Here is a 57,671-nt window from a genome sequence, read left to right on the forward strand (position 1 = left end):
CGCCGGTCGCCCACGGGTCGCCCGCGGGTGCGCCGCCGCCCTGCTGGCCGCCACCGGGGCCGCCGCCCCAGCCGCCGCCACCGCCCTGCTGGCCGCCACCGCGGCCGGTGGTCTTGGTGACCTTGGCCGTGGCGTTGCGCAGGCTGGCGCCGACCTCGTCGACGTCCAGCTCGTAGACCGTGCGCTTGATGCCCTCGCGGTCCTCGTACGAGCGCTGCTTGAGCCGGCCCTGCACGATGACGCGGGTGCCCCGGGTGAGGGACTCGGCGACGTTCTCCGCCGCCTGCCGCCACACCGAGCAGGTCAGGAACAGGCTCTCGCCGTCCTTCCACTCGTTGGTCTGGCGGTCGAAGGTGCGGGGAGTGGACGCGACGCGGAACTTCGCGACCGCCGCACCGGAGGGGGTGAAGCGCAGCTCGGGGTCGTCGACCAGATTGCCGACGACCGTGATGACGGTCTCGCCTGCCATGGGTGAACCTCTCGGCGGGGTGCTGCTGGCTGCTGGTGATGCTGTGGTGCCGGTGCTTCCGGAGTACCGGAGGCGCTACCGGTTGCCCGGGATCCGCTGAGCGGGGGCGCTCAGTGGGTCTCGGGGCGGAGGACCTTGGTCCGCAGAACCGACTCGTTCAGGTTCATCTGACGGTCGAGCTCCTTGACGACCGCGGGCTCGGCCCGCAGGTCGATGACCGAGTAGATGCCCTCGGGCTTCTTCTTGATCTCGTACGAGAGACGACGACGGCCCCAGGTGTCGACCTTCTCGACCTTCCCCTGGCCCTCGCGGACGACGGAAAGGAAACTCTCGATCAGCGGGGAGACAGCGCGCTCCTCGAGATCGGGGTCGAGGATGACCATCACCTCGTAGTGACGCATGTGGAACCCACCTCCTCTGGACTCGGCGGCCACGGTCGTTCCGTGGCAGGAGGGTCGTGATGCGTGAGCAACGGTATCGGCCGGCACTGACAGTCCCGGGCCGTTCCCCCGGAAAGTCCCCGGTCCGTTCCCGGATCCGGTCGCCGCCGGAGCAGACACCGCGCAGACGGTACAGACTACCCGCACCGCCACTCGGGTTGAAATCCGGTGCCCGCTCCCCGCAATCTGGACACAGGGGACGTGATACGCGTCACCCGTCGCACCCTCGCGAATCCGGCGGGCGCGGCTCATCCGCCCTGTCCGAAGGAACGGGCGGCCGGGCGGCCGGAAGGGCCACGGCGGTCCGGGGGTCCGGCGGTCCGGACGATCCCGCAGGAGGTTCCCCATGGCACAGGCGGTACGGAGGAGCCCGGTCTCCTTCCTCCTCAACACCGACGGCCGGCGGCACCCGGCCGAGAACCGGCTCGTCGCCGTGACCGCGGTGCTCGGCGTGGTCGCGTTCGTCACCGGCTTCTTCCCCGGTCTCAGCCTGATCGCGTCCTGGGCCGGGCTGCTGGGGATCGTGTCCGGGGGCTGGGGACAGATGGTCTCCGCGACCACCGGCGAGCGGTTCGCGCTGGTCGTCAGCATGGGAGCGGCGGCGGTCGGCTTCTACCTGGGGATGTCGAACGGCGGGCTGTTCGGCTGACCTCCCGGCCGGCCGCCCGGCGGGGCCCGCCGGGCGGCCGGCCGCGGCTCGCCACAGCCCCGTACTGGCACGTCCGGGGCACGTGCCTGCGCAGTAGGCTTCCGGCCAGACCCTGCGAAGTACGCCGGAGGAGCGCCCCGTAATGAGCCTGACCCTGAGGACGATCAGTCGCGAGCAGCACCTGGCGTATATCCGCAGCCTGCCATCGGCCAGCCACATGCAGGTCCCCGCCTGGGCGGACGTGAAGGCCGAGTGGGGCTCGGAGAACCTGGGCTGGTTCGACGCGAGCGGCGAGCTCGTCGGGGCGGGCCTGGTGCTGTACCGCCAGTTGCCGAAGGTCAAACGCTATCTGGCCTACCTGCCCGAGGGACCGGTGATCAACTGGTTCGCGCCGAACCTGGAGGAGTGGCTGCGTCCGATGCTGGCGCATCTGAAGGCCAAGGGCGCGTTCTCGGTGAAAATGGGCCCGCCCGTGGTGATCCGGCGCTGGGACGCCCCCGCGATCAAGGCCGGCATCCAGAACCCGGACGTGAAGCGACTGCGCGACGTCGAGGCCACCCACATCGAGCCGCGCGCCTTCGAGGTGGCCGACCGGCTGCGGCGGATGGGCTGGCAGCAGGGCGAGGACGGCGGCGCCGGCTTCGGCGACGTCCAGCCGCGCTACGTCTTCCAGGTGCCGCTGGAGAACCGCTCGCTGGACGAGGTGCACAAGGGCTTCAACCAGTTGTGGCGGCGCAACATCAAGAAGGCCGAGAAGGCCGGTGTCGAGGTCGTGCAGGGCGGCTACGACGATCTGCCGGTATGGCAGGAGCTGTACGAGGTGACGGCCGAGCGCGACCGCTTCCGGCCGCGCCCCCTGGGGTACTTCCAGCGGATGTGGACGGCGCTGAACTCCGAGGACCCCAACCGGATGCGGCTGTACTTCGCCAGCCACGAGGGCGAACCGGTGGCCGCGGCCACCATGCTGATCGTGGGCGGGCACGTGTGGTACTCCTACGGCGCCTCGGCCAACCACAAGCGCGAGGTGCGCCCCTCCAACGCCATGCAGTGGCGGATGCTGCAGGACGCGTACGCGCTCGGGGCGAGCGTGTACGACCTGCGCGGCATCAGCGACTCCCTGGACGACTCCGACCACCTCTTCGGTCTGATCCAGTTCAAGGTGGGCACCGGCGGCCAGGCCGCCGAGTATCTCGGCGAGTGGGACTTTCCGCTCAATAAGCTGCTGCACAAGGCGCTCGACATCTACATGTCGCGCCGCTGACGCCCTGCTCCACGCACGTCCGGCGAGAGTCGGCGGGACGGAAGACGGCCCGCCGGCGCACGCCGGGACCGATGAGAAAGGTTCCGTACGGCCATGGCGCTCTCCCTCTACGTCGACACCGAACGCTGGCGGGCGCACCAGCAGACGGTGCTGAAGCAGTTCCCGGGGCTGGTCCCGGTCTGCAAGGGCAACGGATACGGCTTCGGCCACGAACGGCTGGCCGAGGAGGTGGCCCGCTTCGGCTCGGACGTCATCGCCGTGGGCACGACGTACGAGGCCGCCCGGATGAAGGACTGGTTCAGCGGGGACCTGCTGGTGCTCACCCCGTTCCGCCGCGGTGAGGAGCCGGTGCCGCTGCCGGACCGGGCGATCCGCACGGTCTCCTCGGTCGACGGGGTGAACGCGCTGGTCGGGGCCCGTGTCGTCATCGAGGTGATGAGCTCGATGAAGCGGCACGGGGTGGTGGAAGAAGACCTGGGCAAGCTGCGCGCCTCGATCGAGGACGTGCGGCTGGAGGGCTTCGCGATCCATCTGCCGCTGGACCGCACCGACGGCACGGACGCGGTGGACGAGGTCATCGGCTGGATGGACCGGCTGCGGGCGGCCCGCCTGCCGCTGGAGACGGTGTTCGTCAGCCATCTGAAGCCGGAGGAGTTCGCACTGCTCCAGCAGCAGTTCCCGCAGACCCGCTTCCGGGCGCGGATCGGCACGCGGCTGTGGCTGGGCGACCACGAGGCGACCCGGTACCGGGGCTCGGTGCTGGACGTCACAAAGGTGGTCAGGGGCGACCGCTTCGGCTACCGCCAGCAGAAGGCGCCGGGCGACGGCTGGCTGGTGGTGGTGGCCGGCGGCACCTCGCACGGAGTGGGCCTGGAGGCGCCGAAGGCCATGCACGGGATGAGCTCGCGGGCCAAGGGCGTGGCGCGGGCCGGGCTGGCGACGGTGAACCGCAACCTCTCGCCCTTCGTGTGGGACGGCAAGCAGCGCTGGTTCGCCGAGCCGCCGCACATGCAGGTGTCGATCCTGTTCGTGTCGGAGGAGGCCGCGGAGCCGAAGGTGGGCGACGAGCTGTTGGCGATCCTGCGGCACACGACGACGCAGTACGACCGGCTGGTCGACGACTGAGCGGCCGCGCGTGGCGGCGGGCGCCGACCGCCGGCCGTACGCAGCGCCGTACGACGACGAGGGGCCCGGGACGCATCCAGCGGACGCTGCTGGTTATTTCGGGCCCGTGCGTGACGTCGGCTCCCAAGACCCGGTTGTGGTCCTGGGAGCCGACGTTGTCGTATGGGGTGGGTGTCGCCGTCCATGCAGCCGAAGGGGCCGGGGGGATCCCGGCGGAGACGGTGCGGGTGACGCGGGCCGCGTTCCCGAAGGGGAGCCGGGCGACCCGGGTCCGGGACGGGCCGGGTCCGCCGTTCACTGACGAGGAGTTCGCCGACCTCTTCCCGGCGCGGGGGAAGCCTGCTTGGTCACCGGGCCGACTGGCGCCGGCGCCGGCGCTGGTGTTGCAGTTCGTCGAGGGGCTCACCGACCGGCAGGCCGCCGAGGCGGTGCGGGCGAGGATCGGCTTCAAATACGCCCTCGCGCCGGAACTGGCCGATCCCGGCTTCGACTTCTCGGTGCTGGCAGAGTTCCGGGACCGCCTCGTCGAAGCGGACGCCGGGCGGAGGGTGCTGGACGGCATCCTGGCCGCGGCCCGTGACAAAGGCCCGCTGAAGACGTCAGGCCGGGCCCGGACCGATTCCACGCATGTGCAGTCCGCGGTTCGGGAACTGTGCTGGCTGGAGACGGCCGCGGAGACGCTTCGTTCGGCGCTGAACGCGCTCGCGCAGGCCGCCCCCGACCGGCTGGCGGAGATCGCCGCACCGGACTGGTTCCGGCATTACGCCACCCGGGCCGAGGACTCCCGGTTCCCCGGGGCCCACATCGGACGGAAGGAGGCCGGCCGACGGATCGGGACGGACGGGATGCGGCTGCTCGGGGCCGTCCTCGCACCTCAGGCACCGGCCGCGCTCCGGGAGCTGGAGCAGGTCTGGAGCAGGTGAAGATCCTGCGGCAGATGTGGGCCCAGCACTTCCACCCGGTCGGGGGCGAGGCGAGGCGACGGGACCCCCAAGACCGACCGCCGGGCGTAAAACGCCTGGTCACGCCCTGTGACCCAGAAGCCAGGGGCAGCAAGAAACGCGACATCCTCTGGAACGGACACAAGACCCATCTGACCGAGACCTGTGAGCCGGACACCCCACATTTGATCACGAACGTGGCCACGGCCGTCGCCACCGTCCCCGACAGCGTGATGAGCGAGAAGATCCACAACGGCCTGGCCGAACGGGACTGTCGGCCTGGCGAACACTGGGTCGGCACCGGATATGCCACCGCCGCCCAGATCGCGGCCGCCCGCCGCGAGCACGGCATCGAGCGGCACGGACCGCTCCGGGCGGTCACCGTCGCCCAGGCGAAGAACGGCAGCGGCTACGGCCAGGGCGCCTTCACCCTCGACGGGGACCAGCAGCACGTCACCTGCCCGAACGGAGCCACCAGCACCCAGTGGGCTCTGCGAGCTCTCGGCAGCAGCTTCCCGTGATCCGGGTCAGATTCTCCCCGGCCGACTGCCGCCACTGCCCCGCACTGCGCGACTGCGTCAGCTCACCCAAGGCCGAACGCAGGGAACCCACTCCGCGGCAGCACGACGAGCACCAGGCCCTTCAACGCACCCGCGCTCTCCGGCAGACCGACGAGTGGAAAGCCCGCTACAAGATCCGCGCCGGCGTCGAAGGCACCATCTCCCAGGGCGTCGGGCGCTGTGGCCTGCGCAGATCCCGCTACCGGGGCCTGACGAAGACCAGCCTTCAGCACCAGCTCACCGGCGCCGCCATCAACCTCGCCCGCCTCGACGCCCACCTCACCGAAACACCCCGGGCCCGCACCCGCACCCGCCACTTCGCAGCACTCCGCCCCGCCGACCACGTCGACGGGGCGAAGCAACAGGGCCCGAATTAACCAACAGCGTCCGGAGCATCGCTCCGGGCCGGGCCCCTCGCCATGGTGCGCCGCCGGATGCGCCACCGGCGTCCGGCGCGGTGTTTCCGTGGTGCTCCCCGGGTGACACCCAGGTGGTTCCTAGCGCTCCACCTCGCCGTTGATGAACTTCTCCACGTTCTCCCGGGCCTGGTCGTCGAAGTACTGGACCGGCGGGGACTTCATGAAGTAGGAGGAGGCCGAGAGGATCGGGCCGCCGACACCGCGGTCCTTGGCGATCTTCGCGGCGCGCAGGGCGTCGATGATGACACCCGCGGAGTTCGGGGAGTCCCAGACCTCCAGCTTGTACTCCAGGTTCAGCGGGACGTCGCCGAACGCGCGGCCCTCCAGGCGGACGTAGGCCCACTTGCGGTCGTCCAGCCAGGCCACGTAGTCCGACGGGCCGATGTGGACGTTGTCCTCGCCCATGTCCCGGTCGGGGATCTGGGAGGTGACGGCCTGGGTCTTGGAGATCTTCTTGGACTCCAGGCGCTCGCGCTCGAGCATGTTCTTGAAGTCCATGTTGCCGCCGACGTTGAGCTGCATCGTGCGGTCGAGGATGACGCCGCGGTCCTCGAAGAGCTTGGCCAGCACGCGGTGCGTGATGGTCGCGCCCACCTGGGACTTGATGTCGTCGCCGACGATCGGGACACCGGCCTCGGCGAACTTGTTCGCCCACTCCTCGGTGCCGGCGATGAAGACCGGCAGGGCGTTGACGAAGGCGACCTTGGCATCGATGGCGCACTGCGCGTAGTACTTCGCGGCGTCCTCGGAGCCCACCGGGAGGTAGCAGACCAGGACGTCGACCTCGCGGTCCTTGAGGACCTTCACGATGTCGACCGGCTCCTCGGCCGACTCCTCGATGGTCTGGCGGTAGTACTTGCCCAGACCGTCGAGGGTGTGGCCGCGCTGGACGGTCACGCCGGCGGCGGGCACGTCGCAGATCTTGATGGTGTTGTTCTCACTGGCGCCGATGGCGTCGGCGAGGTCCAGGCCCACCTTCTTGGCGTCCACGTCGAACGCGGCCACGAATTCGATGTCCGAGATGTGGTACTCGCCGAACTGCACGTGCATCAGACCCGGCACGCGGCTCTTCGGGTCGGCGTCCTTGTAGTACTCGACGCCCTGCACCAGCGAGGCGGCGCAGTTGCCCACGCCGACGATGGCTACGCGAACCGAACCCATTGGCGGTTGCTCCCTGTGTTTGTTCCGTGTCGTTTCCGACGGTGGTGTTGGTGCCGGCCCGCTCGGTGCGGACCTTCACACGGTGTCATCGGACGGATCGGGCGGGGTCTGCCCCCGGTGCTGATCACGCCCCGCCCGCTCGCTCTCGATGAGTTCGTTGAGCCAGCGGACCTCGCGCTCCACGGACTCCATGCCGTGTCGCTGCAGTTCGAGGGTGTAGTCGTCCAGCCGCTCCCGGGTGCGGGCCAGGGCGGTGCGCATCTTGGCGAGGCGCTCCTCCAGGCGGCTGCGGCGGCCTTCCAGCACCCGCATCCGCACATCGCGCGAGGTCTGGCCGAAGAAGGCGAAGCGGACGCCGAACCCCTCGTCCTCCCAGGTGTCCGGCCCGGTCTGGGAGAGGAGCTCCTCGAAGCGCTCCTTCCCCTCGGCCGTGAGCCGGTAGACGATCTTGGCCCGGCGTCCGGCGAGCGGCGCCGCGAGAGAGTCCTCGGGCTCGTCGCCGGGCTCCTCGGCCAACCACCCGCGCTGGACCAGCGTCTTCAGGCAGGGATAGAGGGAGCCGTAGCTGAAGGCCCGGAAGACTCCCAGCGAGGTGTTGAGCCGTTTGCGCAGCTCGTAACCGTGCATGGGTGACTCGCGGAGCAGTCCGAGGACGGCGAACTCCAGGATTCCCGAGCGTCTGCCCATCGCCGTCACTCCTTCCACCGGTGTCCGCCGGCCGCCCCGTCCACGGGCGGCCGCCTCGGGCTCGCGTCGCGTCGCCCTGCGCCATTGTCTCTCACCGATGTATCGAGTCGATACATCGGAACGATAGTGAAGACGATAGAACGCCTCCGGAGGCGCGACAAGGGGGGATGAGCGCAGAGGAGAGTGAGCGGTTTCACATCGCTCCTTCACTACAACTCGGTAGCCCCACTTTCTCCTGAATGCCGGAGATGGGCTTTTTGGACCTGCGTAGTCTGTCCGCTGTGCAGAAGGCCACCGGGAACCAACGAGGCGTCGGACGCGTCCTCGTCCCGGGTGCAGTGCGGCCAGTTCTGGGAACGTGGGCGGGCCGCACTTCGGGGGACTGAAGTACACTGCCGCCTTCAGGCGCGAGCGCCTGCCCGAGGAGTAGCTGTTCCACATGAGCGAGCACCGTCGTAAGCCACCGCAGTCGCGTGGCCGGCGCGCCGCACAGCCGCCGTCAGGCGGTCGGCGTGCCGCGCAGCCGTATGGCTCCACCGCCTCCCACGGCATGCCCTCGGACCGCCCCCACGGCGGCCGGGCCGAGGCGCGGCGCGCGGCACAGCGCGCCGGGGCCGGCGGCGGCAGACGCCGGGCGGCCGACACCGCCGGAGACGTCACGGTCGTCGGCCGGGGGCGGGGGCGCTACGAGCCCGAGAAGAAGCGCTTCATCGACTATCCCAGGTCAGGCAAGCACGGCTGGCAGCGCTGGATGCCGTCCTGGAAGCTGGTCACCGGCCTGGCCCTGACCTTCACGGGGATGCTGATCGGCCTCGGCGGGCTGGCGCTGGCCATGGTGGAGGTGCCGAACGAGAAGAACGCCCTGGCCCTCCAGCAGAACAACGTCTACTACTGGGACGACGGCACGGTCATGGCCAGGGCCGGCAAGACCAACCGGCAGAACATGAAGATAGAGGACATCCCCAAGTCGATGCAGCAGGCGGCGGTCGCCGCCGAGAACGCCACCTTCTGGGAGGACAAGGGCATCGACCCGATCGGCATCGGCCGGGCGGTGGTCAACATGGCCACGGGCGGTGACACCCAGGGCGGCTCGACCATCACCCAGCAGTACGTCAAGAACACCTACCTGAGCCAGGACCAGACCCTCGTCCGCAAGGCTCGGGAACTGTTCATCTCCATCAAGGTCAACACCCAGATGGAGAAGCAGGAGATCCTCCAGGGCTACCTCAACACCAGCTACTACGGGCGCGGCGCATACGGTCTCCAGGCCGCCTCACAGGCCTACTTCGAGAAGAAGGCCGAGGAACTCACACCCGCCGAGAGCGCGCTGCTCACCACCGTCCTCAAGGGCGCCGATCTGTACGACCCGGCCGGCGGCGTGGGGCCCAACTCCTCCGCCGAGGAGAACCGCGAGCGCGCCGTGAAGCGCTGGAAATGGGTGATGGACCGGCAGGTCGAGCTCAAGCTGATGAGCCAGAGCGAGCGGGACGAGCACGAGTTCCCCAAGATCGCTCCACGCAAGGCGCAGGCCGGACTCAACGGGCAGACCGGCTATCTGGCCGCCCTCGCCGAGGCCGAGGTCAAAAAGACTCTGGGCATCAACAAGCAGCAGTTCGACCAGGGCGGCTACCAGATCTACACGACCTTCGACAAGAAGAAGACCGCCGCGATGGAGAAGGCGGTCAACAAGGTCACCAAGCAGTACATCGATCCCGAGAAAAGCCCTGACACCGACAAGTTCGTCCAGTTCGGCGCCGCCTCCGTCGAGCCGGGTACGGGCAAGGTCGTCGCCATCTACGGCGGTCCGGGCTTCGACAAGGGCCACTTCACCAACAACGCGGACACCCTGGGCGTCCCGGTGGGTTCGACATGGAAGCCGTTCGTGCTGGCCGCGGCCATGGAGCACGGCACCTACAAGAGCGACGGCGTGGGCATCGCACCGAGCAGCGAGTACAACGGCGACAACAAGCTGAAGGTCAAGCAGCAGGACGGCACCGACTACCTGGACAAGGAGGGCAACCCCTTCTACCAGGTGAACGACGGTGACAAGAGCCACGGCTACATCACCCTGCGCCGGGCCATGGAGGTCTCCGCCAACACCCCGTTCGTCCAGCTCGGCATGGACGTGGGCATGGGCAAAGTGCGGGACATGGCTGCGAACGCGGGCATCGAGAAGGACAGCTTCGACCCGAACCTCAACCCGTCCTTCGCGCTGGGCACCTCCACCCCGGGCGCCATCGAGATGGCCAACTCCTATGCGACCTTCGCCGCCTCGGGGACCCATGTCGCCACCTACACGGTGAAGAAGGTCGAGCACAACGGCGAGGAGAAGCCCGGCTTCGAGAAGCCCCAGAAGGAGACGGCGATGGACTCCGACATCGCCGACAACATCACCGACGTGCTGCGCGGCGTCATCGAGAAGCAGCACGGCACGGGCACCAGGGCACAGGGGCTGGGCCGTCCCGCGGCGGGCAAGACCGGTACGACCGACAAGAACAAGTCCGCCTGGTGGGTGGGGTACACCCCGCAGTTGTCCACCGCGGTCACGCTGTTCCGCACGGACCCGGAGAAGCGCACCCTGCTGTCGATGAACGGTACGGGTGGCTTCCCGTCCATCCACGGTGGCCGACTGCCCACCGAGGTGTGGACGGCGTACATGAAGAGCGCCCTCAAGGGGGCGTCGGCGAAGGACTTCCCCGAGCCCGGCCCGATCGGCAAGAAGATCGACCAGGTCGGTGCCCCGTCGCCGTCGCCGTCGCCGTCGGAGAGCGAGGAGCCCGAGCCGTCGCCGTCGGAGAGCGAGGAGCCCGAGCCCAGCACGGAGCCGTCCCCGTCCCAGGAGACGCCGTCCGGGCCTCCGTCGAGCACCTGCCGTCCCAACGACTGGTTCTGTGACGACACCGGGGGCACGGACACCGGCGGAACCGACACCGGGGGCACGGACACCGGGGGCACGGACACCGGCGGGACCGACACCGGCGGAACCGACACCGGCGGGACCGACACCGGCGGAACCGACACCGGCGGGAACGGCAACGGCGGAAACGGCGGCAACGGCGGCGGGATCTGGGGCCAGGACGGCACCTGAGGAAGTTCTCGGAGCAGTGACCGCCCCCTACCGGGACTCCGGCGGGGAACGCTGAGAAAGACACGGGAAGCGGCGCCGGAAACGGCGCCGCTTCCGGCTTCTTTGGGCCCGCCCCGCCGAGGCGGCCGAGACCGGCGGGCCACCGCCTCGCGTACCGCGTGCCCGGATCCGCCATACGGCAGGATGTGGCCCATGACGAGCGCGCACCAGGAGCAGCAGGCACCGGTACGGCCCACCGTCCAGGACGAGGTCTCCGCCGCGGGCAGCGAGCTGATCGGCGGGCCGATCGGCAGGCGCGCGCTGACCGGAGGGTCCTGGTGGTCACCGGTACGGGTCGTGCTGCTGGTGATGCTGGGGATGTTCGCGCTCGGCATGGTGCAGAAGCTGCCCTGCTACGAGAGCGGCTGGTTCCGCGGGGCGACCAGCCAGTATGTGCACGCCTGCTACTCCGACATCCCGCACCTCTACACCGGTCGCGGCTTCGCCGCCGGTCTCACGCCGTACTTCGACCGCATCCCCCAGGAGATCTCCGGGGGGATGGAGTACCTGGAGTACCCGGTGCTGACCGGGGTGTTCATGGAGGTGGCGTCCTGGTTCACGCCGCAGGGCGGCGAGATGATGCAGCGGCAGCAGATCTACTGGATGGTCAACGCCGGGATGCTGATGGTGTGCGCCGCCGTCCTGGTGGTGTGCGCCGCCCGTACCCACCGGCGGCGCCCGTGGGACGCGCTGCTGGTCGCACTCGCCCCGGCCCTCGCGCTCACCGCGACGATCAACTGGGACCTGCTGGCAGTGGCCCTCACCGCCGCCTCGATGCTGATGTGGGCGCGCAGCCGCCCGTTCGCCTCCGGGGTGCTGCTGGGGCTGGCGACCGCCGCCAAGTTCTATCCGTTCCTGCTGCTGGGGCCGCTGCTGTTGCTCTGCTGGCGTGCGGGGCGCTGGAGGGCGTTCGGCGCGGCACTGGGCGGAGCCGTGGCCTCCTGGCTGGCTGTGAACCTGCCCGTCATGCTGCTCGCCCCGGAGGGCTGGGGAAAGTTCTACGCCTTCAGCCAGGAACGGAACATCGACTTCGGATCGTTCTGGCTGATCATCTCGCAGCGCACCGGCAACCCGCTGGAGCACGCCAACACCTATGCCACGCTGCTGGTGCTGCTGGGCTGCGCGGCGATCGCCCTGCTCACCCTGCTCGCACCGCGCCGTCCGCGCTTCGCGCAGCTCGCCTTCCTCGTGGTCGCCCTGTTCATCGTGACCAACAAGGTCTACTCACCGCAGTACGTGCTGTGGCTGATCCCGCTGGCCGCCCTGGCCCGGCCGCGCTGGCGCGACTTCCTGATCTGGCAGGCGTGCGAGGTGATGTACTACCTCGGCATCTGGTTCTATCTGGCCTACACGGGCAGCGGTGACGACCGCCATGGGCTGCCCACCGAGGGCTACCAGTTCGCGATCGTGCTCCACCTGTTGGGCACGCTGTATCTGTGCGCCGTGGTGGTGCGGGACATCCTTCTACCGGAACGCGATGTGGTCCGCCGAGACGGCTCCGACGATCCCTCCGGAGGTGTCCTCGACCACGCGCCCGATGTCTTCGTCCTCGGCCCTCCACAGCAACGGCACCCGGTTCCTCCCGCTCCCCGGGGTCAGACGGTGCACTGGGAGCCCCGTACCGTCGGAGAGTGATGCGCGATCGATCCCGGCGGTGTTTCACGTGAAACACCGCCGGGATCGATCGCGCCCGGGGGCGCTGCGCCTCCCTACCGAGTGGGTGTGTGAGGCTGACCGCATGGCTGTTGTGCGTGATCTGCGCGTGCTCCTGCGCTTCTCCGGCTTCCGACGGCTGCTGGCGGTGCGACTGCTGTCCCAGTCGGCCGACGGAGTCTTCCAGGTCGCGCTCGCCGCCTATGTGGTCTTCTCCCCCGAGCAGCAGACCTCTCCCGCCGCCATCGCCTCCGCGATGGCTGTCCTGCTGCTGCCGTACTCGCTGCTCGGCCCCTTCGCCGGGGTACTGCTCGACCGGTGGCAGCGGCGGCAGGTGCTGCTGTTCGGCAACCTGCTGCGCGCCGTGCTGGCGACCGCCACCGCGGCACTGGTGCTGACCTCGGCACCACTGTGGCTGTTCTACCTCGCCGCGCTCTCGGTCACCGCCGTCAACCGCTTCGTTCTCGCCGGTCTCTCGGCCGCGCTGCCGCATGTGGTGGACGGCGAACGGCTGGTGATGGCGAACTCCCTGTCTCCCACCGCGGGCACCCTGGCGGCCACCGCGGGAGGCGGGCTCGCCTTCCTCGTACGGATCCCCGCCCCGGACGGCGCGGGCGCGGACGCCATGATCGTGGTTCTCGGAGCCGGCCTCTATCTGCTGGGCGCCCTGTCATCGCTCCGGATCGGCCGCGGAAAACTCGGGCCGGACACGATCACCCAGGTCCGGCTGAGCACCGCGCTGGCCGGTGTCGCGCGCGGACTGGTCGCCGGGCTGCGCCATCTGGGGGAGCGGCGCAGGGCCGCCCAGTCACTCGCCTCGATGGCGGTGCTGCGCTTCTGCTACGGCGCGCTGACGGTGATGGTGCTGATGCTGAGCCGGTACGCCTGGGACGGCGGCGGCGAGGGAGGCACACTGGGCGGAATGGCACTCCTGGGACTGGCCATCGGCGTCTCCGGACTGGGCTTCTTCGCCGCCGCCGTCATCACCCCCTGGACCGTACAGCGCGTCGGCCGGTTCGGCTGGATCGCGTTGTGTGCCGCGGGAGCGGCTGTACTGGTGCCCGCACTGGCGCTGCCCTTCCAGCCCGCGCCCGTACTGGGCGCCGCCTTCGTGGTGGGGCTGGCCACTCAGGGCGCCAAGATCACCACGGACACGGTCGTGCAGTCGTCCGTGGACGACGTCTACCGGGGGAGGGTCTTCTCCCTGTACGACATGCTCTTCAACGTCGCCTTCGTCGGCGCCGCCGGTGTGGCCGCCCTGATGCTTCCCCCGGACGGCCGTTCACCGGCGCTGGTGATGACGGTGACGGTGCTGTACGCAGTGGTGGCCGTTGCGATGTTTCACGTGAAACGCCGCAACGGCCACCCCGGGGGAAACAGCGATACGGTCAGTCCCGACCGGCCCACCACTGCCTGAGGGCCTCGGCCGCGGCCTCACGCCCCATCGGGCCGTGCTCCAGCCGCAGCTCCAGCAGGTGCCGGTATGCCTCACCCACCTCTGGACCGGGACGCAGCCCGAGGATCCCCATGATCTCGTTGCCGTTGAGATCCGGGCGGATGGAGTCCAGCTCCTCCTGCTCCTTCAGCCGCGCGATGCGCCCCTCCAGGCCGTCGTACGCACGCGACAGAGCGTTGGCCTTGCGCTTGTTGCGCGTAGTGCAGTCCGACCGCGTCAGCTTGTGCAGTCGCTCCAGCAGCGGGCCGGCATCGCGGACGTAGCGCCGTACCGCCGAGTCGGTCCATTCCCCGGTGCCGTAGCCGTGGAAGCGCAGATGCAGCTCGACCAGGCGGGAGACGTCCTTCACCATCTCGCCCGGGTACTTGAGCTTGGTCATCCGGGACTTGGTCATCTTCGCCCCCACCACCTCATGGTGGTGGAAGGAGACGCGCCCGTCCTTCTCGAACCGGCGCGTCTTCGGCTTGCCGATGTCATGCAGCAGGGCCGCCAGCCGCAGGGTGAGGTCCGGGCCGTCCTCCTCCAGGTCGATGGCCTGCTCCAGCACGGTCAGGGTGTGCTCATAGACATCCTTGTGCCGGTGGTGCTCATCCCGCTCCAGGCGCAGCGCGGGCAGCTCGGGCAGGACCCGGTCGGCCAGCCCCGTCTTCACCAGCAGCTCCAGGCCATGACGGGGTTGGTCGGCGAGGATCAGTTTGTTCAGCTCGTCCCGCACCCTCTCGGCCGAGACGATCCCGATCCGCTCGGACATCGCCGTCATCGCGGCGACGACCCCGTCCTCCACCTCGAAACCGAGCTGGGCGGCGAAGCGGGCGGCCCTCATCATCCGCAGCGGGTCGTCGGAGAAGGAATCCTCGGGGGTGCCGGGTGTACGCAGCACCCGGCGTGCCAGGTCCTCCAGACCTCGGTGCGGGTCGACGAAGGTCTTCTCGGGCAGCACGACCGCCATCGCGTTGACGGTGAAGTCCCGGCGGACGAGGTCCTCCTCGATCGAGTCGCCGTAGGAGACCTCGGGCTTGCGCGAGGTCCGGTCGTACGACTCCGACCGGTACGTCGTGACCTCGATCTGGTAGTCGTCCTTGCGGCAGCCCACCGTGCCGAAGGCGATGCCCACCTCCCACACCGCGTCCGCCCACGGCCGGACCAGGGCCAGGATGTCCTGCGGCCGGGCATCGGTGGTGAAGTCCAGGTCGTTGCCGAGCCTGCCCAGCAGCGCGTCGCGCACGGAACCACCGACCAGAGCCAGAGTGAACCCGGCGTCCTTGAAGCGGCGGGCCAGGTCATCGGCGACGGGGGACACCCGCAGCAGCTCGCTCACGGCTCTGCGCTGGGCTTCCCCCAGCACCGCCGGAGGAGCCCCTCGGGTGGGCCCGTGGGCCTGCTGCTGGGGATGGCTGTCTGTGTTGGCTTTCGGCACAGCAGAACAGGGTACGTGGCCCGTCTCCCACCGGTCTTCCCCGTTGCCCTCCCGGTCCGTCGGCAGCTACGGGCCCGTGGTCGGCTCCGTGGCACTCACGGCCGGCGGGGATCGTTAGCATCTGAGTGCGTCACAGCAGCGGCAGACCTGTAGCAGGCCAGCTGCGGACCATTGGCAGATCGGCAGCGCACCGGTACGGACGACCGGCGGACAGGATGGACGAGGCACGTGGCCGAGGCGGCACAGACCCCAGGGACCCCCATCGCTGCTGCCCGCCGCCGATGGCCGATGCGCTGCACGGCCGTACTGGCCGCCTCCCTGCCGCTACTGGCAGGAATGGCCGTCCAGTCCTCCGCCGGGGCCGCCGCCACTCCCTCGGCCCCCTCGGCCCCTTCCACCCTGGCAGCACGGGCGGCCTCCACCGCCGACGAGTCCCGTACCGCCTCGGTCTCCATCACCGGGCTCACCCCCTCGACGCCGGGCAAGGGTGACACGGTCACCGTCTCCGGCCGCGTCAGCAACAGAACCTCGTCCGACATCGTCGAGGCCAGGATCGCACTGCGCCCCGGCGCCCGGCTGACCACGCGCAGCGCGATCGACCGCACCGACTCGCGTACCGCCTACGTACCCGGGGCCGACGGTGAGGAGATCGGCGGCAAAGGCACCGTGAAAATCGGTGATCTTCCCTCGGGAGCCGGCTTCTCCTTCACCCTGAGCGTGCCGGCCGACAAGCTGCCGTTCGACGAGCCCGGGGTGTACCAGCTCGGTGTGTCCCTGTCGGGCCGGATGGCCGACGAGGCGTACGGGCGCGTACTGGGCATCGAGCGGGCCGTTCTGCCCTGGCAGCCGTCCGCGCCCGAGCAGGCCACACAGCTGACCTTCCTGTGGCCGCTGATCTCCTCCACCCACGTCACCGCCCGCACCGAGTCCGGGGACCGGCGGCGGATGCCGGTGTTCGAGGACGACGACCTCGAAGCCGAGATCGCACCCGGCGGACGGCTCCAGCAGATGGTCGCCCTGGGCAGGAAGCTGCCGGTCACCTGGGTGGTCGACCCGGATCTGCTCGCCTCCGTCGAGGCGATGACCAACAACTACAAGGTGCTGACCGAGGACGGCCGGGAGGTCGCCGGCAAGGGCCAGGCCGACGCCCGGCGGTGGCTGCACGAACTGCGGCAGGCGGTGGAGGACGGAGAGGTCGTCGCCCTGCCCTTCGGCGACCCGGACCTCGCCTCCCTCGCCCACCGGGGCAAGAAGGTCTCCGGCGCGCTCAGCCATCTGGGTCCGGCCACCGAGCTGGGCCGGATGACGGTGGAGACCACCCTGCTCACCGAGCCCAGCACCGACTTCGCCTGGCCGGTGGAGGGCGCCGTCGACCCCTCCATCGTCTCCGTGGCCACCTCGGCCGGCGCCCACAACGTCATCGCCCGCAGCGACAGCATGCGCGAACCCGGCTCCCTGAACCACACCCCCACCGCCGCCCGGCCGATCGGCGGCGGCACCACCGCGATCGTGGCGGACGCCCGGCTGTCGGAACTGTTCCAGGGGGACATGACCCGGGCGGACGACTCCACACGGGCCGTACAGCGGTTCCTGGCCCACACCCAGTCGATCACCGCACAGCAGCCGGGCCGGCAGCGCAGCATCGTGGTGGCTCCCCAGCGGATGCCCACCGTCAGCCAGGCCCAGGCGATGGCCGAGGCACTGGACACGCTCCAACTCGACGGACGATGGGCGGAGTTCGTGAGCCTGACCGAGGCCGCGGAGGCCGCCCCGGACCCGCGGGCCGGCCGGAAGGTCCCGGGGCAGGGCTCCTACCCGGACTCGCTGCGCAAGCGTGAACTGCGGACCGATTCCTTCGAGGAGATCCGCACCATCCGGAACACCCTGGAGAACTTCAAGAGCATCCTGTCCGAGCCCGCCCGGGTGGAGACGCCCTTCAACAGCGCCCTCCACCGCTCGATGTCCGTCTCCTGGCGCGGTGACCGCGAGGCGGCCGCGGAGTACAGGGACTCGGTGGGCGGCTATCTGGAGGAGTTGACGGGCGGTGTCCGGCTGATCGAGAAGTCGGACATGAAGCTGTCCGGCCGTAGCGCCACCATCCCGGTGACCGTGCAGAACAAGCTCCTCCAGGATGTGGAGAACCTGGAACTGCGGCTGTTCTCCGGACGCCGGATCGGCCTGGATGTCGGCGAGGCGCAGCCGGTCACGGTGGAGGGCGGGCACAGCCAGTCGGTGAAGGTCCCCACCACCGCCAAGGCCAACGGCCGCACCTGGGTCGAGGCCCGGCTCTACACCGAGGACGGCGAGCCCTGGGGCGAGGCGATGAGGTTCCAGGTGGAGGTCACCGAGATCACCTCCGCGGTGATGCTGGTGATCTCCGGCGGAGTCCTGCTCGTGGTACTGGCCGGGGTGCGGATGTACACCCAGCGCAAGCGCATCGGTGAACGGCCGGACCCGGACGCCCCTCTGGTACGGCATGCGGACGGACCGGAGGAGCGGGAAGAGCCGGAGGGCTCCGCGCAGTCCGGCGGAAAGTCCGCCGGGGAGGCCGGGGACGGGCAGGCGGGTGACCCCGCCGGGAACACCGGAGCCGGACGTCGCGGCCCCTCCGGTACGGGTGAGAAGGTGGAGCGTTGAGCGAGCTGTCGGGGCCGGGGAAGACGGCCGCGGACGATGAGGTGGGGTTGCAGCGATGAACGCGCCGTACGACCGTGACCGCGGTGATGCGCCCGGCGGCGGAGAGCCGGCCTCTCCGGGCGGCCAGGACGCACAGGAGCGGTACCCGTACCGGCAGTACCCGTACGGCCGGAACGCCTCCCACCCCGCTCCCCACGGCGCCCACGGGCAGCCGGGACGGGGTGGCGACTCGGCGACCGTGCGCTTCACGGGCGTGGACGACATGCTGGACAGAGGGGCGCGGGAGAGCGGAGGCCGTGCCCGCGACGACGCCTTCGCCCATCTCCTCCACGACCAGCAGGCGTCCCCGTCACAGGAGCACCGGCAGTACCCGCCGCCCCGGCAGCCGACCGGACCCCAGGGACAGCCGTACGAGCAGGGGCAGCACTCGGCACCGTACGCGCCGCAAGGGCCGTACGCGCCGCAAGGGGCTCAGCCGCAGGGGCCCTATGGGCAGCCCCCACAGCCCGGCCCGCAGCAGCCTCCGTCCCCCGCCGCCTCCGCGCCGCAGCCACCCCCAGCGCCCCAGACGGCACCGGAACCGGAGGGCACCACCGCGGGTCCGCCTCCCGCGACAGCGGGCAAGTCCGACCGCCGGGGCGGCGGCATACTGAAGTCCAGCGCCATCATGGCCGCGGGCACGATGGTCTCCCGGCTCACGGGCTTCGTCCGCACCCTGGTGATCACCGCCGCGCTCGGCGCCGCCATCCTCGGTGACGCCTACACCGTGGCGTACACACTGCCGACGATGATCTACATCCTGTCCATCGGCGGCGGTCTGAACTCCGTCTTCGTGCCACAGCTCGTACGCGCCATGAAGAACGACGAGGACGGCGGCGAGGCGTACGCCAACCGCCTCCTCACTCTGGTCATGGTCATCCTCGGCGGCCTGGTCGCCCTCACGGTGCTGGGTGCGCCGCTGCTGGTCCGGGCGCTGTCCGTGCAGATCGCCGACGACCCGGCCGCCAACAACGTGGCGGTCACCTTCGCCCGCTACTGCCTGCCCACGATCTTCTTCATGGGCGTCCACGTCGTCATGGGCCAGATCCTCAACGCCCGGGGCCGCTTCGGCGCGATGATGTGGACCCCCGTTCTGAACAACATCGTCATCATCACCACCTTCGGCCTCTTCATCTGGGTGTACGGCACCGCCCGGACCTCCGGAATGGGTGTGGAGACGATCCCGCCGGAGGGCGTCCGGCTGCTCGGCATGGGCACACTGCTGGGGCTGGTCGTCCAGTCACTGGCGATGATCCCGTATCTGCGTGCCGCCGGCTTCCGCATCCGCCCGCGCTTCGACTGGCGCGGCCACGGCCTGGGCAAGGCCGCCCGGCTCGCCAAGTGGACCTTCCTGTTCGTCCTGGCCAACCAGGCGGGCGTCCTGGTCGTCACCCAGCTCGCCACCTGGGCCGGCAAGGTCGCCGACGCCGACGGCCACCCGGGCACCGGAATCCTCGGCTACAGCAACGCCCAGCTGATCTGGCAGATGCCGCAGGCCATCATCACCGTCTCGGTGATGGCCGCCCTGCTGCCGAGGATCTCCCGTGCCGCCCACGACGACGACCCGGCCGCCGTCCGCGACGACATCTCGCACGGGCTGCGCACCTCGGCCGTCGCCATCGTGCCCGTGGCCTTCGCCTTCGTGGCCCTCGGCGTACCGATGTGCCTGCTGATGTACTCCTCCGCGACCGTCGACGCGGCCACCTCGATGGGCTACATCCTGATGGCCTTCGGCCTCGGACTGATCCCCTACTCCGTGCAGTACGTCGTCCTGCGCGGCTTCTACGCCTATGAGGACACCCGCACCCCCTTCTACAACACCGTGATCGTGGCCGCCTGCAATGCCGCGGGCTCCGCTCTGGCCTTCCTGCTGCTGCCCAGCCAATGGGCGGTCACCGGCATGGCGGCCGCCTACGGCCTCGCCTACGCCGTAGGCGTGGGCGTCGCCTGGAAGCGGCTGAGCAGAAAGCTGGGCGGCGATCTGGACGGCCCCCGCATCGTGCGCACCTACGCCAGGCTCTGCGGCGCCGGCATCCCGGCGGCTCTGGCCGGCGGCGCGGTCGCCTACACCATCGTCCGGGCCCTCGGCCCCGGCTTCGTCAGCGGTGCCGCGGCCCTGGCCGCGGGCGGTCTGGTGCTGGGCGCGGTCTTCGTTCTGGCAGCCCGGCGTATGCGGGTGGAGGAGCTGACCGCCATGATGGGCATGGTCCGCGCGAAGCTCGGCCGCTGACGGCCTTCCGGGGTCCGTCGCACAACCTTCGGCCCCGCCCGTGTGTCGTGCACAGCGGCGGACTGTGGGCACAATTGTCTCTGGCTGTGTTGGGAAACAGGCTGTAACGAATGGGGAGGCGGGAGCGACGGTGGCGGAACGGAGCACGGCTGCCGTCGACGTGGCTGACGAAAGCGGCGGGACGGACGGCAAGGGCAAGCCGTCGGCCTCCGCTGTCGAGCGGACCACGGCCGACGGTTCCACGGACCACGACAGCGACGACAGCGCATCGGCGGACGCCTCCGGCATCTCTGATACCGCCGACGAGGTGAGGCAGGCCCCGCAGCCACCCGAGCTGCACAGCGGTCACAAGCTCGCCCGGCGCTACCGCCTGGAGGAGTGCATCACCCGTCTGGACGGCTTCAGCAGTTGGCGAGCCGTCGACGAGAAACTGCGCCGCGCCGTCGGCGTCCACCTCCTCGCAGCCGACCACCCCCGCGCCCGGCCGGTCCTGGCCGCCGCCCGCTCCGCAGCCCTCCTCGGTGATCCCCGCTTCGTGCAGGTACTGGACGCGGTCGAGGAGAACGACCTCGTCTACGTCGTCCACGAGTGGCTCCCGGACGCCACCTCCCTCACAGCCCTCCTCGCCTCCGGCCCGCTGCCCACTCACGAGGCCTACCAGCTCGTCACCCAGATCACCCAGGCGATGGCCGCCGCCCACCGCGAGGGCCTGGCCCATCTGCGGCTGACCCCCGGCTGCGTCCTGCGCACCGCCGCCGGCCAGTACCGCATCCGCGGTCTCGCCGTGAACGCCGCCCTGCGCGGCATCACCTCCGACCATCCCCAGCGCACCGACACCGAGGCGATCGGCGCTCTGCTCTACGCCTCCCTCACCCACCGCTGGCCGTACGGCGAGGACGCCTACGGCCTCGGTGGCATGGCCGAGCTGACCGGCGACTCCCTCGTCCCCCCGGACCAGGTACGCGCCGGGGTGCACCGCGGGCTCTCCGAGCTGGCCATGCGCGCGATGGTCAACGACGGTGCCACCGCCTCCCGCCAGGAGCAGCCCTGCACCACCCCCGAGGAGCTGGCCAAGGCGATCGCCGCACTGCCGCGCATCCGGCCGCCCGAGCCCGAGTTCGCCGCTCCACCGCCGTACCAGAGCCCCGGCTACCGGCAGCAGGGGGTCTACGGCGGCCCCGTGCCCCGTCCTCCCGCAGGGCCCGCAGGCGCACCCACCGTGACGACGCCCCCCGCACTGCCCGGCCGCGCCGGCAAGGTGCTGAAGTGGAGTGTCTCCGCTCTGCTCATCGCCGCACTGGGGCTGGGAAGCTGGCAACTGGCGGACACCCTCCTGAAGGGCGGCGAGCCCCCGGCGCCGGACCCCGGGCAGAGCGAGATCGAGCAGCAGAAGCAGCCGGAGACCGCTCCCACGGGCAAACCGGTCGAGATCTCCCTGGCCAAGGACTTCGACCCGTTCGGTGGCGACCCCACCGAGAACAGCGACCAGGTGGGCAACGCGATCGACGGCGACGCCGGCACCTTCTGGCAGACCATGTACTACAACAGCGCGAAGTTCGGGAATCTCAAGGACGGAGTAGGTCTGATCCTCGACCTCGGCGAGTCCCGGCAGATCAGCACCGTCAAGGTCGGTTTCAGGGGCAGCACCTCCGCCGACTTCCTGGCGGCGGACGAGGACACCGCGCAGTTGCCCGGCTCACTGAACGGCTTCAGCAAGGTCAGCAGTGGTTCCGGAACCGAGGTGGAGCTCAAGGCCAAGAAACCGATCAGGACGCGCTATGTTCTGGTGTGGCTCACTGAACTCCCCCTGACGGAGGAAGGCAACTACCGTGGCCGCATCACGGAGGTCGAGGTCCTCAGCTGACCTGCCGCCCGTGGGCACAGCGGACTGAGGAGGGGACCGACTGGTGGGCGACGAGGTGACGGGCGGCGCCGTCGACGGTGCCGGGGACACGAGCGGTCCCGATGACGCAGACAGAGCCGATGACCGGGAACTCCTCGCCCGCCATGTCGCCGGCGATCCACAGGCCTTCGGCGAGATCGTGCGCCGTCATCGCGACCGGCTCTGGGCCGTCGCCCTGCGTGTTCTGAGGGACCGGGAGGAAGCCGCCGACGCCGTCCAGGACGCCTTTGTCTCCGCTTACCGGAGTGCCCACACCTTCCAGGGGCGGTCCGCGGTCACCACCTGGCTGCACCGCATCACCGTGAACGCCTGCCTGGACCGCGCACGCAAGGCGGCCAGCCGCCGCACCTCGCCCATCGCCGAGCCCGAGCGCATGGAACAGCTCCTGGAACCGCACGAGTCCGCCGCCGTGCCCGCCGAGCGCCAGGATCTACAGCGCCAGCTCATCGCCGCGCTCTCCCAACTGCCACCGGAACAGCGGGCGGCGCTCGTCCTCGTCGACATGCAGGGCTATCCGGTCGCCGAAGCGGCACGCGTCCTCGGAGTCGCCGTCGGGACCGTCAAGAGCCGCTGCGCCCGCGGCAGGGCCCGGCTCCTGCCGTTGGTCGGCCATCTACGCTCGGAGAGCCCGGTCGGCGAATCCCGGGCGGGCGCCGACAGAAGGAACCGGACACAGGGGGCGTCCGTCCCACCGGCAAGAGGGAAACCAGGCACCGGGGCCATGAAGGGCGGAGGTGAGCACGCATGACGTCCATGTCTTCCGCGTCGTTCGGCGCTGACGGGCATCCCGAGGTCGACGAGATCTCCGACCTCACCGAGGGGCTGCTGCTCTCCCCGGACCGCTCAGCCGATGTACGCGCCCATCTGTCGGGCTGCGCGCTGTGCGCGGACGTACGGGCATCTCTGGAAGAGATCCGCAACGCGCTGGGCACCCTTCCGGATCCGACTCCGATGCCGTCCGATGTGGCAGGCCGCATCGACGCCGCACTGGCCGCCGAGGCCCTGCTCAGTGCCTCCAACCCCTCCGGCGATGAAATCCGGGGTGCTTCCCCCTCGGCATCTTCAGCGGATGCGCCGAATGCTGTTTCACGTGAAACCGCCCGCTCCGGTCGCCCTGCGGGCCGACCAGCTGGTCGGCCCGCAGGGCGACCGGCAGGCGCCAGGGGTCCGGGAAGGAACAGTGGCAGGCGACCGCATCGCTGGGGCACCGCCTTGCTCGGCACCGCGGGCGCGGCAGCCCTTCTCGCCCTTGGCGCGATCCTCCTTCCAGGCGTGGGTGCAAACTTCTCCGGAGACATGGACAAGGGTGTGGCCGCAGGCGCTGATACGGAAAGCGACCGGAGCGATCAGGCACTGGAGGCACGCGTACGGTCCCTGCTGGCCGACAGCGAATCGGGGAAGCGGGAGCAGAAGAGTCCGGAAAGCCTGAAAGAGGCGGACCCCGGCTCTCCCGAGTTCAGCCTCAAGGCAAGCCCCGGCTCGCCGAGCACGCCCACAAGCACCATGCCGCTGTGCGTCCGTGAGGGTGTCGGCCGTGACGAGGTGCCTCTGGCCGTCGGCATGAGCGACTACGAGGGACGACGGGCATACATCGTGGTCCTGCCGCATGAGGTCGGCGGATCCCAGGTGGATGCCTATGTGATCGACGCCGACTGCGTCGGCAAAGAGCCTTCTGCCCCCGGCACGGTGCTGACCACCCGCACCTACCCGCGCTGAGCGGCCCGCGCACGCAATACCACGGCCGGGAATGCCTGGCTCCTAGGATTCGTTGGGTGGGATAAGCCTTCCCAAAGCGATGCTCCAGACAGGCATCGGTAAACCCATCGGCAGACAAGGAAGACTCCGTGAGCGACGTTCGCAACGTGATCATCATCGGCTCCGGGCCGGCGGGATACACCGCAGCGCTCTACACCGCCCGCGCCGCCCTGAAGCCGCTGGTCTTCGAGGGCTCGGTGACCGCCGGCGGCGCGCTGATGAACACCACCGAGGTGGAGAACTTCCCCGGCTTCCGCGACGGCGTCATGGGCCCGGACCTGATGGACAACATGCGCGCCCAGGCCGAGCGGTTCGGCGCCGAACTCCTTCCCGACGACATCACCGCCGTCGACCTCGAGGGCGAGATCAAGAGCGTGACCGACACGGCCGGCACCGTGCACCGGGCGAGGACGGTCATCGTCGCCACCGGCTCGGCCTACCGCCGGCTCGGCCTGCCCCGGGAGGAGGAGCTGTCCGGCCGCGGCGTGTCCTGGTGCGCCACCTGCGACGGGTTCTTCTTCAAGGGCCAGCACATCGCGGTGGTCGGCGGCGGCGACACCGCCATGGAGGAGGCCACCTTCCTGTCCCGCTTCGCCGAGAGGGTCACCGTCGTCCACCGCCGCGACACCCTGCGGGCGTCCAAGGCGATGCAGGAGCGGGCCTTCGCCGACGACAAGATCGAGTTCCTCTGGAACAGCGAGGTCGCCGAGCTGCACGCCGACGGCGGCAAGCTGTCCGGGCTGACCCTGCGCGACACCGTCACCGGCGCCTCCTCCCGCCTGCCGGTGACCGGGCTGTTCATCGCCATCGGCCACGATCCGCGCACCGAGCTGTTCGGCGGCCAGCTCACCCTGGACGGCGAGGGCTACCTGACCGTCGACGCGCCGAGCACCCGCACCAACATCCCCGGTGTCTTCGCCGCCGGCGACGTGGTCGACCACACCTACCGCCAGGCCATCACCGCCGCCGGCACCGGCTGCTCGGCCGCCCTGGACGCCGAGCGCTACCTGGCCGCCCTGGTCGACGCCCCCGAGAAGCACCACGCCGAGCCGGAGAAGACCGACGAGGCCGCGGCCGCCGCCGCCCTCTGAGCCCACCATCCCCACCCCGAGGAACAAGGAGATCACCATGGCCACCGTGACCGCCACCGACGCCACCTTCGAGGAAGTCGTCCTCAAGAGCGACAAGCCGGTCCTGGTCGACTTCTGGGCGGCCTGGTGCGGTCCGTGCCGCCAGATCGCCCCGTCGCTGGAGGCGATCTCGGAGGAGCAGGCCGACAAGCTCACCGTCGTCAAGCTCAACATCGACGAGAACCCGGCGACGGCCGCCAAGTACGGGATCATGTCCATTCCGACGATGAACGTCTACCGGGGCGGCGAGGTCGTGAAGACCATCGTCGGCGCCAAGCCCAAGGCCGCCATCGAACGCGACCTGACCGACTTCATCGGCTGACGTTTCACGTGGAACGGGCCCGCCCCACCTTGGTGGGGCGGGCCCGTCGCCTTTTCACCACAGAAATCACAACGGTCTGAGAGCGGGCTCCTTCTGCACCGCTCCCAGCAGCCGGTCGATCGCCAGCTCCACATCCTGTTTCCAGGAGAGGGTCGTACGCAGCTCCAATCTCAACCTGGGGTAGGCATAGTGCGGTCTGACCGTCTTGAAGCCCACAGCGAGAAGGTGATCGGCGGGGAGCAGACAGGCAGGCTCCTTCCACCGAGCGTCCCCGAACGCTTCGATCGCCTTGAATCCTCGCCTCAGTACGTCCTTGGCCACGGTCTGCACCATCACCCGGCCCAGCCCCTGCCCCTGGTACCCGGGCATCAGCCCGGCTGTGATCAGCTGTACCGCGTCCGGCGAGACAGGGCTGGTGGGGAAAGCCGTTGAGCGCGGCACATAAGCGGGCGGCGCGTAGAGCACGAAACCCACCGGTACGTCATCGACATAGACGAGCCGTCCGCAGGAGCCCCACTCCAACAGCACCGCCGATATCCAGGCTTCTTTCTCCAGATCGGGCCGACCCGCCTTCACAGCGGCATCACCGCTGACAGGGTCGAGCTCCCAGAAGACGCACCTACGGCAGCGCTTCGGGAGGTCCGGCAGGTTGTCCAGGGTGAGCGGAACGAGTTGACGCCCCATGGAGACATCGTATCCATGGGGCGTCGTACAGCGGTGTTCTTGATGGTGTCCTGGTGTCCTCGGATTCACTCGCCGCTGTCGTCGTCTCCTCCAGCGAGCTGCCGCTCCAGAAGCTGGTTCTCGCCGGGCGCGAACTGGCTCAGAATCCTTTCCAGATCCTCCATCGATGCGAACTCGACGACGATCTTTCCCTTCCTCTGCCCAAGGTCCACCTTGACCCGGGTCTCGAAGCGGTCCGAGAGACGGCTCGCCAGATGGTCCAGCGCGGGGGAGACCCGCTTACCGGCCCGTGGCCCCCGAGCCTTGCTCTTTCCCTTCGGCTTGGGGTCCATCACGGCCACGATCTCCTCGACCGCCCGCACCGACAGCCCTTCGGCCACGATGCGGTGGGCGAGACGGTCCTGCTCCTCGGAGTCCTCCACCGACAGCAGCGCCCGCGCATGCCCTGCCGACAGCACCCCGGCCGCCACACGGCGCTGCACCGACGGTGAGAGACGCAGCAAACGGAGCGTGTTGGAGACCTGAGGGCGCGAGCGGCCGATACGGTCCGCCAGCTGGTCATGGGTGCAGTTGAAGTCCTTCAGCAACTGATCGTAGGCCGCCGCTTCCTCCAGAGGGTTCAGCTGTGCCCGGTGCAGATTCTCCAGCAGGGCATCCAGAAGGAGCTTCTCGTCCTCCGTAGCCCGGATGATCGCCGGAATCCGCTCCAGACCCGCCTCCCGACAGGCCCGCCAACGCCGCTCCCCCATGATGAGCTCATACTGCTCCGGGCCCATCTGCCGAACAACCACCGGCTGCAGGAGACCCACTTCCTGGATGGAGGTCACCAGTTCCGCCAGAGCGTCCTCATCGAACACCTCACGCGGCTGCCGAGGGTTCGGAGTGATCGCGTCGACTGGCACCTCCGCGAAGTGAGCCCCTGCTGCCTCACCACTTACAGCACCGTCCATGACTTCGGTTTCACGTGAAACACCGCTGTCATACTGCCGCCCATCCCCACTGGGCAGACCGGCCACCTTGGCCGCCGCCACACCACGCTCCGGAGCGAGTACCGGAACAGCGGTCGGGGAAATCGCTCCGTTCTCTCCCACCACGGGGGTGACACTGTCATCCGGTCCCGTCGGCGCCGCAGGAATCAGCGCGCCGAGCCCTCGACCCAGCCCTCTACGTCGTTCCGTCACTGAGTCCCCTCCACCATGTGCTGTTCCTGCTGCTTACCGGCGCCTCGCAGCGCGATCTCCCGGGCCGCCTCCAGATAGGAGAGCGAACCGCTGGAACTCGGATCGTAAGTGAGAACCGTCTGCCCGTAGCTGGGCGCCTCCGAGATGCGCACCGACCGCGGGATGTTGGTCCGCAGAACCTCCTTGCCGAAGTGTCCTCGGACCTCCTCCGCCACCTGGGAGGCCAGCCTCGTACGGCCGTCGTACATCGTCAGCAGAATCGTCGAAACATGGAGCTTGGGGTTGAGATGCCCCTTCACCAGCTCGACGTTCCGCAGAAGCTGCCCCAGCCCTTCGAGCGCGTAGTACTCGCACTGGATCGGGATGACCACCTCCGCGCCGGCGACCAGCGCGTTGACGGTCAGCAGACCGAGCGAGGGCGGACAGTCGATGAAGATATAGTCCAGCGGCTGCTCGTAGGCGGAGATCGCCTTGTGCAGACGGCTTTCTCTGGCCACCAGCGACACCAGCTCGATCTCCGCACCGGCGAGATCGATCGTGGCTGGAGCACAGAAGAGGCCCTCCACCTCCCGCACCGGCTGGACGACGTCGGAAAGTGGCTTGCTGTCCACCAGAACGTCGTAGATCGACGGCACTTCGGCGTGGTGGTCTATCCCCAAGGCGGTGGATGCGTTGCCCTGCGGATCCAGGTCGATCACCAGGACCCGGGCGCCGTGCAGGGCCAGGGAGGCGGCGAGATTGACCGTGGTCGTGGTCTTGCCCACCCCGCCCTTCTGATTGGCGACCACCATCACCCGGGTCTCCTCGGGCCTGGGGAGACCCTCACCGGTACGGTTCATCGCCTCGACCGCCTGCTGAGCGGCACGGCCGACGGGGGCGGAGACATCCCCTTCGTACCGGGGGGAGGCGTCCATCGGAGGCGGTGTCTCACTCATCGTTTCACGTGAAACATCCGCCGTTTCAGAACGGGGACCCGGGACCGGATCGGTCATCGGTCCCGCGATATGGCCGTCGGACCGCAACGGTTCACTCTCCTCGACGTCAGGCTCGCAATGAGAAGAGCCTGCCATGCTCTCCGGGTCGGGAACCAGCGAGCCCCGCTCAGAGGTGGATGAATCCACCTCTGAGCGGGGCTCGGATGGGTCTGACGCGTCAGCCGCGCGCCCTCGACGGATGAATCCATGCAGAAAGCGACGTTTCACGGAAAGCACGATGCATCCACGCCGGCCCGCAGGCGCAACGACACTCCGCATGGCTCGTCTTTGGCGACTCTACGGAGTAACGGAACTCCCTCCAGGAGGCGCCATCAACCTCCGGGAGTCACCGTCGGCGGCGCGCACTCCGCGAGCGGCCCGCCCTGGCGGCCTTCGCTTTCTTGGCTGCGAAGCGCACCCCGCCCGGGCTCTCACCGACCTCGACGCGAACCACGGTGGCAGCCGGCTCCACCAGGCCCTCACCGATACGGAGCACCGAGGAGTCCACCGCGCCGAGCTTCTGAAGTGCGGACCGCGCCGCCTTCAGCTCCTCCTCCGCCGTGTCTCCCTTGAGAGCCAGCATCTCGCCGTACGGCCGCAGCAGCGGTACACCCCAGCCGGCGAGCCGGTCCAGTGGAGCCACGGCACGGGCCGTCACCACATGCACCGGAGACAGCGACCCCAGAACTTCCTCGGCCCGGCCTCGCACCACCGACACATGGTCCAGTCCCAGCAGCTCGACAACTTCCTGGAGGAAGGTCGTACGCCGCAGCAGCGGCTCCAGCAGCGTGATCTTCAGGTCGTGCCGCACCAGTGCGAGCGGAACACCCGGCAGGCCGGCACCGGAGCCGACATCGCAGACCGTCACACCATCGGGCACGACCTCGGAGAGCACCGCGCAGTTCAGCAGGTGGCGCTCCCACAGCCGGGGCACCTCGCGTGGTCCGATCAGCCCGCGCTTGACCCCGACCTCCGCCAGCAGTTCCGCGTAGCGGACAGCATCGTCGAAGCGGTCACCGAAAACCTCCCGCGCCACCTCGGGCGCGGGAGGAAGGGGCGACGACACGGCGTCCGTCACGGCAGCACGACCACGCAGCGCTGCGGTTCCTCGCCCTCGGACTCGCTGCGCAGCCCCGCCGCGGCCACCGCGTCGTGCACCACCTTGCGCTCGAAGGGCGTCATCGGCTTCAGCTTCACCGGCTCGCCGGTGCGCTGCGCCTCCTTGGCCGACTTGGTGCCCAGCGCCGACAGTTCCTCGCGTTTGCGGGCCCGGTAGCCGGCGATGTCCAGCATCAGCCGGCTGCGGTCACCGGTCTCACGGTGCACCGCGAGCCGCGTCAGCTCCTGCAGTGCCTCCAGCACCTCACCGTCCCGGCCGACGAGCTTCTGCAGGTCCCGGCTCTCACCGTCGCTGATGATCGACACGGCGGCACGGTCACCCTCGACATCCATGTCGATGTCGCCGTCGAGGTCCGCGATGTCGAGGAGCCCCTCGAGATAGTCGGCCGCGATATCACCCTCCTGCTCAAGACGGGTCAGGGTGTCGGTGCCCTCTGCGGTCGTGTCCGTCACGAGTGGACTCCTTCTTACTTCTTGGACGGGTGCTTGGGACGCTGCGAGCCCTTGCGCTGCCCGGGCTTCTTCTTGGACCGCTGCCCGGGGCGCGCCGACGGGGAGTCCTTGGAGTCCTCCTTGCTCAGCGAGGTCTTCTCCCCGGCCGCCTCCTTCTCCCTGGCATCCGCCTCCGCCTGGGCCGCGGCGGCCTGGCGCTGCGCCTTGGTCATGCGCTTGGGCTGCTGGCGGTTGGCCCGGGCGGCCTCGACGGCCTTCTTGGTCTCGACCTCCGCCGGGTCCTCCTTGAGCTTGCCCTTGGCCCGCAGCTTCTCCTGACGCTGCTTGTAGGCCAGCGAGCCCGGCGTCGGGTTGCGCTTGATGATGTACATCTGCTGCCCGAGGGTCCACACGTTGGTGGTCAGCCAGTAGACGAGGACACCGACGGGGAAGTTGATGCCGAAGACGGCGAAGATGATCGGGAAGACGTACATCAGCATCTTCTGCTGCTGCATGAACGGCGTCTTCACCGTCAGGTCGACGTTCTTGGTCATCAGCTGGCGCTGCGTGTAGAACTGCGACGCCGACATCATCAGGATCATGATGACCGTGACCACGCGCACGTCGGTCAGCGTGGCACCCAGCGCATCGACCTTCTCGGCGCTGTCCATGAAGCGGGTCGCGATCGGGGCCCCGAAGATGCTCGCGTTCCGGGCGCTCCCGACCAGATCGGCGCCCATGACGCCGACCTCCTGGTTGTTCGCGATCTTGTTCAGCACCTGGTAGAGCGCCAGGAAGAACGGCGACTGCGCGAGAATCGGAAGGCAGCTGGAGAGCGGGTTGGTACCCGTCTCCTTGTACAGCTTCATCATCTCTTCCGACTGGCGCTGCCGGTCGTTCTTGTAGCGCTCCTGGATCGCCTTCATCTTCGGCTGGATCGCCTGCATGTTCCGAGTCGCCTTGATCTGCTTCACGAAGAGCGGGATCAGGGCGATGCGGATCACGATCACCAGCGAGACGATGGACAGACCCCAGGCCCAACCGCTGTCCTCGTCGAAGACGAGGCTGTACAGGTTGTGGAACTGGACGATGATCCAGGAAACAGCGGTATACAGAGGACCGAGGATCGTGTCGATCGTGTCCACGAGTCAGGCTCCTTGGGCATTGGACTGGGACCGGTGCTGCCAGCGGTCACGCATCCGCTGGTGCCAGACCGGATGCTTCCGGGCGGGAACGTGGTCGACCCCGCCGGGCGACCATGGATTGCAGCGCAGAATGCGCCAGGCTGTCAGCGCCGTCCCCTTCACCGCGCCGTGCCGTCGGATGGCTTCGTAGCCGTAGTGCGAACACGACGGGTAGTACCGGCACACCGGACCGAGCAGCGGGCTGATGGTCCACTGGTACAACTTGATCAACCACAGCAGCGGGTATTTCACGACGGGCCTCCAAGCAGCCGCTGCAGCGCGGTGTCCAGATCACGGGCCAGCTTGTCGTGGTCCGCCTCGCCCGCACCGGGCAGCGCCCGTATGACCATCAGGCTACCGGGCGGCAGAACGTCAAGCCTCTCCCGGACCAGATGACGCAGTCGCCGCTTCACAAGGTTGCGAACCACCGCATTGCCCACCGCCTTGCTCACGACGAAACCCGCACGCACCGGGGGAGCAACCCCCTCGGCGGCGTGCGGGTCCGTACGTTCCCCGGAATCGCTCCGGGGCGACGCCCTGCGCAGATGGACGACGAGGAGCGGGCGTCCGGCCCGGCGTCCTCGGCGTACCGCGGCCGCGAAATCCTCGCGCCGCCTCAGCCGGTTCTCGGTGGGCAGCACGTCACGGATCCGCGGTCGGGCTTGTCGGGTCGGTCAGGCCGACAGACGGGCGCGGCCCTTGCCGCGGCGGGACGCGAGGATCGCGCGGCCGGCGCGGGTCCGCATGCGCAGCCGGAAACCGTGGGTCTTCGCGCGGCGGCGGTTGTTCGGCTGGAAGGTGCGCTTGCTCACTCGGGGCTCCAGGAATGCTTGTGTCTCGTACAAGACGTGTGGGGCGCCGACTGGCTGTCACCGTGCGCCCACGAGTAGCTCGCAACGCCCGAGTGCACCGCTTCTATGATCACCAGGATCTTGCCCATCGGAGGCAGGCGGCAGCAGCCATCGACAACTCGACCTGGTTACGGTACGCGCGCCCGCACCATCAGGTCAAACCAGGGCCGGCCGGGGGGTTCTGTACACAGCCTGTGGACAACGACTTGAACCACGCACGCCGCGCTGACTACCGTGGCCGAACTTCCGTTTCCTCCCGACCGTCCCAAGCACCACACATGGGTGGGACTGTCGAAGCCCGAACAACCCCGCCCGGCGAGTGAGTGAGAGAGCGTGCCCTGTGGCTGACCTACCTGCCGATCTTGCCGCAGTGTGGCCACGCGTGCTGGAACAACTCCTCGCCGACGGCCAGGGGGTCGAGGCCAAGGACCAGCGGTGGCTCAGAGACTGCCAGCCCCTGGTGCTGGTCTCCGGCACCGCGCTGCTCGGCGTGCCCAACGAGTACGCGAAGGGCGTACTGGAAGGGCGGCTCTCCCCGCTGATCACCGATGCGCTCAGCCGGGAGTGCCAGCAGCCGATCCGCCTGGCGATCACCGTCACCGGGCCGGTTCCCGAGCCCCAGGCGCCGGCGCCCCCCGCTCCGCCGGCGTCCCCGGACCCGCCGCAGCACCGCCGGCCGGCACCGCACCAGCAGTCGGCGCCGCACCAGCAGCCGCTGCACTTCGACGAGCCGCGCTACGACGCTCCGCAGCACGGCGGCCGCCACGCCCGGCAGCGCGGCCCACAGCACGAGGACCGGCAGCAGGAACTCGAGCTGCCCAGCGCACGGCCCGCGTACCCGGACTACCCGCACGCCCCCCAGCAGCACCAGCCAGGCGCCTGGCCCCGGCCCCAGGACCCCGACGCCTGGCAGCCGCCGCGCGACCCGTACCAGTCGCGGAGCCCGTCGTACGAGCCGCCCTCCTACGACGGCCGGCACCACGCCTCCCCCTACGACCGGTCGCCGGTGCCGCGCTACGACGGCTCCCGGGGCACCGGCCGTCCCGGTCCCCAGCAGCTTCCCGCGCCCAGCGGTGCCCCCGGCCCACTCGCCGCGCAGCCCGCGCCCGCGACCGGTCCCGGCGAGCCGACGGCCCGGCTGAACCCGAAGTACCTCTTCGACACCTTCGTCATCGGCGCCTCCAACCGCTTCGCGCACGCCGCCGCGGTGGCCGTGGCCGAGGCACCGGCCAAGGCGTACAACCCGCTGTTCATCTACGGCGAGTCCGGACTGGGCAAGACGCACCTGCTGCACGCCATCGGGCACTACGCCCGCAGCCTCTACCCGGGCACGCGGGTGCGGTACGTGAGCTCGGAAGAGTTCACCAACGAGTTCATCAACTCCATCCGCGACGGCAAGGCGGACGCGTTCCGCAAGCGCTACCGCGACATGGACATCCTGCTGGTCGACGACATCCAGTTCCTGGCGAGCAAGGAGTCCACCCAGGAGGAGTTCTTCCACACCTTCAACACCCTCCACAACGCCAACAAGCAGATCGTGCTCTCCTCCGACCGGCCGCCCAAGCAGCTGGTCACCCTGGAGGACCGGCTGCGCAACCGCTTCGAGTGGGGACTGATCACCGACGTCCAGCCGCCGGAGCTGGAGACGCGCATCGCGATCCTGCGCAAGAAGGCCGTCCAGGAGCAGCTGAACGCGCCGCCGGAAGTGCTGGAGTTCATCGCCTCCCGCATCTCGCGCAACATCCGCGAGCTGGAGGGCGCGCTGATCCGGGTCACGGCCTTCGCCAGCCTCAACCGGCAGCCCGTCGACCTGGGCCTGACCGAGATCGTCCTCAAGGACCTCATCCCCGGCGGCGAGGACGCCGCCCCGGAGATCACCGCGGCCAACATCATGGCCTCGACGGCCGACTACTTCGGGCTGACGGTGGACGACCTGTGCGGCTCCTCGCGCAGCCGCGTCCTGGTGACCGCGCGGCAGATCGCCATGTACCTGTGCCGCGAGCTGACCGATCTGTCGCTGCCGAAGATCGGCGCCCAGTTCGGCGGCCGGGACCACACCACCGTCATGCACGCCGACCGCAAGATCCGCGCGCTGATGGCCGAGCGGCGGTCCATCTACAACCAGGTCACCGAGCTGACCAACCGCATCAAGAACGCCTGACGCCGCTGCGCCCGGCCGCGCGGATCACGCCGGCCGCACGCGCCGATCCGGCCGATCCGGCCGCAGAAGCCCCCGAGGAGGTCCCTCCCGGGGGCTTCTCGCTGTTCGAATCCACAGGCGGGAAGAGGAGTGGTCCACAGATTCACCGACTTTCTTCCGTCCACACTCTGGGGACCATCAGGTTGTCCAGATAGCTTCCACAGGCGCGCCGCTTGATGATCGAATGAGCCTGGTCAGGTGCCTGGGGATCTGTGGTCAGAAGTTTTCCACAGGCTGTGGACCACGACTGTGCCCACAAGCGGCAGATCGGATTGTCCACCGCCCGCCCACAGCTCCGGCCGTGTTGTGCACAGCTTTCACCAGCTTCTCCACAGGGCTGTCCACTGTTCGACAACATGGCGCGCGACGTCACCCCTCCGTGTGAAAGGCGTCACACGGAGGGGCTGGGTTGGGCTGTTGAGAAGGTGGGTAAAACTGTGGGCGGCCCTGGGGAGAAGTCCCGGATCGCTGTGCACGGGATGTGCAGAACTTTCCGGCGTCCACAGGAACCCCCTGTTCGTCCACGTCCCCACCCACAGGGCCGGTGGACAAAACTTCCGCCCTGACCTGCGCGGATCGAGTTATCCACGGTTTCCACAGGCCCTACTACTACGACCACGGAGATATAGAGCGGACTTCGATCGGAAACGGGCCCTGTGCACAACTCGGCCCGACCGTGCTCCGCGTCCCTCCCCGCGACTTGACCCCGACCCGCCCCGGCTGTCAGCCGGGTGCGTCAGACTGGTCCCCGGCGACAAGCCGACGACGAAGACCAGCAAGGCGAGCAGCCAGCAACAGCGGGAGGCGGCTTAAGTGAAGATCCGGGTGGAGCGCGACGTCCTCGCGGAGGCGGTGGCCTGGGCGGCCCGCAGCCTGCCGGCCCGGCCCCCGGTGCCGGTCCTCGCGGGGCTGCTGCTGAAGGCCGAGGAGGGCTCGCTGAGCCTGTCCGGTTTCGACTACGAGGTCTCGGCGCGGGTCTCGGTGGAGGCCGATGTGGAGGAGGACGGGACGGTCCTGGTCTCCGGCCGCCTGCTGGCCGACATCTCCCGGGCCCTCCCCAACCGCCCGGTGGAGATTTCCACAGACGGTGTACGGGTGAGCGTCGTCTGCGGATCCTCGCGGTTCACACTCCACACACTGCCTGTGGAGGAGTACCCGGCGCTTCCCCAGATGCCGAGCGCGACCGGCACGGTCCCCGGCGAGGTCTTCGCCGCCGCCGCGGCCCAGGTCGCCATCGCGGCCGGACGCGACGACACCCTGCCGGTGCTCACCGGTGTGCGGATCGAGATCGAGGGCGACACGGTCACCCTGGCGTCCACCGACCGCTACCGCTTCGCGGTCCGCGAGTTCCTGTGGAAGCCGGAGACGCCGGACGCCTCAGCGGTGGCCCTGGTCCCGGCCAAGACCCTGCTGGACACGGCGAAGTCCCTCAGCGGCGGCGACAACGTGACACTGGCGCTGTCGGGCTCCGGTGCGGGCGAGGGCCTGATCGGTTTCGAGGGCAACGGGCGGCGGACCACGACGCGGCTGCTCGAGGGCGACCTGCCGAAGTACCGCACGCTCTTCCCGACGGAGTTCAACTCGGTCGCGGTGATCGAGACGGCCCCCTTCGTGGAGGCGGTCAAGCGCGTGTCCCTGGTGGCCGAGCGGAACACCCCGGTGCGGCTCACCTTCGAGCAGGGCGTTCTGATCCTGGAGGCGGGGTCCAGCGACGACGCACAGGCTGTGGAACGCGTGGACGCGCAGTTGGAGGGTGACGACATCTCGATCGCCTTCAACCCGGGCTTCCTGCTGGAGGGCCTGAGCGCCATCGACGCCCCGGTCGCGCAACTCTCCTTCACCACCTCGACCAAGCCCGCGCTGCTCAGCGGCAAGCCTGCGACGGACGCGGAGGCGGACGAGGCGTACAAGTACCTGATCATGCCGGTGCGGCTGTCGGGCTGAGACCCGAAGAGCCGGAGGGCCGGCGGGCCGGCGGCCCTCCGGCCGGGAGCACGAGGGGCGTCCCTCGCAGGACCGCGGTGGGCCGGTGCGGCTGCCGGGCCGAGGCCGTCGGGCCGAGACCGGAGGAGCGGGAGGGCCGCGGCCGCCGGAGCCGTTCTCCGGCCCGGTCCACGCGCATACGAGCGGAGTGTGCCCGCAACTGTGCGCCACCCCCTCCGTCGTAGGCTCGTACCCGGGTACGCAACACCAGGACACCGAAGAAAGGCCCCCTGATGGAGCTCGGTCTCGTCGGTCTCGGCAAGATGGGCGGCAACATGCGCGAGCGCATCCGCCGCGCAGGCCACACCGTCGTCGGATTCGACCGCAACCCGGACCTCGCCGACGTCCACAGCCTCGAGGAGCTCGTGGACTCGCTCAAGGCCCCGCGGGTGGTGTGGGTCATGGTCCCGGCCGGCGGCCCGACGCAGTCGACGATCGACGCACTGGGTGAGCTGCTCGCCCCCGGCGACGTGGTCGTGGACGGCGGGAACTCCCGCTGGACGGACGACGAGCGGCACGCCGAGGAGCTGGCGGCCAAGGACATCGGCTTCGTGGACTGCGGCGTCTCCGGTGGCGTGTGGGGCCTGGAGAACGGCTACGCGCTGATGTACGGAGGCGACGCCGAGAACGTCGCGAAGGTGCAGCCGGTCTTCGACGCCCTCAAGCCGGAGGGCGAGTTCGGCTCCGTGCACGCGGGGAAGGTGGGCGCGGGCCACTTCGCGAAGATGGTCCACAACGGCATCGAGTACGCGATGATGCAGGCCTTCGCCGAGGGCTGGGAGCTGCTGGAGGCGGCCGAGGCCGTCACCGACGTCCGCGAGGTCTTCCGCTCCTGGCAGGAGGGCACCGTCATCCGCTCCTGGCTGCTGGACCTGGCCGTCCGCGCGCTGGACGACGACGAGCACCTGGGAGCGCTGCGCGGCTACGCGGCCGACTCCGGTGAGGGCCGGTGGACGGTGGAGGCGGCGATCGACCACGCCGTGCCGCTGCCCGCGATCACCGCGTCGCTGTTCGCCCGCTTCTCCTCGCGCCAGGACGACTCCCCGCAGATTAAGATGATCGCCGCCCTGCGCAACCAGTTCGGCGGCCACGCGGTGACCGCCGCGGCCGGTGCCGAGAAGGGCGCCGACGCGCCGGGCGCGGACGTCGACCCGCCCGTCGGCGGCTGACCGGCCCCGAAGCGGATCCGATGCACGTCACGCATCTGTCGCTGGCCGACTTCCGGTCCTACGCCCGGATCGAGGTTCCGCTCGATCCGGGCGTCACCGCTTTCGTCGGTCCCAACGGCCAGGGCAAGACCAATCTCGTCGAGGCGGTCGGCTATCTCGCGACGCTGGGCAGCCACCGGGTCTCCTCCGACGCGCCGCTGGTGCGGCAGGGCGCCGACCGGGCGGTCGTACGGGCGGTGGTGCGGCAGGGCGACCGGCAGCAGCTGGTGGAGCTGGAGCTGAACCCCGGGCGGGCCAACCGGGCGCGGATCAACCGCTCCTCGCAGGTCAGGCCGAGGGATGTGCTGGGCATCGTGCGCACGGTGCTGTTCGCCCCGGAGGACCTGGTGCTGGTGAAGGGCGATCCCGGGGAGCGCCGCCGCTTCCTGGACGAGCTGGTGACGGCGCGCTCGCCGCGGATGGCGGGAGTGCGGTCGGACTACGACCGGGTGCTCAGGCAGCGCAACACCCTGCTGAAGACGGCGGCGATGGCGCGCCGGCACGGCGGTGGGTCCGGCGGCGGGGCGCTGTCCACCCTGGACGTGTGGGACCAGCATCTGGCCCGTGCCGGGGCGGAGTTGCTGGCGCACCGGACGTCGCTGGTGGCGGCGCTGGGGCCGCTGGCGGACAAGGCGTACGAGCGGCTGGCCCCGGGCGGCGGTCCGGTGGTGCTGGAGTACCGCTCGCCGGTGGAGGGCGGTACGCGCGAGGAGCTGTACGAGGGGCTGCTGGCCGCGTTGTCCGAGGCGCGCCGGCAGGAGATCGAGCGCGGTGTGACACTGGTGGGCCCGCATCGTGACGATCTTGTGCTGAGGCTGGGGGAGTTGCCGGCCAAGGGGTACGCGAGCCACGGGGAGTCCTGGTCGTACGCGCTGGCGCTGCGGCTGGCCTCGTACGACCTGCTGCGCGGCGAGGGCAACGAGCCGGTGCTGGTGCTCGACGACGTCTTCGCCGAGCTGGACGCCAGGCGGCGGGATCGGCTGGCGGAGCTGGTGGCGCACGGTGAGCAGGTGCTGGTGACGGCGGCCGTGGAGGAGGACGTGCCCGAACTGCTGGAGGGGGCGCGGTACGCGGTCGGCGGCGGGGAGGTGACCCGGCTGTGAGGTGGGAGGATCGTCCGGACGGGCGGGCCGGCCTGCCCGGCAGCACTCCCGCCGCCTCCCCGGGCGGGCAGGAGGGCTCCGCGGAGGTGCGGATTCCGGGACCGGCGGCCGAGCCGTCGGGCGTCGATCTGGCCAGGGTGGCGCTGCGGGCGGCCCGGGAGCAGGCGCGGGCGCGCGGTACGGCGGCGCGGCAGAAGCGGCAGGCGCGCACCGGTGGCGGCCTGCGGTCGGGGGCGCGTCGGGACGGCCGTGATCCGCTCCCGCTGGGAGCGGCGATCGAGCGGCTGAAGACCGAGCGCGGCTGGGAGATGCCGATGGCGGTCGGTGGTGTGATGGGCCGCTGGCCGGAGCTGGTGGGCCCGGAGCTGGCGCGGCACTGCGCACCGCAGTCCTACGACGAGCAGGCGCGGGTGCTGTCGGTCCGCTGCGACTCGACGGCGTGGGCGACGCAGGTGCGGCTGCTGGCTCCGCAACTGGTGGCGCGGCTGAACGCCGATCTCGGGCAGGGGACGGTGAAGTCGATCAGGGTGCGGGGCCCGGAGGCGCCGGACACCCGGCACGGCCGGCTGCGTGCTCCGGTCAGCCGTAGGTGTCCCCCGCAAAAGCCGCCCCGGGCCCGCGGGCAGGCCTTTGACCAGCCCGGATTCCCGGCTCGGAGGGGGAGATGGAGCCTCTCGCCCCGTGAGTGCGCTCACAGTGACGGTCCATTGACATGCCGAGGCGCTGAGGGCCGTCGTGAGCGTCCTGGGGGCCCGGCCCGCATATGGGGAGTCGGCGGACGCCGGTTCAGGGCGGCACATGCGGCTCCAGGTACCGGCAAACCCCCATCGATGTCAGTGGTACCGGTAGACTGGGGACACACCCGCCTTACTGCGGAACATGTCGAACGACGCAGCCGCTCCTGCCGTGCGGACAGGGTCTCCGGAAGGTCTCCGGGACCCTTCCCTCCGGTCGCAGGGGAAGGCTTGTGCTGTGCCAGAAAGGGCGCTTCGTGGCCGATTCCGGCAACTCCAACGAAACCATCCCCGCTTCCGGCGAGGAGACCCCTGACCCGTCCGCGACCCCGTCCGTCCCCGGAGCCGGTGGCGGCGAGCCGTCGTACGACGCCAGTGCGATCACGGTCCTGGAGGGCCTGGACGCGGTCCGCAAGCGGCCCGGCATGTACATCGGGTCCACCGGTGAGCGCGGCCTCCACCACCTCGTGCAGGAAGTGGTGGACAACTCCGTCGACGAGGCGCTGGCCGGCCACGCGGACACCATCGACGTGACACTGCTGGCCGACGGCGGCGTCCGGGTCGTGGACAACGGCCGGGGCATCCCGGTGGGCATCGTGCCCTCCGAGGGCAAGCCGGCCGTCGAGGTCGTGCTGACGGTGCTGCACGCGGGCGGCAAGTTCGGCGGCGGCGGCTACGCGGTCTCCGGCGGTCTGCACGGTGTGGGCGTCTCGGTGGTCAACGCGCTGTCGACCAAGGTCGCGGTCGAGGTGAAGACCGACGGCTACCGCTGGACGCAGGAGTACAAGATGGGTGTGCCCACCGCCCCTCTCCAGCGGCACGAGGCCACCGACGAGACCGGTACGACGGTCGCGTTCTGGGCCGACGGCGACATCTTCGACACCACCGACTACTCCTTCGAGACGCTTTCGCGGCGCTTCCAGGAGATGGCCTTCCTCAACCGCGGTCTGACGATCGCCCTGACCGACGAGCGGGCGGCGGCCAAGCAGACGGCCGGGGCCGACACCGCGGACACCTCCGAGGACGACAAGCCGCGCCAGGCCCGCTACCACTACGAGGGCGGCATCTCGGACTTCGTCCGCCACCTCAACTCCCGCAAGGGCGAGCCCGTCCACCCCTCGGTGATCGACATCGAGGCGGAGGACAGGGAGCGCAAGATCTCGGTGGAGATCGCGATGCAGTGGAACACCCAGTACACCGAGGGTGTCTACAGCTTCGCGAACACCATCCACACCCACGAGGGCGGCACCCACGAGGAGGGCTTCCGGGCCGCGCTGACCGGTCTGGTCAACCGCTACGCCCGCGACAGGAAGCTGCTGCGCGAGAAGGACGACAACCTCACGGGCGAGGACATCCGCGAGGGCCTGACGGCGATCATCTCGGTGAAGCTGGGCGAGCCGCAGTTCGAGGGCCAGACGAAGACGAAGCTCGGCAACACCGAGGCCAAGACCTTCGTCCAGAAGATCGTCCACGAGCACTTCGGCGACTGGCTGGACCGCAACCCCAACGAGGCCGCCGACATCATCCGCAAGGGCATCCAGGCTGCCACCGCGCGCGTGGCGGCCCGCAAGGCGAGGGACCTCACCCGCCGCAAGGGTCTGCTGGAGACGGCCTCGCTGCCGGGCAAGCTGAGCGACTGCCAGTCCAACGACCCGTCCAAGTGCGAGATCTTCATCGTCGAGGGAGACTCCGCGGGCGGCTCGGCCAAGTCCGGCCGCAATCCGCAGTACCAGGCCATCCTGCCGATCCGCGGCAAGATCCTGAACGTGGAGAAGGCGCGGATCGACAAGGTCCTGCAGAACCAGGAGGTCCAGGCGCTGATCTCGGCCTTCGGCACCGGGATCCACGAGGACTTCGACATCGCCAGGCTCCGCTACCACAAGATCATCCTGATGGCCGACGCCGACGTCGACGGCCAGCACATCAACACCCTGCTGCTGACGCTGCTGTTCCGCTTCATGCGGCCGCTGGTCGAGGCCGGTCACGTCTACCTGTCCCAGCCGCCGCTCTACAAGATCAAGTGGTCGCGCGACGAGTTCGAGTACGCGTACTCCGACCGCGAGCGCGACAGCCTGGTCCGCCTGGGCCGCGAGCAGGGCAAGCGGATCAGGGACGACTCGGTCCAGCGATTCAAGGGCCTGGGCGAGATGAACGCCGAGGAGCTGCGCATCACCACCATGGACCAGGCCCACCGGGTGCTGCGCCAGGTGACGCTGGACGACGCGGCCGCCGCCGACGACCTGTTCTCGATCCTGATGGGCGAGGACGTGGAGGCGCGGCGCTCGTTCATCCAGCGCAACGCCAAGGACGTCCGCTTCCTCGACATCTGAGTCGGCCGTACGCCGCTCAACGAAGGGATTGACCAGTAATGGCCGACGAGACCACCCCTGCCCCGATCGAGGGCGACGCCGTCCCCGGTCCCCTGGCGCCGCCTCCGGGCACCCCCGTGGTCGACGAGGGTGCCGGACTCCGGGTGGAGCCGGTCAGCCTAGAGACCGAGATGCAGCGCTCGTACCTCGACTACGCGATGAGCGTGATCGTCTCGCGTGCGCTGCCCGACGTGCGCGACGGGCTCAAGCCGGTGCACCGCCGTGTGCTGTACGCCATGTACGACGGCGGCTACCGGCCCGAGAAGGGCTTCTACAAGTGCGCCCGCGTCGTCGGCGACGTGATGGGCACCTACCACCCGCACGGCGACACCTCCATCTACGACGCCCTGGTCCGGCTGGCCCAGTCGTGGTCGATGCGGATGCCGCTGGTGGACTCCAACGGCAACTTCGGCTCGCCGGGCAACGACCCGGCGGCGGCCATGCGCTACACCGAGTGCAAGATGGCGCCGCTGGCCATGGAGATGCTCCGGGACATCGACGAGGAGACCGTCGACTTCCAGGACAACTACGACGGCCGCAACCAGGAGCCGACCGTCCTGCCGTCGCGCATCCCCAACCTGCTGGTCAACGGCTCGGCGGGCATCGCGGTCGGCATGGCCACCAACATCCCGCCGCACAACCTGCGCGAGGTGGCCGCCGGCGCCCAGTGGTACCTGGAGCACCCCGAGGCCGCGGGCGAGGAGCTGCTGGAGGCGCTGCTGGAACGGATCAAGGGCCCGGACTTCCCCTCCGGCGCGCTGGTGGTGGGACGCAAGGGCATCGAGGAGGCGTACCGCACCGGCCGCGGCTCGATCACGATGCGCGCGGTGGTCGAGGTGGAGGAGATCCAGGGCCGCCAGTGCCTGGTCGTCACCGAACTGCCCTACCAGGTCAACCCGGACAACCTGGCGCTGAAGATCGCCGAGCTGGTCAAGGACGGCAGGATCGCCGGCATCGCGGACGTCCGCGACGAGACGTCCTCGCGCACCGGCCAGCGGCTGGTGATCGTCCTCAAGCGGGACGCGGTCGCCAAGGTCGTGCTGAACAACCTGTACAAGCACACCGATCTGCAGACCAACTTCGGCGCCAACATGCTGGCCCTGGTCGACGGGGTGCCGCGCACGCTGTCGCTGGACGCGTTCATCCGCAACTGGGTCACCCACCAGGTCGACGTCATCGTCCGCCGCACCCGCTACCGGCTGCGCAAGGCCGAGGAGCGCGCCCACATCCTGCGCGGTCTGCTCAAGGCTCTGGACGCGATCGACGAGGTCATCGCCCTGATCCGGCGCAGCAACACCGTGGAGGTGGCGCGCGGGGGCCTGATGGAGCTGCTGGCGATCGACGAGATCCAGGCGAACGCGATCCTGGAGATGCAGCTGCGCCGCCTGGCCGCCCTGGAGCGGCAGAAGATCACCGCCGAGCACGACGAGCTCCAGGCGAAGATCGACGAGTACAACGCGATCCTGGCCTCGCCCGAGCGGCAGCGCCGGATCATCAGCGAGGAACTGGCCGCGATCGTCGACAAGTACGGCGACGACCGGCGCAGCAAGCTGGTGCCCTTCGAGGGCGACATGTCCATCGAGGACCTGATCGCCGAGGAGGACATCGTCGTCACCATCACGCGCGGCGGCTACGTCAAGCGCACGAAGACCGACGACTACCGCTCGCAGAAGCGCGGCGGCAAGGGTGTGCGCGGTACGAAGCTCAAGGAAGACGACATCGTCGACCACTTCTTCGTCACCACCACCCACAACTGGCTGCTGTTCTTCACCAACAAGGGCCGCGTCTACCGGGCGAAGGCGTACGAGCTGCCGGACGCCGGACGGGACGCGCGCGGCCAGCACGTGGCGAACCTGCTGGCGTTCCAGCCGGACGAGACGATCGCCCGGATCCTGGCGGTCCGGGACTACGAGGCCGCGCCGTACCTGGTGCTGGCCACCAAGTCGGGCCTGGTGAAGAAGACCCCGCTGAAGGACTACGACTCGCCCCGCTCCGGCGGCGTCATCGCCATCAACCTCCGGGAGCTGGAGGGCGGCGGCGAGGACGAGCTGATCGGCGCGGAGCTGGTCTCGTCCGAGGACGACCTGCTGCTGATCAGCAGGAAGGCGCAGTCGATCCGGTTCACCGCCACCGACGACGCGCTGCGCCCGATGGGGCGCGCCACATCCGGTGTGAAGGGCATGAGTTTCCGCGAAGGGGACGAACTGCTCTCGATGAACGTGGTGCGAGCCGGTACGTTCGTTTTCACCGCCACCGATGGCGGGTACGCGAAGCGCACGGCCGTGGACGAGTACCGCGTGCAGGGCCGTGGCGGTCTGGGCATCAAGGCGGCCAAGATCGTCGAGGACCGCGGTTCGCTGGTGGGGGCCCTGGTGGTCGAGGAGACGGACGAGATCCTCGCCATCACCCTCGGCGGCGGCGTGATCCGTACGCGGGTCGCCGAGGTCAGGGAAACCGGACGTGACACGATGGGCGTCCAGTTGATCAACCTCGGCAAGCGCGACGCCGTGGTCGGTATCGCACGCAATGCCGAGGCAGGCCGAGAGGCCGAGGAGGTCGAGGCGGAAACGGGTGCCGGGGACGGCGCCGCGGAGTCCGCGCAGACGTCTTCCCCGGAGACGACCGCCGAGGCGGCTCCGGAGAACGAGGAGTAGACAGAACGTGAGTGGAGCCGCGGGCGCCGCCAGGGGCGGCGACGATGACGGCGGCGCCCGTGGACCGGCCGCTGACGACGCTCGACGACAGGGCGAATCCCACCGTGGGGGAACAACCGTGACCAGTGCCCACCCGCAACCGCAGCCGCAGGCCCAGCAGCACGCGAGCGCGCCGCAGCCGCACCAGCCACCGCAGGCGTACCCGCCCCCGCCGGGCGGCACCCCGCCGCCGCGGGCCGCCCAGGAGGAGCGGGGTGACCTCCGGCAGGACGTCATGCGCCGCTCGCGCACCGGCGCCCGTACGGTCCCCAGGACGCGCAAGGCGCGGCTGCGGGTGGCCAAGGTCGACCCGTGGTCGGTGATGAAGGTCGGCTTCCTGCTGTCGATAGCCCTGGGCATCTGCACCGTCATCGCGGTGGCCGTGCTGTGGATGGTGATGGACGCCATGGGAGTGTTCGCGGCGGTCGGCGGGACGGTCAGCGAGGCGACCTCCTCGGACAGCGGCGGGGGCTTCGACCTCCAGGGCTTCCTGTCCCTGCCCCGGGTGCTGACCTTCACCTCGGTGGTGGCGGTGATCGACGTGGTGCTGATGACGGCCCTGGCCACGCTGGGGGCGTTCATCTACAACATGTCGGCCGGCCTCGTCGGCGGTGTCGAGGTGACCCTCGCGGAGGACGAGTGACCCCGGGAGTCTCCCGGGTGCCGCACCGGAGCGGCCGCGGACCGACGCGATTTTGGGACGCGGCTGAAGTGCGCTAATCTTTCGGTGCAGCGCGGGGCTATAGCTCAGACGGTTAGAGCGCTTCCCTGATAAGGAAGAGGCCACAGGTTCAAGTCCTGTTAGCCCCACACGGCGGACCTGACGCCCGGACCCTCCCCGGAGGGGCCGGGCGTCAGGCGTTCGAGGCCCTGCGAGGTGCCTGGGACGCGTCTGTGAGGTGCGGGCCGGCGGGTGCCGCCCGCCCGGGTCGGTCGCTCTGCCGGGATGCCCGCTTGGGTATCATCGGGCGCCAGTAGGTCCCAACGTCTAGAAGGACGAGGTAGCGCGGTGAAGAAGCTTCTCCTGATCGCACTGGCCGCCGTCGGCGGGCTCCTCGTGTACCGCCAGATCCAGGCGGACCGCGCCGAGCAGGATCTGTGGACGGAGGCGACCGACTCCGTGCCCGCAGGTTCGGGCGTCTGAGAGCAACCGGTACTTCGCGCGAAGCCCCGGCCGGTCTCCGGCCGGGGCTTCGCCGTCTCCGCGCACCGGTCCGGGCGTCCCGGTACGGCCGGGCACACATGGTGCGGGACCATGACGGCGACCGCGTCGACGTACGCGTCAGCAAATGCACGCGGATGCTTCCGTGAAGTCACCGCAGAGGCGCGCCCGAGGGGGCGAGACGCATGGCACGACTCCACCGCCGCACGGCCGCGGCGCCGAGTTGCGGGGCGACCCCGCCCCTGATCACGGCACCGCTCACCGTCGCGGCTCCCCGGAAGACTCCCCCGGGGGCTCCCGCGGCACTGCGGACGGTTGCGGAAGGCAACGCCTCACCGGTGATGGTGCCGGAACCCTCCGGTTCGACGGCCGAGGACGACGGCCCGGGCTCCGGCGGTGCAGGATGGTCCGGTCCGGCCGTCGCCGCTGCGGCCGTGTACACGCGGTCGTGCGGGTGCGCGGCGGCGCTTACGGGAGCGGCGAAGGACGGCGGCGCCGGCGGCACGGCGAACGGCACGACGGAGGGTGGCGCATGGTGAAGGGGCGGGCGGGACGCACGATGAGGAGCTCACTGGCCGCCGCGGCGGCGCTGTGCGCGGTCGCGGCACTGCCGGGCACCGCGGCCGCGCGGTCGGCCGGACCGGAGGACCCGCCCGCGTACGGGACGGCTCCGGACGCCCGGCGCGTCGAGGGCGAGGAGAGCAGTGCCCACGGGCCGGCCATCGAACCGGGCTTCTACACCGACGACATCGGGCCGGGCGAGCGGAGGTACTACAGCGTCGCGCTGGACGGCGAGTCCAACGCCTGGATCTCCGCGACCGCCCTGCCCGAGCCGGGCAGCCGGGTCGAGGGCATGGACGGCATCGAGGTCGCCCTGGAGTCGGCGGACGGCACCGACTGCGGTGACGGGGACGTGAGTTTCGGCTCCGACGACACGGCCCGTCCGATCGCCGACCTCGCCGGGCGCATGATCAAGGAGGACGGCCACTGCCAGGAGCCCGGCGTCTACCACTTCTCCGTGGAGCGGGACAGCGACGAGACCGCCGACGCCGGCCGCTGGCCCCTGGAGATCTCCTTCATGCGGGAGCCGGGGCTGCGGAATCCGGCCCCCGGCGGCCCGTCCGAGGCCGCACCCGACGCCGCGACGCCGAGCCCGCCGGGGGCGCCCAAGGGGGAGACCAGGCTCATCGAGGGCGGCACCGGCTTCAACGACGCGCCCGGCATGGGCGAGGGCAACTGGAGCGACCGGCTGCGGCCCGGCGAGACCCGCTTCTACAAGGTGCCGCTCGACTGGGGCCAGCGGCTCCACACCCAGGTGGAGTTCGGCACGGCCAGGGCCAAGGGTGACAGAGCCCCGTACGTCAGCGGCGCCTTCAGGGTGGACTTCTACAACACCGCCCGCGGGCGGATCGGCACCGACGGCGTGGGCTACCGGCCCGACAAGCCCGCCGCGTACCGGCTGGACGGGCAGCGCGTCGCCTTCGCCAACCGCTTCGACGGCAGCACGGAGCTCGGCGAGACGCGCTTCGCCGGCTGGTACTACATCGCGGTGCACGCGAACGGGAAGCTGGCCGAGTCCGTCGACGGCACGGTGCCGGTGGTGCTGCGCACCACGGTCGTGGGCGAGCCGGAGGCCGGTCCCGGGTACGACGGGGACGCCGAGGAGGCCGGTTTCGGGGTCACCGAGGGCGACCGCGAGGCCGCGGCCGAGGGACTGAGCCGGTCGGCCGCGGAGAGCGGAGACACCCTGCGGCTGCTGGGCTGGACCGGGATCGGCGCCGGCACCGCGATGATCCTGGGGCTCGGACTGTGGACGCTCCTCGCCCGGCGGAGCGCGGCCCGCGCCTGAGGGGCCGGGTCGTGGGCCAGGACGTCAGGGCGTCAGGGCGCCCGGGTCAGAGCCCAGACGCCGACGGCGATGAGTACCAGGGCCAGCACCAGGAGCGGGGCCGCCACTTTCGGGTGCGGCCCCGGCCTGTGCGCCGCGGGAGCACGGTGCCCCGTGTCCGCCGGGCCGGCGGGGGAGAGCGGCCGGGCGGCCGTGTAGGGCTGCGTCGGCAGCGGCGGCCGCGTCGGCATGTCGGCGAGGGGCGGCTGCTGATACGGGTGCGGGTGCGGATACGGCTGGGCGGGGGCTCCGGGGGACGTCCGCGTGGTCTCCTGCGACGGCGCCGGTGCGTGGGCCTGGGCCGCGGGAGGGGCCGGCGCCGGGAACGGCGGGGCCTGCGGCGGCTCCTGGGCGTACGCCCGCACGGGCGGGGGAAGGTGGAAGCTCCCGGTGTCGGAGACCGGGAACGCCGTGGCCTTCCGGCCCTCCTCGCTGCCGCCCTCCGGCCCCTGCCCGGGGCTCCCGGTGTCCCGCGGGCCCTCCCGGTTCTCCGGCCCGTCCGGCCCGAACCCCGGCGGCAGCGGACCGATCTGGTCGAAGACCTCCACGGCCTCCTGCTCCGCCGTGGCGTCCGCCGACAGCAGCTCCACGGCGGACGCCAGCGCCCTGCGTACGCCCGTGGCCGTACGGAAGCGGGCTTCCGGATCGGGGTGCAGCAGGGTGCCCAGCACCTGCCACAGCGGCTCGGGGATGCCCTGCGGCGCGGGCGGCACCCCGTGGACGTACGCCTCCACCAGCGCCCGGGAGTCGGGTTTTCGGCCGGTCAGCAGATACAGCGCCACCAGCCCGGCCGCGTACAGGTCGGCGGGGAGGTCCGGCTCGGCGCCCATGAGCTGCTCGGGGGCGAAGTAGCCGGGCGTGCCGACCACGTAGTCGGCCTCGGTCAGCCGTGGTTCGCCCTTGCGCATCGAGATGCCGAAGTCGGACAGCCGCAGATGGGGCCGGCCGGTGCCGGTGGCCTCCAGCAGGATGTTGGCGGGCTTGATGTCGCGGTGCACCACGTCCTCGGCGTGCACCGCGGAGAGCCCCGACAGCAACTGGTCGAGCAGTGTGCACACGTACGCCGGGGGCAGGGGGCCGTAGTCGCCGATGAGGTGCGCGAGCGACCCGCCGCGGACCAGGTCCATGGTGAACAGGACCTTGTCGTCGTCGGCGGCCCAGCTCGTCGGGGCCAGGACGTGGGGGTGGTCGATGCGCAGCGCCTGCTCGCGGACGAACCGAAGCAGGGTGTGCGCGTCGCTCTGCTGGAGGACCTTGGCGGCCACATAGCGTCTGCGACGGTGGTCCCAGGTGCGCCAGACCGCGCCCACGCCGCCGCGTCCGATCGGGTCGACCAGTTCGTACCGACCCGCGAAGACCTCGCCCATCGCGCTGTGCCCGCCTCGTCCCTGTCCCCGCCGGTTGCCCGTCCCGCCGGCCGCCGCCGTCCTCAGGCCTGGTGCGCCTCGTAGTGCCGGACCGCGTCGGCGGTCCTGCCCGCTCCGTACACCCTCAGGAACTCTGCCAGTTCCGGGTGGCTTTCGGCGAGGGAGTCGGAGGCCTCGATGATGTCGGCCGCGTCCGCGACCGAGCGCAGCAGCGCCTGGATCTCGCGTACGACGCGCTTGACGGTCGTGGCCTGGCCGCCGGAGGGGGTGACATGGGTGGAGGAGGTCAGCACGTTGCCGCCGGCGGTGCGGCGGATCTCGTCCATGCGCTGGGTGGCCTCGGCCGCGGTGACGGTTCCCTTGCTGACCTCGGCGGCCAGTTCCTGCAGCGCCTGGACCCGCTGGACGACGGCGGGGTTGCCGATCTTCGCCCGCTGGCCGCTCATCAGCTGGGAGAGCATGGGGGCCGAGAGGCCGAGCACCGTGGCCAGCCGTGCCTGGTTGAGGCCGAGGTCGTCGATGAGCCGGCGGAAGAGGGTGCCCAGCGGTTCGCCGTACCACTGGCTCTGCAGTTCCCTCGCCCGGGCGGTCGCCTCCTGCTGCGCTGCGTCCATCGCTCTCTCCCCTGTCTCCCCGGGTCCGCTTCGCTGGAGCGAACTTCCGGAGCATCCTACGGAGGCGGCGCACGCGGAGCGATACCCGGTCGGAACCAACCCGGGGCATTGGGTACTCTGTTCCATGGCGGGGCTTTAGCTCAGTTGGTAGAGCGCTGTCTTTGCATGGCAGATGTCAGGGGTTCGACTCCCCTAAGCTCCACACCGCACAGGCCCGGTGCCGCGGGATCCATGGATTCCGCGGCACCGGGCCTGCTGCGTGCCGTGTCGCTTCGCGAGGCTCCCGTGAAGGCGGCGACGGGGCCGCCCGCCGGGAGGGAGGCGCCGGCGCCGTCAGCGCTCCTCGTCCGACGGGGCGGCCTCGGAGGAGGCGCCCTGGGTGTCGGTCCGGGCGGCCGTCGCCCCGGCCTTCGGCTCGGCGGAAGCGGTGCTCTCCATGACGGCCGCCTCGTCGCCGACCTCGGTGGCGGCCGGGGGCTCGACCAGCCAGTCGGGGCTGGACTGCTTCTCCCACCACTTCCAGACGGCCGCCGCGCCGCCGGCGACGACACCGACCACCATCAGCCGCTTGAACGCCTGGCCCCTGCGCGCCCGGCGGGCCTTGCGCCGCGCGAGCTTGCGGATGTCCTGTGCGGTCAGCTCGCCGCGCAGCGCGGCGGCGGCCGCGGTGGAGCGGGCCACCGCCGCCTCCCGGACCGGGCCGGCCGCGGCGCGGGCGGCCTCGACGTGGGGGGCCGCGTACTCGCCCGCCGTACGCGCCGCCTCGCGGGTGCGGTGGGCGGCCCGGGCGGCGGCCAGGTCGACCGCGGGGGGCAGGGTCTCGCGGGCTTGCTCCAGCCGCGGCGCGACACGGGCGGCGTACTGTCCGCGCACCGTGGACCGGGCCTGTCCGGCCGCGAGGGCCACCTTCGGTGCCACCGCTTCCGCGGCGTGCCGCACGGTCTCCCTTGCGTTGTCGGTCGCGCTGCGCACGCTGTCCATGCGGGTCACGGGATCTCCTCCTCGTCGGTGGCGTGTGTCTTCCGCCTTCCACCCATGTTGAAGATCATGCCTTCACAACGGTGTCGAGGCATGTCTCAACAGGCATACGGGCTATGCCGCATTTACGGCACTTCTTGCGGTGAAAGCGGTTTTGCCCGTTCCGCCCTTCCTGTCGTCCACGCGCTCCCGTGATCCCTCCGGTCCGTGCGGCGCACGGGGTTCCGCGGCCCGGCCCCCGCCGAACGGCACCGGGGGCCGGGCTGTGCGAGGATCGGGGGGTTCCGAAAGTGCAGACGGAAGGTAGACCGTGGCCGAGCAGCTCTACGCCACCCTGAAGACCAACCAGGGCGACATCACCATCCGGCTCTTCCCGGACCACACGCCCAAGACGGTCAAGAACTTCGTCGAACTCGCCGAGGGCAAGCGCGAGTGGACCCACCCGGCCACCGGGAAGAAGTCCACGGACCGGCTGTACGACGGCACGGTCTTCCACCGGGTGATCAGCGGCTTCATGATCCAGGGCGGCGACCCGCTGGGCAACGGCACCGGCGGTCCGGGTTACGAGTTCGGTGACGAGTTCCACCCCGACCTGGCCTTCAACAAGCCGTACCTGCTGGCGATGGCCAACGCCGGCCCGGGCACCAACGGGTCGCAGTTCTTCATCACCGTCTCCCCGACGGCCTGGCTGACCGGCAAGCACACCATCTTCGGCGAGGTCGCCGACGACGCGGGCCGACGGGTCGTGGACGCCGTCGCGACCACCCCGACCAACCAGCGCACCGACCGTCCGCTGCAGGACGTCGTGATCGAGTCGGTGGTCATCGAGAAGCGCTGAGAGGCGCTGAGTACCGAAGGGTCCGGCCTCGTGCGCGCCGCGTGGCCGGGCCGCCCGGCGGGAACCCACCGCCTCGTCCGTCCGTAGGACGGAGGGGGCGGTGTTCTCCGCCCCCGTGGGTATGCCACGACCGTGGGCGGGGGCGTGCCGTGTCCGTCGTGAGGGGGCGTTGAGGTGGCCATGGAGGACCAGCAGGACGGGGCGCGGCCGGCGATGCCGCGCTGCTACCGGCACCCGGACCGGGAGACCGGCATCTCCTGCGCCCGCTGCGACCGGCCGATCTGTCCCGAGTGCATGATCCCGGCCTCGGTCGGCTACCAGTGCCCCGAGTGCGTGCGAGGCGGTTCCGGTACGGGCCGCGCCGCGGGCGACGCCCGGCCGCGCACCCTGGCGGGCGGCACCGTCGCCGCCGACCAGCGCCTGGTCACCAAGGTGCTGCTGGGGATCAACGTGGCGGTGTTCTTCGCGGTGCTCGCCGCCGACGACCGCTCGCTGCTCGGCGCGCTGACGATGCTGGGCTACGCCTACGATCCGGCGGCGGCCGACTGGGTCGGGGTCGCGGACGGCGAGTGGCACCGCATGTTGACCTCGGCCTTCCTGCACCAGGAGATCTGGCACATCGGCTTCAACATGCTGGCGCTGTGGTGGCTCGGCCCGCAGTTGGAGGCGGCGCTGGGCCGCTGGCGCTTCCTGGCGCTGTACCTGCTGTCCGCGCTGGGCGGCAGCGCGCTGACGTATCTGCTCGCCGCGCAGACCCAGGAGTCGCTGGGCGCCTCGGGCGCGATCTACGGGCTGTTCGGCGCCACCGCGGTGCTGGTGCGGCGGATGCGGTACGACATGCGTCCCATCCTGGTGCTGCTGGCGATCAACCTGTTCATCACCTTCAGGATCCCGAACATCGCCTGGGAGGCGCACATCGGCGGCCTGGTGGTGGGGGCGGTCATCGCCTACGCGATGGTGTACGCCCCGCGCGCCCGGCGCACGCTCGTGCAGTACGGGACGATGGCCGCGGTGCTGCTGGCCATCGCGGTCGTCTGCGTGGTCCGCACGGTGGAACTGCTCGGCCGCTGACTGCTGCGTACGAAGCTGTGGCCAGAGGTTATCCACAGCAGGTGACCGGTCTTGTGCATGGTGTGGGCGGCCGTCGGCGCGCATGTCCGGCGGCCGCGCGCATGCGTGTTTCCCCAGGGTGACGGGGGCCGGGCCCACTCGCCTACCGAGGGTCATCAGTCATAACGACCGACGGACTGAAAAGTTATCCACAGATCTTCTGAAGTTTTCCCAGGGCTGTGGAAGACCTGTGGATAACGCTGCCGCGGGGCGGACTCGGTCCGGTCGTGGCGGGTTGTGGTGCGGCTACTTCCACTGAGTGGAGACGACGAACCCCGCCGCGATGAAGCCGAAGCCCACCACGATGTTCCAGTTGCCGATCGACTGGATCGGCAGATCGCCCGTCGTCACATAGAAGACGACGATCCATGCGAGCCCGATCAGGAACAGCGCCAGCATCAGCGGCGCGACCCAGCTCCGCCCCGATGTGAGGCTGATGCTCGCGGCCTGCTTCGCCGGCGGCGGTGTGAACTCGTCCTTCTTGCGGATCCGTGACTTCGGCACGAGGGACTCTCCTGTCGATGCGCTGCGTGACCGCGAGGGCCTGTTCGTGATGGCCCTTCCCCGGCGGCCGGAGCCCGGTCCGGGATCCGGAGGGAGGCCGGGGAGGGGACGATTCCTGATTCCGCTAGCGTAGTACTTCCGCGTGCTGGAGGGAGACAAGGGTAAGGTGATCAATTCCCGCTTCCGGCCCGTCCGGCTCGCCACGGCGGGCGTCTTCGCCCTCGCGGGCTTCCTCTTCTGGATCAGTTTCAACACCGCCCAGGGCACCGACCTGCGCACCGACGACTCGATGCTGCGGCTGTCCGACCTCATCGAGGACCGCAGCTACGACATCGAGGCGCTGAACGATTCCGTTGGCGCTCTGCGCCGGGAGGTCGACGCCCTCGCCCGGCGCGACAGCGGCGGCACGGAGAGCGAGAAGCGCGTCTTCGAGGAGCTGGAGCGGACCGCGGGGACGAGGAAGCTCTCCGGCTCCGGCCTCACCGTCACCCTCGACGACGCCCCGCCCGACGCCACCGCCCGCATGCCCGGCATCCCCGAGCCCCAGCCCAACGACCTCGTCGTCCACCAGCAGGACCTCCAGGCCGTGGTCAACGCGCTGTGGGCGGGCGGTGCCGAGGGCATGAAGGTCATGGACCAGCGGCTGATCTCCACCAGCGCGGTGCGCTGCGTGGGCAACACCCTGATCCTCCAGGGACGCCTGTACTCCCCGCCGTACACCGTCACCGCCGTCGGCGACCCCGGCCGGATGCGCGAGGCGCTGGACGCCGCACCCGCCGTCCGCAACTACCGGGAGTACGTCGACGCCTACGGCCTGGACTGGTCGGTCGACGAGCACGACGAGGTGACCCTCCCCGGCTACTCGGGCGCGGTCGACCTGACCCGGAGCACACCGGTGGGCGAGGCGGCCGGCGGCTGAACCGGGGGTGGCCTGCGACGCATTGCGGGACTTGTGCCTCCCGCCGGGTCCGCGTACCCGTACTCTGGTTGCGCGAGTAACAGAAGGGACGGCTACACGGCATGTACGGCTGGATCTGGCGGCATCTGCCGGGCAACGCGCCCGTACGGGCGCTGCTCTCGTTCGTGCTGGCCCTGGCGGTTGTCTACGTGCTCTTCCAGTACGTCTTCCCCTGGGCGGAGCCCCTGCTCCCGTTCAGCGACGTGACGGTCGACGAGGGCCGGGCCGGATCGGGGCAGGGCCGATGAGCGCGCGAATCCTGGTCGTCGACAACTACGACAGCTTCGTCTTCAACCTCGTCCAGTACCTCTACCAGCTCGGTGCCGAGTGCGAGGTGCTCCGCAACGACGAGGTCCGCCCCGAGCACGCGCGGGACTCCTTCGACGGCGTGCTGCTCTCCCCCGGGCCGGGCACGCCCGAGGAGGCCGGGGTCTGCGTCGAGATGGTCCGGCACTGTGCCGCGACCGGTGTGCCGGTCTTCGGCGTCTGCCTCGGCATGCAGTCCATGGCCGTGGCGTACGGCGGCGTGGTGGACCGGGCACCGGAGCTGCTGCACGGCAAGACGTCGCTGGTCAGCCATGGCGACGGCGGTGTCTTCGCCGGGCTGCCCTCCCCCTTCACCGCCACCCGCTACCACTCGCTCGCCGTCGAGCCCGCCACCGTCCCGGCGGAGCTGGAGGTCACCGCGTGGACGCAGACGGGCGTGGTCATGGGGCTGCGCCACCGCGGACTGCCGGTGGAGGGCGTGCAGTTCCACCCGGAGTCGGTGCTCACCGAGTGGGGCCATCTGATGCTCGCCAACTGGCTCGCGGAGTGCGGTGACACCGGCGCCGTGGAGCGCTCGCGGGGGTTGGCCCCCGTGGTCGGGGCGTGACGGCCCTGCGTCCGGAGGGCGTCCGCGGGGGTGACCCGCCCGCCGGACGCCACCGGGCCGGCCCGCCCGCCGACGCCGGTGCCTATGTTGAGCAGGCCGAGCAGCAGGCATTCGAGGCCGCGGTGGGACGGCTCGCCGATCCGCTGAGCGACCCGCTGCCGGGCCAGGAGCAGGTACGGGAGGAGGAGCGGCCGGAGGCGTACGCGCCCTACGCCGGCCCGTACGCGGAGGCGTACCGACCGGCCGCTCCCGGGCCCGGCTCCGCCCCCGAGCCCTTTTCCCGGTCCGCGCCGGTGTCCGCGCCCGCCCTCGACGACGAGACGATGGCACTGCGGCAGGCGCATCTCCCGGCGGACGAGACGATGGCGCTGCGCCGGGTGGAGGCCGCGCGCCCGGCACCGCGCGAGGAGCCCCCCACCCCCGGACCCGCCCCCGGACCCGCGCCGGAGGCCGGCGTGCCCCGGCCCGGCGGTCGCGCCGCGCGGCGGCGGGCCCAGCGGGCGAGCCGGGAGAGCCCGATGGTGGTCGCCAGCCGGGTCCTCGGAGAGCTGTTCATCACCCTCGGTGTGGTGATGCTGCTGTTCGTGTCCTACCAGTTGTGGTGGACGAACGTGATCGCCGACCGCCAGGCGGGCGACGAGGCGAAGAAGCTGGAGCAGCGGTGGGGCGAGAAGGGGGACGAGGAGAACCGCGACCCCGGGGCCTTCTCCGCCGGCGAGGGGTTCGCGATCATGCACATCCCCAAACTGGACGTGAAGGTGCCCGTCGCCGAGGGGGTGGACGAGGACGGCGTCCTCGACCGGGGCATGGTCGGCCACTACGGCGATGATCCCCTGAAGACGGCGATGCCCTGGGACGAGAAGGGCAACTTCGCGGTGGCCGGGCACCGCAACACCCACGGCGAGCCGTTCCGCTACATCAACAAGCTCGACCCGGGCGACCCGATCGTGGTGGAGACCAAGGACACCTACTACGTCTACGAGATGGCCAACCGCCTCGACTCCACCCTGCCGTCGAACGTCAGCGTCATAGACCCCGTCCCCGAGGGATCGGGGTTCACCGGGCCGGGGCGGTACATCACCCTGACCACCTGCACGCCCGAGTTCACCTCGAAATACCGGATGATCGTCTGGGGGAAGCTGGCCGAGGAGCGCCCGCGCAGCGAGGGGAAGCCGGACGCCCTCGTCCGATAGCCTGCGCGCAGGAACTGCGGAGGGGAACGGGCGGTGCGTCGGGTGGCAGTGATCGACCAGGACAACGGTTCGCGGACGGATCCGCCGCCCGCCCCCCGCCGCCGCCCGTGGCTTCCGGCCGTCGTCAGCCTGCTGGGCGAGCTGTTGATCACCGCCGGTGTGGTGCTGGCCCTCTTCGTCGCCTACTCGCTGTGGTGGACGAACGTGCTCGCCAACCGCGAGGCCGAGCGCGACGGCGACGAGGTGCGCGAGAGCTGGGCGCAGGACGGGCCGGGCGGCGAGGGGAAGAAGGAGTACGAGGGCGGGGACGGCGTCGGCTTCCTCCATGTGCCGTCGATGGGCGGCGAGGTGCTGATCAAGAAGGGCACCGACACCGAGGAGCTGAACAAGGGCGTCGCCGGCTACTACACCGATCCCGTGGAGGCCGCGCCGCCGTGGGAGGGCGAGGGCAACTTCTCGCTGGCCGCGCACCGCGACGGCCACGGCGCCAAGTTCCACGACATCCACAAGATCGACGAGGGCGACCCGGTCGTGGTGGAGACCGAGGACACCTGGTACGTCTACAAGGTCTACGAGACGCTTCCCAAGACCTCCAAGTACAACGTCGGCGTACTGGCGGACATCCCCGAGGAGTCCGGGAAGAAGAAGCCCGGCCGTTACATCACCCTGACGACCTGCACCCCCATCCTCACCTCCGACTACCGCTACATCGTGTGGGGCGAGCTGGTGCGCACCGAGAAGGTGGACGAGCAGCGCACCCCGCCCGAGGAGCTGCGCTGAGCGGCGGGCGCCGACGGGCGGGCGCGGGCCCGCGCCCGCCCGCCCGGGAACGGGGACGGAAAGCCCGGGGGCCCCGACCGGTCGGGGCCCCCGGGCTTTCCGCGTACGTACGGGCCTCACGGGCGGCGGGCGCCCGTCGGGATCAGTCGTCCCCGCCGGTCATCCCCTCGATGAAGCCGCCGCCACCGCCCGGCCCGCCGTCCCCGCCTCCGCCGCCGAAGGTGCGCACGGTGACCGCCTCGCCCTTCTTGAGCTGGGTGCCGGCGGGCGGTTCGGTGGTGAGGACGACGGCGTTGTCGTCGCCGGGACCCGACACATTGACCTTGAAGCCGGCGTCCTGGAGCGTCTTGCGGGCGTCCTTGAGCGGTGTGCCCGCCGGGATGGCGGGGACGGCCACCTGCTCCTGAGCGGGCGCCTTGGCCACGATCAGGGTGATGGGGGTGTCCGCCTCGACCTTCTGGTTCCCCGGGGGGTCCTGCTTGAGGACCGTGTTCGGGGGCTTCTCGGCGTTCTCCTGCTCGGCGCGCGAGATGTTGGTGAAGCCCGCGTCCTGCAACTGCTTCCTGGCCGCCTCGAAGTCCTGCCCGACGACGGGCGGCATGGTCGGCCGCGGGTCCTCGGTGGCCACCGTGATGGTGACGGTGGTGCCAGGCTTGGCACTCCCGCCGCTCGCCGGATCCTGCTCGGTGACGGTGCCGGCCGGCTGCTCCGAGACCTCGGTCTCGCGCTTGACCTCGAAGCCCGCGTCCTTCAGCTCCTGCTCGGCGTCGTCCGCCGTCTCGCCGACGACGTCGGGGACCTCGACCTCGCTGGGGCCCTTGGACATGATCAGGGTGACCGTCTCACCCTCCTCGACCTCGGTGCCGGCCACCGGATCGGTCTTGCAGACGGTGCCCTTCTTCTCCTCGCAGAACTCGCTGGCGCCCTTGGTGACCTCGAGTCTGGAATTGGCAGCCTTCTGCCCGGCCTCCTCGAAAGTGTTCCCGATCAGGTTCGGCACCTTCGGGTTGTTCTCGGTGGGGCTGAAGATCACCTTGCCGATGAAGACCGCGCCGACCAGCACCAGGATGCCGCCGAGGACCAGCAGGATCGTGGAGAGCTGGTTGCGGCCCCCGCCGCCGCGCCGCCGGTCGGGCCGCTCGTCGTAGCCGTAGCCGCCGTCGTCCTCGCGCATCGGCGGCAGCATCGACGTCTGGGCGGACACCGGGGCCGTGGCGCGCAGGGCGGTGGTGGGCTGGTCGTCGGGGTGGTAGCCGCCGCCCGTGCCGTAGGCGGCCGCTCCCATGGCCGCCGCGGCGCCGACCGGCTG

General features: G+C 70.3%; 48 protein-coding genes, 2 tRNA genes and 2 pseudogenes (2 of these 52 running past the window's edge). 33 read left to right on the forward strand and 19 right to left on the reverse strand.

What is annotated here, in order from left to right; genetic code table 11:
- Both ACGRHY_RS13070 and rpsF read right to left on the reverse strand, forming a co-directional pair.
- Positions 1-469, reverse strand: the 5' portion of a protein-coding gene (locus ACGRHY_RS13070; RefSeq protein ID WP_394635518.1) for a single-stranded DNA-binding protein. It extends 104 nt beyond the left edge of the window; only the first 469 of its 573 coding nucleotides appear in the window; the start codon lies at positions 467-469; the stop codon falls past the left edge of the window.
- 110 nt (positions 470-579) lie between these two features.
- On the reverse strand, positions 580-870 hold the full coding sequence (rpsF, locus tag ACGRHY_RS13075) for a 30S ribosomal protein S6 (RefSeq protein WP_241717160.1): 291 nt from the start codon (positions 868-870) through the stop codon (positions 580-582).
- Between the two features lie 385 nt (positions 871-1,255).
- On the opposite strand from rpsF, the gene ACGRHY_RS13080 reads away from it, so the two are divergent.
- The 4 genes and pseudogenes from ACGRHY_RS13080 (at position 1,256) to ACGRHY_RS13095 (ending at position 5,822) form a co-directional block, all read left to right on the forward strand.
- On the forward strand, positions 1,256-1,558 hold the full coding sequence (locus tag ACGRHY_RS13080) for a hypothetical protein (protein ID WP_394635519.1): 303 nt from the start codon (positions 1,256-1,258) through the stop codon (positions 1,556-1,558).
- Positions 1,559-1,700: 142 nt separating this feature from the next.
- Complete coding sequence (locus ACGRHY_RS13085) at positions 1,701-2,819, forward strand: lipid II:glycine glycyltransferase FemX (RefSeq protein WP_394635520.1); 1,119 nt, start codon at positions 1,701-1,703, stop codon at positions 2,817-2,819.
- A 93-nt stretch (positions 2,820-2,912) separates the two neighbouring features.
- Positions 2,913-3,944, forward strand: a complete 1,032-nt coding sequence (locus ACGRHY_RS13090; protein WP_394635521.1) for an alanine racemase — start codon at positions 2,913-2,915, stop codon at positions 3,942-3,944.
- A gap of 162 nt (positions 3,945-4,106) precedes the next feature.
- Positions 4,107-5,822: pseudogene (locus ACGRHY_RS13095) on the forward strand (transposase).
- A 120-nt stretch (positions 5,823-5,942) separates the two neighbouring features.
- Here ACGRHY_RS13095 and ACGRHY_RS13100 read toward each other — a convergent pair.
- Together ACGRHY_RS13100 and ACGRHY_RS13105 are read right to left on the reverse strand one after the other, a co-directional pair.
- Positions 5,943-7,025 carry an inositol-3-phosphate synthase gene (locus ACGRHY_RS13100; protein ID WP_394635522.1) on the reverse strand — a complete coding sequence of 361 codons (1,083 nt, stop codon included), beginning with the start codon at positions 7,023-7,025 and terminating at the stop codon, positions 5,943-5,945.
- A gap of 75 nt (positions 7,026-7,100) precedes the next feature.
- Positions 7,101-7,712 (reverse strand): PadR family transcriptional regulator, encoded by a 612-nt coding sequence (locus tag ACGRHY_RS13105; protein ID WP_394635523.1) that lies wholly within the window; start codon positions 7,710-7,712, stop codon positions 7,101-7,103.
- 439 nt (positions 7,713-8,151) lie between these two features.
- Here ACGRHY_RS13105 and ACGRHY_RS13110 point away from each other — a divergent pair, with 439 nt between their 5' ends.
- From ACGRHY_RS13110 to ACGRHY_RS13120, 3 genes are all read left to right on the forward strand, one after another.
- Positions 8,152-10,800 (forward strand): transglycosylase domain-containing protein, encoded by a 2,649-nt coding sequence (locus ACGRHY_RS13110; protein WP_394635524.1) that lies wholly within the window; start codon positions 8,152-8,154, stop codon positions 10,798-10,800.
- Between the two features lie 192 nt (positions 10,801-10,992).
- Entirely contained in the window at positions 10,993-12,474 is a 1,482-nt protein-coding gene (locus ACGRHY_RS13115) for a glycosyltransferase family 87 protein (RefSeq protein ID WP_394635525.1), read from the forward strand.
- A gap of 103 nt (positions 12,475-12,577) precedes the next feature.
- The gene (locus ACGRHY_RS13120) at positions 12,578-13,909 is read left to right on the forward strand and encodes an MFS transporter (protein ID WP_394635526.1); all 1,332 of its coding nucleotides are present in this window, start codon (positions 12,578-12,580) and stop codon (positions 13,907-13,909) included.
- Here ACGRHY_RS13120 and ACGRHY_RS13125 read toward each other — a convergent pair.
- Positions 13,881-15,365, reverse strand: coding sequence for a CCA tRNA nucleotidyltransferase (locus ACGRHY_RS13125; RefSeq protein ID WP_394635527.1), 1,485 nt, complete (start codon positions 15,363-15,365; stop codon positions 13,881-13,883). The genes ACGRHY_RS13120 and ACGRHY_RS13125 overlap by 29 nt on opposite strands.
- 228 nt (positions 15,366-15,593) lie before the next feature.
- Between ACGRHY_RS13125 and ACGRHY_RS13130 the strand changes: the two genes are divergently transcribed.
- From ACGRHY_RS13130 to trxA, 7 genes are all read left to right on the forward strand, one after another.
- On the forward strand, positions 15,594-18,002 hold the full coding sequence (locus ACGRHY_RS13130) for a DUF6049 family protein (protein WP_394635528.1): 2,409 nt from the start codon (positions 15,594-15,596) through the stop codon (positions 18,000-18,002).
- A 55-nt stretch (positions 18,003-18,057) separates the two neighbouring features.
- Positions 18,058-20,271, forward strand: a complete 2,214-nt coding sequence (murJ, locus tag ACGRHY_RS13135; protein WP_394635529.1) for a murein biosynthesis integral membrane protein MurJ — start codon at positions 18,058-18,060, stop codon at positions 20,269-20,271.
- 130 nt (positions 20,272-20,401) lie between these two features.
- Positions 20,402-22,135 carry a protein kinase family protein gene (locus ACGRHY_RS13140; RefSeq protein ID WP_394635530.1) on the forward strand — a complete coding sequence of 578 codons (1,734 nt, stop codon included), beginning with the start codon at positions 20,402-20,404 and terminating at the stop codon, positions 22,133-22,135.
- A gap of 55 nt (positions 22,136-22,190) precedes the next feature.
- On the forward strand, positions 22,191-22,922 hold the full coding sequence (gene sigM / locus ACGRHY_RS13145; protein WP_394638032.1) for an RNA polymerase sigma factor SigM: 732 nt from the start codon (positions 22,191-22,193) through the stop codon (positions 22,920-22,922).
- Positions 22,919-23,890, forward strand: a complete 972-nt coding sequence (locus tag ACGRHY_RS13150; protein WP_394635531.1) for an anti-sigma factor family protein — start codon at positions 22,919-22,921, stop codon at positions 23,888-23,890. The genes sigM and ACGRHY_RS13150 overlap by 4 nt, the downstream gene beginning before the upstream one ends.
- A gap of 128 nt (positions 23,891-24,018) precedes the next feature.
- Positions 24,019-25,020, forward strand: a complete 1,002-nt coding sequence (gene trxB, locus ACGRHY_RS13155) for a thioredoxin-disulfide reductase (protein ID WP_394635532.1) — start codon at positions 24,019-24,021, stop codon at positions 25,018-25,020.
- Between the two features lie 31 nt (positions 25,021-25,051).
- Positions 25,052-25,381, forward strand: coding sequence for a thioredoxin (trxA, locus tag ACGRHY_RS13160; RefSeq protein ID WP_394637907.1), 330 nt, complete (start codon positions 25,052-25,054; stop codon positions 25,379-25,381).
- 66 nt (positions 25,382-25,447) lie between these two features.
- Here the strand turns inward: trxA and ACGRHY_RS13165 are convergent, their stop codons facing one another.
- The 9 genes from ACGRHY_RS13165 to rpmH form a co-directional block, all read right to left on the reverse strand.
- Positions 25,448-26,065, reverse strand: a complete 618-nt coding sequence (locus tag ACGRHY_RS13165; protein ID WP_394635533.1) for a GNAT family N-acetyltransferase — start codon at positions 26,063-26,065, stop codon at positions 25,448-25,450.
- A 65-nt stretch (positions 26,066-26,130) separates the two neighbouring features.
- Positions 26,131-27,246 (reverse strand): ParB/RepB/Spo0J family partition protein, encoded by a 1,116-nt coding sequence (locus ACGRHY_RS13170; protein ID WP_394635534.1) that lies wholly within the window; start codon positions 27,244-27,246, stop codon positions 26,131-26,133.
- Complete coding sequence (locus tag ACGRHY_RS13175; protein ID WP_394635535.1) at positions 27,243-28,316, reverse strand: ParA family protein; 1,074 nt, start codon at positions 28,314-28,316, stop codon at positions 27,243-27,245. The genes ACGRHY_RS13170 and ACGRHY_RS13175 overlap by 4 nt, the downstream gene beginning before the upstream one ends.
- Before the next feature lie 250 nt (positions 28,317-28,566).
- Positions 28,567-29,298: a 16S rRNA (guanine(527)-N(7))-methyltransferase RsmG gene (rsmG, locus tag ACGRHY_RS13180; protein ID WP_394635536.1), complete on the reverse strand. Its 732-nt coding sequence runs from the start codon at positions 29,296-29,298 to the stop codon at positions 28,567-28,569.
- Positions 29,295-29,792: a Jag family protein gene (locus ACGRHY_RS13185; protein WP_394635537.1), complete on the reverse strand. Its 498-nt coding sequence runs from the start codon at positions 29,790-29,792 to the stop codon at positions 29,295-29,297. The genes rsmG and ACGRHY_RS13185 overlap by 4 nt, the downstream gene beginning before the upstream one ends.
- Before the next feature lie 14 nt (positions 29,793-29,806).
- Positions 29,807-30,907 carry a membrane protein insertase YidC gene (gene yidC / locus ACGRHY_RS13190; protein WP_394638033.1) on the reverse strand — a complete coding sequence of 367 codons (1,101 nt, stop codon included), beginning with the start codon at positions 30,905-30,907 and terminating at the stop codon, positions 29,807-29,809.
- Positions 30,908-30,919: 12 nt separating this feature from the next.
- Entirely contained in the window at positions 30,920-31,207 is a 288-nt protein-coding gene (gene yidD / locus ACGRHY_RS13195) for a membrane protein insertion efficiency factor YidD (protein ID WP_093657129.1), read from the reverse strand.
- Positions 31,204-31,596 carry a ribonuclease P protein component gene (gene rnpA, locus ACGRHY_RS13200; protein WP_394635538.1) on the reverse strand — a complete coding sequence of 131 codons (393 nt, stop codon included), beginning with the start codon at positions 31,594-31,596 and terminating at the stop codon, positions 31,204-31,206. Before rnpA ends, yidD begins: the two co-directional genes overlap by 4 nt.
- A 33-nt stretch (positions 31,597-31,629) precedes the next feature.
- Positions 31,630-31,767 (reverse strand): 50S ribosomal protein L34, encoded by a 138-nt coding sequence (gene rpmH, locus ACGRHY_RS13205; RefSeq protein ID WP_003949374.1) that lies wholly within the window; start codon positions 31,765-31,767, stop codon positions 31,630-31,632.
- Positions 31,768-32,146: 379 nt separating this feature from the next.
- On the opposite strand from rpmH, the gene dnaA reads away from it, so the two are divergent.
- The 11 genes and pseudogenes from dnaA to ACGRHY_RS13260 all read left to right on the forward strand — a co-directional run bounded on the left by dnaA (position 32,147) and on the right by ACGRHY_RS13260 (position 47,107).
- Complete coding sequence (gene dnaA, locus ACGRHY_RS13210; RefSeq protein ID WP_394635539.1) at positions 32,147-33,967, forward strand: chromosomal replication initiator protein DnaA; 1,821 nt, start codon at positions 32,147-32,149, stop codon at positions 33,965-33,967.
- An 852-nt stretch (positions 33,968-34,819) separates the two neighbouring features.
- On the forward strand, positions 34,820-35,950 hold the full coding sequence (gene dnaN / locus ACGRHY_RS13215) for a DNA polymerase III subunit beta (protein ID WP_394635540.1): 1,131 nt from the start codon (positions 34,820-34,822) through the stop codon (positions 35,948-35,950).
- Between the two features lie 272 nt (positions 35,951-36,222).
- Positions 36,223-37,158 (forward strand): phosphogluconate dehydrogenase (NAD(+)-dependent, decarboxylating), encoded by a 936-nt coding sequence (gnd, locus tag ACGRHY_RS13220; RefSeq protein WP_394635541.1) that lies wholly within the window; start codon positions 36,223-36,225, stop codon positions 37,156-37,158.
- A 20-nt stretch (positions 37,159-37,178) separates the two neighbouring features.
- Positions 37,179-38,300, forward strand: coding sequence for a DNA replication/repair protein RecF (gene recF, locus ACGRHY_RS13225; protein ID WP_394635542.1), 1,122 nt, complete (start codon positions 37,179-37,181; stop codon positions 38,298-38,300).
- An 86-nt stretch (positions 38,301-38,386) separates the two neighbouring features.
- A pseudogene (locus tag ACGRHY_RS13230) lies at positions 38,387-38,884 on the forward strand (DciA family protein); the annotation flags it as partial.
- A gap of 383 nt (positions 38,885-39,267) precedes the next feature.
- A complete protein-coding gene (gene gyrB, locus ACGRHY_RS13235) occupies positions 39,268-41,364 on the forward strand; it encodes a DNA topoisomerase (ATP-hydrolyzing) subunit B (RefSeq protein WP_394635543.1) in 2,097 nt (698 codons plus the stop codon).
- A 38-nt stretch (positions 41,365-41,402) separates the two neighbouring features.
- Positions 41,403-44,057, forward strand: coding sequence for a DNA gyrase subunit A (gyrA, locus tag ACGRHY_RS13240; RefSeq protein WP_394635544.1), 2,655 nt, complete (start codon positions 41,403-41,405; stop codon positions 44,055-44,057).
- Positions 44,058-44,064: 7 nt separating this feature from the next.
- The gene (locus ACGRHY_RS13245; protein WP_394635545.1) at positions 44,065-44,739 is read left to right on the forward strand and encodes a DUF3566 domain-containing protein; all 675 of its coding nucleotides are present in this window, start codon (positions 44,065-44,067) and stop codon (positions 44,737-44,739) included.
- A gap of 93 nt (positions 44,740-44,832) precedes the next feature.
- Positions 44,833-44,906, forward strand: a tRNA-Ile gene (locus ACGRHY_RS13250).
- A gap of 199 nt (positions 44,907-45,105) precedes the next feature.
- Positions 45,106-45,240: a DLW-39 family protein gene (locus tag ACGRHY_RS13255; protein WP_217655894.1), complete on the forward strand. Its 135-nt coding sequence runs from the start codon at positions 45,106-45,108 to the stop codon at positions 45,238-45,240.
- Positions 45,241-45,817: 577 nt separating this feature from the next.
- A complete protein-coding gene (locus ACGRHY_RS13260) occupies positions 45,818-47,107 on the forward strand; it encodes a hypothetical protein (RefSeq protein WP_394635546.1) in 1,290 nt (429 codons plus the stop codon).
- A gap of 32 nt (positions 47,108-47,139) precedes the next feature.
- Here ACGRHY_RS13260 and ACGRHY_RS13265 read toward each other — a convergent pair whose 3' ends face one another.
- Together ACGRHY_RS13265 and ACGRHY_RS13270 are read right to left on the reverse strand one after the other, a co-directional pair.
- Positions 47,140-48,513: a serine/threonine-protein kinase gene (locus ACGRHY_RS13265; protein WP_394635547.1), complete on the reverse strand. Its 1,374-nt coding sequence runs from the start codon at positions 48,511-48,513 to the stop codon at positions 47,140-47,142.
- Positions 48,514-48,575: 62 nt separating this feature from the next.
- Positions 48,576-49,127, reverse strand: coding sequence for a helix-turn-helix domain-containing protein (locus tag ACGRHY_RS13270; protein ID WP_394635548.1), 552 nt, complete (start codon positions 49,125-49,127; stop codon positions 48,576-48,578).
- Positions 49,128-49,256: 129 nt separating this feature from the next.
- Between ACGRHY_RS13270 and ACGRHY_RS13275 the strand changes: the two genes are divergently transcribed.
- Positions 49,257-49,329: transfer RNA gene (locus tag ACGRHY_RS13275), tRNA-Ala, on the forward strand.
- Positions 49,330-49,460: 131 nt separating this feature from the next.
- Here ACGRHY_RS13275 and ACGRHY_RS13280 read toward each other — a convergent pair.
- Positions 49,461-50,117 (reverse strand): DUF5324 family protein, encoded by a 657-nt coding sequence (locus ACGRHY_RS13280; protein WP_394635549.1) that lies wholly within the window; start codon positions 50,115-50,117, stop codon positions 49,461-49,463.
- A 298-nt stretch (positions 50,118-50,415) separates the two neighbouring features.
- Here ACGRHY_RS13280 and ACGRHY_RS13285 point away from each other — a divergent pair, with 298 nt between their 5' ends.
- Both ACGRHY_RS13285 and ACGRHY_RS13290 read left to right on the forward strand, forming a co-directional pair.
- A complete protein-coding gene (locus ACGRHY_RS13285; protein ID WP_394635550.1) occupies positions 50,416-50,943 on the forward strand; it encodes a peptidylprolyl isomerase in 528 nt (175 codons plus the stop codon).
- A 180-nt stretch (positions 50,944-51,123) separates the two neighbouring features.
- Positions 51,124-52,014, forward strand: coding sequence for a rhomboid family intramembrane serine protease (locus ACGRHY_RS13290; protein WP_394635551.1), 891 nt, complete (start codon positions 51,124-51,126; stop codon positions 52,012-52,014).
- Positions 52,015-52,299: 285 nt separating this feature from the next.
- On the opposite strand, the gene crgA is transcribed toward ACGRHY_RS13290, so the two are convergent.
- The gene (crgA, locus tag ACGRHY_RS13295) at positions 52,300-52,557 is read right to left on the reverse strand and encodes a cell division protein CrgA (protein WP_394635552.1); all 258 of its coding nucleotides are present in this window, start codon (positions 52,555-52,557) and stop codon (positions 52,300-52,302) included.
- Positions 52,558-52,723: 166 nt separating this feature from the next.
- Here crgA and ACGRHY_RS13300 point away from each other — a divergent pair, with 166 nt between their 5' ends.
- The 5 genes from ACGRHY_RS13300 to ACGRHY_RS13320 all read left to right on the forward strand — a co-directional run bounded on the left by ACGRHY_RS13300 (position 52,724) and on the right by ACGRHY_RS13320 (position 56,362).
- Complete coding sequence (locus ACGRHY_RS13300; protein ID WP_394635553.1) at positions 52,724-53,476, forward strand: DUF881 domain-containing protein; 753 nt, start codon at positions 52,724-52,726, stop codon at positions 53,474-53,476.
- A 101-nt stretch (positions 53,477-53,577) separates the two neighbouring features.
- Complete coding sequence (locus tag ACGRHY_RS13305) at positions 53,578-53,763, forward strand: hypothetical protein (protein WP_394635554.1); 186 nt, start codon at positions 53,578-53,580, stop codon at positions 53,761-53,763.
- Complete coding sequence (locus ACGRHY_RS13310; protein WP_394635555.1) at positions 53,760-54,389, forward strand: aminodeoxychorismate/anthranilate synthase component II; 630 nt, start codon at positions 53,760-53,762, stop codon at positions 54,387-54,389. Before ACGRHY_RS13305 ends, ACGRHY_RS13310 begins: the two co-directional genes overlap by 4 nt.
- Positions 54,386-55,582 carry a class E sortase gene (locus tag ACGRHY_RS13315; RefSeq protein ID WP_394635556.1) on the forward strand — a complete coding sequence of 399 codons (1,197 nt, stop codon included), beginning with the start codon at positions 54,386-54,388 and terminating at the stop codon, positions 55,580-55,582. The genes ACGRHY_RS13310 and ACGRHY_RS13315 overlap by 4 nt, the downstream gene beginning before the upstream one ends.
- A 48-nt stretch (positions 55,583-55,630) precedes the next feature.
- The gene (locus tag ACGRHY_RS13320) at positions 55,631-56,362 is read left to right on the forward strand and encodes a class E sortase (RefSeq protein WP_394638034.1); all 732 of its coding nucleotides are present in this window, start codon (positions 55,631-55,633) and stop codon (positions 56,360-56,362) included.
- Positions 56,363-56,504: 142 nt separating this feature from the next.
- Here the strand turns inward: ACGRHY_RS13320 and pknB are convergent, their stop codons facing one another.
- On the reverse strand, positions 56,505-57,671 hold the 3' portion of the coding sequence (pknB, locus tag ACGRHY_RS13325; RefSeq protein WP_394635557.1) for a Stk1 family PASTA domain-containing Ser/Thr kinase. The gene runs 837 nt beyond the window's last position; only the last 1,167 of its 2,004 coding nucleotides appear in the window; the start codon falls outside the window, past its right edge — the gene reads right to left on this strand; the stop codon is at positions 56,505-56,507.

The sequence above is a fragment of the Streptomyces shinuiensis genome (genome assembly GCF_043660855.1).
In the GTDB taxonomy this organism is placed as follows: Bacteria; Actinomycetota; Actinomycetes; order Streptomycetales; family Streptomycetaceae; genus Streptomyces.

Bases quoted from the DNA above. Each gene is read 5' to 3' on its own strand.
- ACGRHY_RS13265 (WP_394635547.1), bottom strand. From the start codon at position 48,513: ATGGGCGAGGTCTTCGCGGGTCGGTACGAACTGGTCGACCCGATCGGA.
- ACGRHY_RS13080 (WP_394635519.1), top strand. From the start codon at position 1,256: ATGGCACAGGCGGTACGGAGGAGCCCGGTCTCCTTCCTCCTCAACACC.
- ACGRHY_RS13105 (WP_394635523.1), bottom strand. From the start codon at position 7,712: ATGGGCAGACGCTCGGGAATCCTGGAGTTCGCCGTCCTCGGACTGCTC.
- gnd (WP_394635541.1), top strand. From the start codon at position 36,223: ATGGAGCTCGGTCTCGTCGGTCTCGGCAAGATGGGCGGCAACATGCGC.
- ACGRHY_RS13090 (WP_394635521.1), top strand. From the start codon at position 2,913: ATGGCGCTCTCCCTCTACGTCGACACCGAACGCTGGCGGGCGCACCAG.
- ACGRHY_RS13110 (WP_394635524.1), top strand. From the start codon at position 8,152: ATGAGCGAGCACCGTCGTAAGCCACCGCAGTCGCGTGGCCGGCGCGCC.
- ACGRHY_RS13175 (WP_394635535.1), bottom strand. From the start codon at position 28,316: ATGGCAGGCTCTTCTCATTGCGAGCCTGACGTCGAGGAGAGTGAACCG.
- ACGRHY_RS13305 (WP_394635554.1), top strand. From the start codon at position 53,578: ATGTACGGCTGGATCTGGCGGCATCTGCCGGGCAACGCGCCCGTACGG.
- gyrA (WP_394635544.1), top strand. From the start codon at position 41,403: ATGGCCGACGAGACCACCCCTGCCCCGATCGAGGGCGACGCCGTCCCC.
- ACGRHY_RS13270 (WP_394635548.1), bottom strand. From the start codon at position 49,127: ATGGACGCAGCGCAGCAGGAGGCGACCGCCCGGGCGAGGGAACTGCAG.
- ACGRHY_RS13290 (WP_394635551.1), top strand. From the start codon at position 51,124: ATGGAGGACCAGCAGGACGGGGCGCGGCCGGCGATGCCGCGCTGCTAC.
- ACGRHY_RS13150 (WP_394635531.1), top strand. From the start codon at position 22,919: ATGACGTCCATGTCTTCCGCGTCGTTCGGCGCTGACGGGCATCCCGAG.
- rpsF (WP_241717160.1), bottom strand. From the start codon at position 870: ATGCGTCACTACGAGGTGATGGTCATCCTCGACCCCGATCTCGAGGAG.
- ACGRHY_RS13085 (WP_394635520.1), top strand. From the start codon at position 1,701: ATGAGCCTGACCCTGAGGACGATCAGTCGCGAGCAGCACCTGGCGTAT.
- ACGRHY_RS13310 (WP_394635555.1), top strand. From the start codon at position 53,760: ATGAGCGCGCGAATCCTGGTCGTCGACAACTACGACAGCTTCGTCTTC.
- ACGRHY_RS13120 (WP_394635526.1), top strand. From the start codon at position 12,578: ATGGCTGTTGTGCGTGATCTGCGCGTGCTCCTGCGCTTCTCCGGCTTC.
- ACGRHY_RS13260 (WP_394635546.1), top strand. From the start codon at position 45,818: ATGAGGAGCTCACTGGCCGCCGCGGCGGCGCTGTGCGCGGTCGCGGCA.
- ACGRHY_RS13115 (WP_394635525.1), top strand. From the start codon at position 10,993: ATGACGAGCGCGCACCAGGAGCAGCAGGCACCGGTACGGCCCACCGTC.
- murJ (WP_394635529.1), top strand. From the start codon at position 18,058: ATGAACGCGCCGTACGACCGTGACCGCGGTGATGCGCCCGGCGGCGGA.
- ACGRHY_RS13100 (WP_394635522.1), bottom strand. From the start codon at position 7,025: ATGGGTTCGGTTCGCGTAGCCATCGTCGGCGTGGGCAACTGCGCCGCC.
- recF (WP_394635542.1), top strand. From the start codon at position 37,179: ATGCACGTCACGCATCTGTCGCTGGCCGACTTCCGGTCCTACGCCCGG.
- ACGRHY_RS13165 (WP_394635533.1), bottom strand. From the start codon at position 26,065: ATGGGGCGTCAACTCGTTCCGCTCACCCTGGACAACCTGCCGGACCTC.